Source organism: Streptomyces sp. HSG2 (assembly GCF_016598575.1).
GTDB lineage: Bacteria > Actinomycetota > Actinomycetes > Streptomycetales > Streptomycetaceae > Streptomyces.
Map to the genome: position 1 here is coordinate 4,840,590 of NZ_CP066801.1, position 56,522 is coordinate 4,897,111.

Genomic DNA, 56,522 nt, shown 5'->3' on the forward strand with positions numbered 1-56,522 from the left:
CCGGACCGTCTGGCCGTCTGCCTGGAGGTGCTGCGGGAGCTCGACGGGCTGGAGGTCGACCACCCGGACGCGGTGCGGGTGCGGCGGGCCACCTCGCACATCTACCGCATGGTGAAGCAGCGCCGTCGACAGGAGCGGCGGGCCGCCAAGACCGCGCACGACAAGGCCGTCACGGAGGCGACCGCGACGGGTTCGGCCGAGCGGATCGACGACGAGACCGAGGGCGTCCTGCCCTCGTCCCGCACCGAGGCGGGCACCCTCGCGGGCATACTCCAGCGCCCCCGTTCCTGCTATGTCTGCAAGCGACGCTACGTCGAGGTCGACTACTTCTACCACCAGCTCTGCCGTGACTGCGCGGCGACCAACCGCGCGCGCCGGGAGGCCCGGACCGACCTCACCGGCAGGCGGGCGCTCCTCACCGGGGGCCGCGCCAAGATCGGTATGTACATCGCGCTGCGTCTGCTCCGCGACGGCGCCCACACGACGATCACCACGCGGTTCCCGGCCGACGCGGTCCGCCGCTTCAAGGCCCAGCCCGACAGCGACGAGTGGATCCACCGGCTGAAGATCGTCGGGATCGATCTGCGGGACCCGGCTCAGGTCGTGGCCCTGGCCGACTCGGTGGCCGCGGAGGGCGACCTGGACATCCTGATCAACAACGCGGCGCAGACGGTCCGGCGGTCGCCCGGGGCCTACCGCGAACTGGTCGCCGCGGAGTCGGGGCCGCCGCCCGTCGGTGAACTCCCCGCCACGGAGGTGATCGGAGTCTTCGGTTCGGGGGCCGTGGCGCAGCTCCCGGTCGCCGCCGGCGCGTCGCTCGACGCGCGGGAGGTCACCGACCTCGCGCTGGTCTCCGGATCCGCCTCCCCGGCGCGCATTTCGGCGGGTACCGCCATCGACGCGGGCGGGCTGGTCCCCGACCTGCACGACACCAACAGCTGGATCCAGACGGTGGAGGAGGTCACCCCGGTCGAACTGTTGGAGGTCCAGCTCTGCAATTCCACGGCGCCCTTCATCCTCATCGGCCGGCTTCGCCCGGTGATGGCCGCCGCCGCGGCCCGGCGCGCCTACATCGTCAACGTCTCCGCGATGGAGGGTGTCTTCGAGCGTGGCTACAAGGGCGCGGGACACCCGCACACCAACATGGCCAAGGCCGCGTTGAACATGCTCACGCGGACCAGCGCCCAGGAGATGTTCGACAAGGACGGCATCCTGATGACCGCCGTCGACACGGGCTGGATCACCGACGAGCGCCCCCACCCGGACAAGATGCGGCTCGCCGAGGCCGGTTTCCACGCCCCCCTCGACCTGGTCGACGGCGCGGCGCGGGTCTACGACCCCATCGTGCGCGGGGAGGCCGGGGAGGACCTGTACGGGGTCTTCCTCAAGGACTACGCGCCGGGGAAGTGGTAGGCCGGGCCACCCCGCGCCTTTCGCGGAACCCGAAGCGCGAGTTCCGCGGCGCCCGGGCGCCGGGTCCTGTCACGAGGGGTGGCGCACGCGCTGGGCCGAACGGGTGAAGGCGCGATGAGTCTGGTGGGACCTACCCGGACGAACCGGGACAGGACGGGGTCGGCGGACGCGGGGGCGCTCCGGGAGACTTGCCGGAAACCCGCGGCCCCATAGAGCGGGCCCCCGCTCATTTGGTTAGTCTGATGCCGGCGGGAGGCTTCCACGGGTTCACCCACGCTCGTGGCCCGCCGTGAGGGCGGCCCGGGGACACCACGGTTCGCCTTCGGCCGAGTTGCCGGCGCCACCGCGTCCGAACTGCTCTTCGTACCGAGACCCGAGCGGGCGCCAGGCTCCGGAGGATGGAACGCCGGGCGACGCCCCAGGGTGACCGACACAGAAGGAGTGCGCGGTGACACCGGAGAAGACCGAACGCGAGCAGCGCCCCCAGGACCCCCCGGAACCCTCGCCCAGGCCGTCGGGCGCGATCCGGTTCCTCGACGTCTGGGCGCGGTCGGCGCCCATCCGGCTTGCGGGCTACGAGGACGATCTCGCCGAGCCGCACATCCTGCCCGGCGTGGACTGAGGGAGGCGCGCGGGCCGGCTCAGGCGGTGGCCGGCCCCGTGCTCTCCCGGGGGATCAGCCGAGGGACCGGCACGCCGACCGTCCGCGCCGGACCGCCGTCGAGGAGCGCCGTCAGCTCCGACGCGGCGGTGCGCCCGAACCCCACACTGTCCCGGGACAGCGCCGACAGCCAGGGCTTGACCAGTCGGCAGAGCGCCGAGTCCTCCCACGACACGATCGAGACGTCCCGAGGGACGACCAGGCCCAGTTCCCTGGCGGCCGCGACGCCGGCCACGGCCATCACGTCGTTGTCGTAGATCAGCGCTGTCGGAGGTTCGCGCTCCTCCAGAACGCGGCGGGTGACGGCGGCGCCCTCGGCGTCGGAGTAGTCGGTCGTGAGAGATCGGACCTCGGCTCCGTGCCGTGCCGCCTCCCTCCGCAGGGCGCCGATCCGCCTTTCGGTGTGGGCGAGTTCGGGCAGCCCGGCGATGTGCGCGATCCTCCGGTGACCCAGCTCGCGCAGACCGGCCACCAGCGCCGCCATGGCGCGCGCGTCGTCCGCGAACACCGTCGACAGCCGAGGGTGGCGCCGGTCCCGCGCGCCGCCGATCACCACCGCGGGCAGACCCAGTTCGTCCAGCAGACCCGGGCGCGGGTCGTCGGTGCGCGGATCGACCACCAGGACCCCGTCCACCCGATGCTCCGCCCACCACCGACGGTAGACGGCGCACTCGTCCTCGATGTCGGACGCCATCTGGAAGAGCAGCCCCAGGTGTCGCTCGGCCAGCACCTGTTGGATGCCGGACACCAGTTGGAGGAAGAAGGAGTCCACGCCGAGGGTGTGCGCCGGGCGAGCCAGGACGAGCCCCACCGTGGCCGCCCCCTCGCCGGACAGAGCCCGTGCCGCGGTGCTCGGCCGCCACCCCAACTGCTCGGCCACTCGGCGCACCCGGTCCCGGGTGGCCTCGGAGACGCCCGGACGGTCGTTCAACGCGAAGGACACCGCGCTTTCCGAGACCCCGGCGCGCCGTGCGACGTCCTTCATCGTCGGGCGCCGGGCGGAGCCCCGCTCCGTGGGCATGGGTGCCCCCTTCCCCGAAGATCACTAAAGCGCTTGAGTGGCGGAAGCCTAAAGCGCATTAGTTCATCTTGACAACCCCCCTCCCGGCCCCGCTTCCGGGCCGGATCGGTGCGCTCCGACGAGTTGCCGCCAATCCATTGACTTTCCGCGGAATCGCACGGCAAGGTCACTGCCGTCCAGTCGCAGACACCGACCAGGGAGAGGTGCCATCGTGCCCGTCTCGCGCAGAACACTCGCCGTCTCCGTCGCCGCCGCCCTCCTGCTCCCGCTGAGCGCCTGCGGTTCCGGCGGCGGCGACGGCGGCTCCGACGACGCCTCCGGCAAGGTCGAAGGGGACATCACCTTCCAGACCTGGAACCTCCAGGCGGGCTTCAAGGACTACTTCGAAGGCGTGATCGCCGACTTCGAGAAGGAGTACCCCGGCACCGACGTCCGGTGGATCGACCAGCCGGCCGAAGGGTATGCCGACAAGATCAGCGCCGACGCCGCCGGCGGCACGCTGCCGGACGTCGTCAACGTCGCCCCGGACCTGGTGGCGCCGCTGGCCAAGGCGGGTCTCGCGCTCGACCTGGACGAGGCGGCCCCGCAGTACGAGAAGGAGTACCTGGAGGGCGCCTGGGCCAGCCACCGGATACCCGGGCTGGAGGGCACCTACGCCTTCCCCTGGTACCTCAACACCGGCCCGCTCTTCTACAACAAGTCGCTCTTCGAGAAGGCCGGTCTGGACCCGGAGCAGCCGCCCGAGACCTATGACGACCTCTTCGAACAGGCGATGCGGATCACCGAGAGCACCGACGGAGAGGTCGCCACGCTCTCCAACGTGCCGGCCATCGAGGACTTCGGTCGCTACGGCGTGCCCCTGATGAACGACGCGGGCACCGCCTTCACCTTCAACAACGTCACCGGGGTCGAACTCCTCACCAAATACAAGGAGTTGTTCGACGCCGGGGCCCTGGACGGGCAGGCGCTCAGCGCCACTCCCGAATCCGCGGGCAAGAAGTTCCTCACCGGCGCCGTCGCGATGAACCCGGGCAGTGCGCTGGACCTGGAGAAGTTCAAGAAGGAGGCGCCGAGCCTCTACGAGAACATCGGCATCACCGACCAGATCACCAACACCGGACTGGCCAACATGTACGTGATGGGCGTGATGGTCAACGCGCAGACCGAACGCAAGCCGGCCGCGATCGCCTTCGCCCACTACGTAACCGACGCGACCCGGCAGATGGACTTCGCCGAGCAGGTGGCCATCTTCCCGAGCACCGCCGGCTCCCTCGACGAACCGCACTTCACCGAGGAGGACGGCACCGACGAGACGCGGGTTCGGATCGCCGCCGCCAAGTCCCTGAAGACCGCGGTGAACTACACCCCCGTGCTCTTCAGCGAGCAGATGAAGACCGAGTTGCAGAACGAGGTCGCCAAGGCGCTCCAAGGCAAGAAGAGCCCCGAAGAGGCGCTCGACGACGCCGCCGAGGCGTGCAACAAGCTGCTCGCGCAGCAGGGCTGACCCATGGCGAGCACCACCGTTCCCGGGAAGGCCAAGCGCGTCCGACGGCAACTGCCCCTCAGCCCGTGGCTGTTCGCCGCGCCCGGCCTGGTCGTCGTCGGTATGTTCAGCCTCTACCCTTTCGTCTCCACCCTGGTCAACGCCTTCACCGACCGCCGTACCCTGGTTCCCGGCGAATTCGTGGGCCTCGCCAACTTCCGTGAACTGCTCCACGACGAGATGTTCTGGATCGGGCTGCGCAACAGCACCCTCTACGTCCTGGGTGTCGTCCCCGCCCTGGTGCTGTTGCCGCTGCTGCTGGCCTTGTTGGTGCGGAAGACCATCCCCGGCATCACCTTCTTCCGCTCCGCCTTCTACACCCCCGTGGTCGCTTCCATCGTCGTGGTGGGACTGATCTGGGTCTGGCTCCTGGACGACCGAGGACTGGTCAACAACCTGCTGGAGACGGTGGGCGTGGGACGGATCAGTTTCCTCGGCGACCAGTGGCTGATCCTGCTCAGCGCCATGGCCGTCACCGTCTGGAAGGGTCTCGGCTACTACATGATCATCTATCTCGCGGCGTTGGCCAACGTCCCGCGGGAGCTGCACGAGGCCGCCGCCGTCGACGGGGCGGGTCCCGTGCGCAGGTTCCTCACGGTCACCGTGCCGGCCGTGCGCTCCACCATGGTCCTGGTCGGGGCGCTCTCGTCGGTCGCCGCCTTCAAGGTCTTCTCCGAGGTCTATCTCCTGGCCGGCCCCGGCGGCGGCCCGGCCGGCGAGGACACGACCCTGGTCATGCTCGTGCAGCGGACCGGAACCGGACTGAGCGGGCGCGTCGGGTACGCCTCCGCCGTGTCGGTGGTGGTGTTCGTCGTCACCGTGGGCCTGATGCTGCTCGTCCTGCGCGCCGACCGGAAGGACGCCTCGTGAGCGCCACACCACCAAGCCGGGCCGACGGCCGCGCCGTGCCCGCCACGAGGCGGGCACGCGTCACCGACGAGGACGGCCGCCGCGTCCGCGGCTGGGAACTGGCCCTGCGCTACGTCCTCCTCGTCGCCGTGCTGGCCCTCACCATCGGCCCCTTCCTGTGGCAACTGTCCACCTCCCTCAAGGGGCCCACCGAGGACATCTTCAGCTCCCCGCCGAGGTTCCTGCCGAGCGAGCCGACCCTCCACAACTACGCGCGGGTCACCGACACGATCCCCGTGTGGGACTACGCCCTGAACTCGTTGAAGGTCGCCGTCGCCAACGTCGTCACCAACTGCGTCGGCGCCGCCCTCGCCGGCTACGCGCTGGCCCGACTGCACTACCGCGGACGGCGCGTCGCCACCGTCGTCTTCGTGCTGGCCATGCTGGTGCCCGTCGAGGGCATCATCATCGCCCAGTTCACGACGATGCGTGACCTGGGGTTGAACAACACCCTGATCGGCGTGCTGCTGCCGGCCTGCGTCAGCGCCCTGAACGTGCTGCTGATGCGCAACGCCTTCCTCAACGTGCCCTTCGAGATCGAGGAGGCGGCCTTCGTCGACGGCGCCAACGTGTGGCAGCGGTTCTTCCGGATCGCCCTGCCCTCCGTGAAGGGAACTCTGGCCGTGGTGGCGATCTTCGCCTTCATGGGGGCGTGGGACGACTTCCTCTGGCCGCTCATCGTGCTCAGCGACCCGTCCAAGTTCACCCTCACCATCGGCCTCAACTACCTGCACGGCACCTTCGCCAACGACGAACGTCTGGTGGCCGCCGGGACGATCATCGCGGTGGCACCCCTGATCATCCTCTTCGCCTGTCTCCAGCGCTACTTCTTCCGCGGCGTCGGCGAGGGCGCCGTCAAGGGCTGACCCCCCACACCCAAGGAAAACCCATGCCCGCTCCCGTGCGCTTCGGCGTCAACTACACCCCAAGCGTGGGGTGGTTCCATCACTGGCTCGACTTCGACGAGGACTCCGTCCGCGCCGACCTCGACTCCATCGCCGCACTCGGCATGGACCACGTCCGGGTCTTCCCCCTGTGGCCCTACTTCCAGCCCAACCGCACCCTGATCCGAGGGAGCGCCGTGGACGACCTGGTCCGTCTGGTGGACGCGGCGGGCGAGCGCGGGCTGGACGTCAACGTCGACGGCCTCCAAGGGCACCTGAGCAGCTTCGACTTCCTCCCCGCGTGGACCCGCACCTGGCACCGTCGCAACCTGTTCACCGATCCACGGGTCCTGGAAGGGCAGGCCGCGTACCTGCACACCCTCGCCGCGGCGCTCGCCGACCGCCCCAACTTCCTCGGGATGACCCTGGGCAACGAGATCAACCAGTTCTCCGCGTCCCCCCACCCCGACCCCGACCGGGCCACCCCCGAGCAGATCGACACCTGGCTGGAGCGGATGCTCGGCGCCTGCGAGAGCGGCGCCCCCGGCCGGGCCCATCTGCACGCCGAGTACGACGCCACCTGGTACCAGGACGACCAACCGTTCACGCCCGGCCAGGCCGCCCGCAAAGGCGCCATGACGGCCGTGCACTCCTGGGTCTTCAACGGCACCGCCCAGCGGCACGGCCGTGCCTCCGTGCCCTCCGAGCACCACGCGGCCTACCTGGTGGAACTGAGCAAGGCCTGGGCCGTCGACCCAGGGCGTCCGGTCTGGCTCCAGGAGGTGGGCGCCCCCGCCCCCCTCGTCGCGGCCGAGCACGCGGCCGAATTCACCGCGGCGACCGTCGCCAACGTCCTGGACTGCCCCGAACTCTGGGGCATCACCTGGTGGTGCTCCCACGACGTCTCCCGTGACCTCGCCGACTTCCCCGAACTGGAGTACGGCCTGGGCGTCCTCACCAACGATCGACGCCCCAAGGACATCGCGCGCGTCCTGGCGGAGGCCGCGCGGGAGGCCAGGGCGCACCCGCGCCGCGCGGCCCCGAGGACGACGGCGCTGGTCGTCCCGGCCGCCTCGGGGGCGCGGTCGCGCTGCGCCCCCGGCGGTCCCGTCTTCGACGCGTTCTTCGGGCTGGCCGCGGACGGTGCGCGTCCCACCGCCGTCCTGGACGTCCTGGCCGACGACGGAGCCCATCTGGCGGCACGTGGCATCACCGACGTCGTCACGCCCGAGCGGGTCCTCGCCACCCGCGCTCGGACCGGCGTGCGGTCGTGACGCCGGCCGGACCGGCGGCCGGACGCGGCCCGCCGCCCCGTACGGTACGCACCGAGTACCGAGGCGGGCACCGCACCCGCCCCGGAGCCCCCGACCTGGTGACCGTCCAGGCGCCCTCTCGCCCCCGACCCCGGAGCACAACCCATGCATGACGACCGCAAGCTGGTGGAGGCCCGCCTCAAGCGCGTCCTCGACGAGCGGATCCGGCCCGCCGTTCACCCCGAGTCCGTACCCCTGGACGTGGCGGTCTGGCACGCGCCCGGCGAACCGGTGCCGGTGGAGGAAGGCCTGGCGGCCACCCCCGAGCCCATCGCGGTGGGCAGCCGCTGGGGCGCGCCCTGGGGGACGAGCTGGTTCCGGGTGACCGGTACCGTGCCGGAGGCGTGGGCGGGGAGGACCGTGGAAGCCATCCTCGATATCGGCTTCGACGAGAACATGCCCGGCTTCCAGTGCGAGGGGCTGGTGTACCGGCCCGACGGGAGCCCGGTGAAGGGGCTCAACCCCCGTAACCAGTGGGTCCGGGTCGGCTCGCCGGCGGCGGGCGGGGAGGAGATCCGTCTGCATGTCGAGGCCGCGTCCAACCCGGTCATCCTCGACTACCACCCCTTCCTGCCCACCGCCCTGGGCGACAAGGAGACCGCGGGCGACGAGCCGCAGTACACGCTGACCCGCATGGACCTCGCCGTCTTCGACGAGACGGTCTGGCAGCTCGTCGTGGACCTGGAGGTCCTCGGCGAACTCATGGTCGAGCTGCCGGAGGACGCTCCGCGCCGTTGGGAGATCCTTCGCGCGGTCGACAGGGCGCTGGACGCCGTCGACCTCCAGGACGTGGGGGGCACGGCCGGCGCCGCGCGCGCCGCTTTGACCGACGTCCTGTCCGCTCCCGCCGTCCCCTCGGCACACCGGATCAGCGCGGTCGGACACGCGCACATCGACTCGGCATGGCTGTGGCCGCTGCGCGAGACGGTGCGGAAGGTGGCCCGAACCACCTCCAACATGACCGCCCTCCTGGACGAGTCGCCGGAGTTCGTCTTCGCCATGTCCCAGGCCCAGCAGTGGGCCTGGGTCCGCGACCACCGCCCCGAGGTGTGGGCGCGGGTGAAGGAGGCTGTCGCCGAGGGGAGGTTCGTGCCCACCGGAGGCATGTGGGTGGAATCCGACACCAACATGCCCGGATCGGAGGCGATGGCCCGTCAGTTCGTGCACGGAAAACGCTTTTTCCTCGACGAGTTCGGCATCGAGAACGACGAGGCGTGGCTCCCCGACACCTTCGGCTTCGCGGCCGGGCTGCCGCAGATCATCAAGGCGGCCGGTGCCAAGTACCTGCTGACACAGAAGATCTCCTGGTCGCAGACGAACCGCTTCCCCCATCACACCTTCCGCTGGGAAGGCATCGACGGCACGCGCGTCTTCACCCACTTCCCGCCCGTCGACACCTACAACTGCTCGATGAAGGGCTCCGAGATCGCGCACGCCGCGCGGAACTTCAAGGACAAGGGCGTCGCCCGACACTCGCTGGCGCCCACCGGATGGGGCGACGGAGGTGGCGGCACCACCCGAGAGATGGTCGCCAAGGCGGCTCGGCTCCGGGATCTGGAGGGTTCGGCGACCGTCACCTGGGAGACCCCCGGGGAGTTCTTCGCGAAGGCCGCCGCCGAGTACCCCGAGCCGCCCGTGTGGGTGGGCGAGCTGTATCTGGAGTTGCACCGGGCCACCCTCACCAGCCAGGCGCAGACCAAGCAGGGCAACCGACGCAGCGAACACCTCCTACGGGAAGCCGAGTTGTGGGCCGCGACCGCCGAGGTGCGCACCGGCCACCCCTACCCTCACGAGGAACTCGACCGGCTGTGGAAGACGGTTCTGCTGCACCAGTTCCACGACATCCTGCCCGGCTCCTCCATCGCCTGGGTGCACCGTGAGGCGCGCGACACCTACGCGCGGGTGGCGGCCGAGCTCACCGGCATCGTGGAATCCGCCCAGCGGGAGCTCGCCGGTGAGGGGGACGTCCCGCTCGTCTTCAACGCGGCGCCGCACGGACGGTCCGGTGTCGCCGCCGGCGGCGCCGCACCGGCGGAACCGCCGCGGCGGACGGTCAGGCGCCCCCGGGACGCCGGGGGGTTCGTCCTGGAGAACGACCTGCTGCGGGTCGAGGTCGACGCGCGCGGGCTCGTCGTCTCCGCCTACGATCTCGCGGCCGACCGGGAGACGGTGGCACCCGGAACGGCGGCCAACCTCCTCCAGTTGCACCCCGACTTCCCCAACATGTGGGATGCCTGGGACGTCGACGAGTTCTACCGCCACTCGGTCACCGACCTCACGGACGTCGAGAGGGTGGCACCGGGAGAGGACGACGCCTCGGTGCGCGTCGAGCGGGCCTTCGGCTCCTCCCGGGTCGTCCAGGTCCTGACGCTGGTGCCGGGCGAGCGCAGGCTGGAGATCGACACCGAGGTCGACTGGCACGAGACGGAGAAGTTCCTCAAACTCGCCTTCCCGATCGACGTGCACGCCGAACGCTACGCCTCCGAGACGCAGTTCGGGCACCATCACCGCCCGACCCACACCAACACCAGTTGGGAGGCAGCCAAGTTCGAGGCGTGCAACCACCGCTTCGTGCACCTGGAGGAGCCCGGCTGGGGGGTGGCCGTCGTCAACGACTCCACCTACGGCCACGACGTCACACGCACCGTGCGAGAGGACGGCGACGGAGGCACGACGACCACCGTCAGGGTCTCCCTGCTGCGTGCCCCCCGCTTCCCCGACCCGGAGACGGACCAGGGGGTGCATCGGTTCCGGCACGCGCTGGTGCCGGGCGCGGGAATCGGCGACGCGGTCCGCGAGGGGTGGCGGATCAACCAGCCAGAGCGGCGCCTCGCCGGCGCCCGGGAGGTGGCCCCGTTGGTGTCGGTGGACCGGGACGCGGTGGTGATCACCGCCGTGAAACTCGCCGACGACGGCAGCGGCGACGTGGTCGTCCGCTTCCACGAGGCGCACGGGGGACGGAGTCGGGCGGTGCTCACCGCCTCCTTCCCCGTCGCCGGTGTGACGGAGACGGACCTGTTGGAGCGCCCGCTGTCCGGTGCGGGTGCCGGGATCCGGGTGGACGGGGACCGGGTGGAGGTGCGGTTGCGGCCCTTCCAGTTGACCACCCTGCGCCTGCGGCGCGCGTAGCTCCGCCGACCGGGGCGGTCGCAGGCCCGGGGACCCGCGTGGTCCGCCGGGCCCTCGCCGCCCCGGCGGGAGAGCCTCCGCACGGGGCGCGGAGCCCGACCGGGCATGCCGGCGGTCCGGACCGAGGTTGAACTTCGGACATTCCGCACCGTCGAACGCCCGGAACGAGTCGAGAAATGGTCCGAGTCCTGGCATGGTGGGGCTCATGGCTGATCGGGGAGCGAGCGCCCTCCCACTCCCGGAGGATTGGCCCGCCCACCCGGACCCGATCCTCGCGCTCAACGGCATGGGAGGCTTCGCCTGGGACCTTGACACCGGTGTTCTCCGCATGGACGCCCGGGCCCACGACGTCCTCGACGTGCGCCCCGACGAGTTCGACGGACGTCCCGAGAGCCTCGCGCATCGCGTGCCCCCGGACGAGGCGCGGCGTATGGACCTGCGTGTCGCGCAGGCGATGAAGGACGGCAGCGAGCACTACAGCCTCTACTTCCCGGTCCGGCGCCGGGACGGCTCGACGCGCTGGACCCATACGCAAGGCCACATCGGTCGTGACGCCTCCGGCCGTCCTCGGTGGATCGTCGGTGTCGTCCGCGCCGCCGGCGGGGACCTGCGCGAGATCGCGGCCCGCCGCGACGAGGCCACCCAGGAGCGGACCCGCCGCCGACAGACCGGCGTGGTGCAGCTCGCCACCACCGCCCTGGCGCACGCCCGTACGGTCGAGGAGGTCGTGGCGGTCCTGAAGGACATCAAGGGACTGAGCCGACTGGGGGCGGCCAGCATCGTCCTGGGACTCGTCGAGGCGGACCGCATCAGGCTGGCCGCCGAAGGCCCCCACGGCAGTTTCGTGCCCGGAACCGACATCACCAGGATCAGCGACGACTACCCGATGAGCGAGGCCGTCCGGACGCTCACCCCGTGCTTCATCGAGTCCGCGGAGGAGTTCGCCGAGCGCTTCCCGGCGCTGTGGCCGCACATCGTCGATCTCCGCATCACCTCGGCGGCGTATCTCCCCCTGATCGCCCAGGCCCGCCCGATCGGCGCCCTCGGACTGCTCTACGACGACCGGGACGGGTTCACCCCGGAGGAGCGCGACGTCCTGGTCGCGTTGGGCAGCAGCATCGCCCAGAGCCTGCAGCGGGCCATGCTCTACGAGCAGGAGATGGACCTCGCCGCCGGACTCCAGCAGGCCATGCTGCCGCGAAGCATCCCCAGCGTCCCCGGGTGCGATGTCGCCGTACGGTACCGCGCCGCCACCATCGGCGGCGCGGTGGGACGCGACATCGGCGGCGACTGGTACGACCTGATTCCGCTGCCCGGCGGCCGGGTCGGCGCCGTCATCGGAGACGTCCAGGGGCACGACACCCACGCGGCCGCGGTCATGGGGCAGCTGCGGATCGTCCTGCGGGCCTACGCCGCCGAGGGACACACCCCCGAGACCGTGATGGCGCGGGCCTCGGTCTTCCTCCACGAGCTGGACACCGATCGCTTCGCCACCTGTCTCTACGCCGAGGTCGATCTGGGAACCGGCGCCGTCCAGGTGGTGCGCGCCGGGCACATCGACCCACTTCTCCGGGGCCCGGACGGCACCTGTCGGCGGGTCTCGGCCGAGGGCGGCCTGCCGCTCGGGCTGTCGGTCGAGTTCGGGCGGCTCGCCTATCCGGTCACCAGGCTCGAACTCGGCGCCGGCTCCACCCTGGTGCTGTGCACCGACGGGATGGTGGAGCAGCCGGGCGCCGACCTCGGGGACGGCACCCGTGCCCTGGCCGCGCTGATCTCGGACGGCCCCGTCGAGGTGCGGGAACTCGCCGACCGGCTGATCGAGGAGGCCGAGCGCAAGGGGGGCGAGGACGACGTGGCGCTGCTGCTGCTGCGTCGACACGCCCGGCGGTCGGCCCGGTCCGGGGCGCGCCTCCAACAGCACGTCGTGCCGGGAGATCCGGCCGCGCTGATCGAGGCCCGCCACATGATCAGGGCGGCGGTCCGCACCTGGGGTGTGGAGGAGCAGGCCGACGCCGTCGAACTGGTCGCCGACGAACTCGTCACCAACGCCCTCATGCACACCGAGGGCTCCGCGGTGGTCACCCTCCGGGTGCTGCCCGGAGTCGAGCGCCGCCTGCGGGTGGAGGTCGAGGACTCCTCCAGCGCCCTGCCCCGGCGGCGAGAGACCGGGGAGTCCGGGGTCTCCGGTCGGGGCCTGCTGCTCGTGGACACCCTCGCGGACGTCTGGGGGGTCGAGGCGCGCGGAGGCGGCAAGTGCGTGTGGTCGGAGTTCGTCGTGCCGGCGGAGGACTGAGACTCCGGCGGCGCCGGCGTGCCGGAGCCGGCAGCCTGGGAGAATGCCCGAACTTCCCGAGGTCGAGGCGCTGCGGGGGTTCCTGGCCGAGCGGACGGTCGGCAGGATGGTCGTCCGCGTCCTGCCGGTGGCCGTCAGCGCGCTGAAGACCCACCGCCCGCCGCTCCGGGCCCTGGAGGGCCGTGAGGTCGCCGCCGTCCGCAGGCACGGCAAGTACCTGGAGGTCGTGACCGTCGACGGGCCGTCCCTGGTGGCCCACCTTGCCCGGGGCGGTCGGCTGCGCTGGCGAGACCCGCTCCCGGACGGTCCTCCCCGGCCCGGCGGCGGGCTGGCCCTACGGGTGGCCTTGGAGAACGGCGCCGGATTCGACCTCGCCGAGGCCGGCTCGCACAAACGACTGGCGGTGTACGTCGTGGACGGCCCGGAGAAGGTACCCGGAGTTGCCAGGCTCGGCCCCGACCCGCTGGCCGACGACTTCGATCGGCGACGGCTCGGGCAACTCCTGCGGGGGGAGCGGCACCGGCTGAAGGGCGCCCTTCGCGACCAGACACTGATCGCCGGAATCGGGAACGCCTACAGCGACGAGATCCTGCACGCGGCACGGCTGTCGCCCTACAAGCCCGCCTCCAGCCTGACCGCCGCGGAGACGGAACGACTCCACACGGCGCTGCGTGACACGCTCTTCGAAGCGCTGGAACGCGCCAAGGCGTCGACCCCGGACCGGCTCAAGGCGGCCAAGCGGGCCGGTACGCGGGTACACGGTCGCACCGGGGAGCCCTGCCCCGTCTGTGGGGACACCGTCCGGGAGGTGTCCTTCAGCGATTCCTCCCTCCAGTACTGTCCGACCTGCCAGACCGGTGGCAGGATCCTGGCCGACCGCAGACGCTCCCGCTTCCTCAGGTAGGACGACCGGCCGCGGCCCGGACGTCGTGGTGATCGCCCCACGCCCTGCCCTGGGCTACGCGGGTGGGGTCAGGGAGATCACCGGATCGCCGTCCGCCCCGCGTACCTCGTAGCGGGCGATCTCCTGCGGGTGCAGGGCCGCGGCCCCCCGCAGGAGACCGACGGTCTCGTCGCCGTCCGGCATGGTCCAGTTCGTGATCGTCTGCTCCGAGCCGTCCAGTCCCACGGCGACCAGGTGGCAGGTGCGCGACGCGGCGGCGTTTCGTACGCGCAGCGCGATGTCGCTGCCCCAGTCCCGGTCCGTGCTGGTCAGCTCGGCCCACACGCCGGTGCGCGGATCCGTGCCGGCGATCGGCGTCGCCCCCGCCGCCTCCGGGCGGGCGGCGGCCAGGACGACGGCGGGGCCGACCACGACGCAGACCAGCGAGGCGGCGACGGCGAGCCACAGCCGTCTCCTGCCGATCCGTCGGCGCGTCGACACCTGGCGCAGCAGTCGGTCCAGCAGCGCGGGGTCGAGCCGGGGCGCCGCGGGGACGGCTCGCGGGGTCGCGTCGCGGTAGAGCATCAGCTGGCGGGTGGCCGCTCCCAGCTCGGTGACCTCGACGGCACACCGCCGGCACTGGGCGAGGTGGTCCTCGAACCGGAAGGCGTCCGCCTCGTCCAGCACGCCGAGCGCGTACGCGCCGACGTCGCGATGCCTCTCCAGGGACCTCATGCGAACTTCCTCGTGCCGTTGGGTGCGGGTGGGGTCGCGTCGTGCTCCCACCCGTACGCACCGGAACGGCGAAACACTCAAGCCACGCCCGAGAATCCCGGCGACGGCCGCCCCGGGGCGCTCCGGTCGGCGGATCGGTCGATACCGGGACAGGGCGTCACGCCGCGCGACGCCCTGGGCCCCGGGCCCCGGTGGTTCCCCGGCCACCCACCGCCCCGCCCGACCCCGAGGCGCCGTTCGCGGGTGCCCGAAGAGGTCCCTCGCCGCGTCGCACGCACCTCAGAAGAGGTGGATGGCCAGGTGGCCCAAGGGCAGGCCCAGCTGCCAGGCAGGCGTCCAGACCTGGGGCCCCTCTTCCTCGCCGGTGCCGCCCACGGCCCCTCCGGGCACCGCGTTCAGGTCGGGCGCGAGCAGTTCGGTCTCCTGGAGCCAGCGCCAGGCCGCGCGTGCCAGCTCCTCGTCCGGGCCCCCGGCGTCAGGGGTCGCCGCGAGTTCGGCGAACCGCCGACGCACCCAGTCGTGCCACTGTCGGTCGTAGGCGGTGAGCGACAGCCACGTCTCCAGTTGGGTGACGACGCGGATGCCGCCCAGCTCCCCCTCGGTGTCGGCCAGAAAGGCGGTCAGCGCCAGGGCCTCACGGCCGGCGCGAAACTCCACGGAGGTGGGCGGCATCAGCTCGCCGGACCGCAGCAGTTCCTCGGCGATGTACTCGGCGTAGAACCACGCCATCGGGACGGCGGGTCCCTCCTCGCCGTCCTCCGGGCTCCCCTGACTCCTTCTGTGCAGCATTCCTGCCCGCCTTCCTCCGGTGCGTGCGCGACGCCCGTGCCGGGCCCCCTTCCTGAGGGCCCCGTCCGCAACACGGATGAGGACAGCCGATTACCCAACCGGGGTCCACGGCAAGGCGCTTTGCCGAGCCTTGACCCATGCTCCGGTTTCCTCGCAGGTCGGGAGCGTGGTCCCGGGAGGGGTGGGCGGCGGACCTCGGCGCGTGGGTGGTCGGCCGTCGGATCGGGTGCCGAACAGGTGGCGGGGGTGGGCCGGTCGGGTGGATTCCCGCCGCCGCTCCGGTGCGTCGCGCGGACCGGGACGGTCGCCAGGCGAGTGATTAATCATGAAAGAAGACAATCGGATCACGCGGCGACGGTTGTTGATCGCCGGCGCCGCCGCGGTCGGCGCGGCAGGCGCGGCGGGCGTCCTCGGGGCGTTCCCGAGTGGGGAGCCTCCCCCCGCGCCGGGTCCCGCGGCCGGAGCCGGGACCCTTCCCACGCGTCCTTCCGCCCCTCGGTTGCGTCCTCTGGCCGGACACGGCGCTCCGGGCGTCGCTCCCCTCCGCGCGCCGGTCCGGCGCGAACCCCTCCTGCGCGTCGAGGGGCACCGCGACGCCATGGTGCTGACCTTCGACGACGGTCCCGACCCCCGCCACACACCGGAGATCCTGGACATCCTCGCCGCGTACGAGGTGCCCGCCATGTTCTTCGTCTGCGGCGAGATGGCCGCCGCACACCCCGATCTGATGGCCCGAATGGCGGACGACGGGCACGTGGTGGGCAACCACACCTGGTCCCACCCCCTCCTCACCCGCCTGGACCGGAGCAGGATCCGCATCGAGATCGAACGCACCTGCGAGATCATCGACCGCAGTCACGGGGCGCCGCCCCTCTGGTTCCGGGCGCCCTACGGGGCGTGGAACCGCGCCGCCTTCCAACTCGGGGCCGAGATGGGCATGGAGCCGCTCGCCTGGACCCTCGACACGCTCGACTGGACCACCCCCGGCACCGGGACCATCGTCGAGCGGGTACGGGAAGGCGCCGGCCCGGGGGTCGTGGTGCTCTCCCACGACGCCGGGGGCGACCGTTCGCAGAGCGTGCGCGCGCTCCGCACCTACCTTCCCCAACTGCTGGACTCCGGGCACCGCCTCACCGTCCCCCGCCGGCGCTACCTGTGAGACGGGCCGTCCGAGGTCGGGATCGGATCAGCCGGTCCCGACGAGGCGGGCGAACGCGACGACGTTCCCGGTGTACCCGTCCCGCTCGGTGAACCCGCCGCCACAGGTGATCACTCGCAGTTCCGGGCGGCCCGTGGGCGCGTACACCCGATCGCCCGGAAAGTCCTGCTTGTCGAAGACCTCGTTGGCGTAGACCTCGAATACCGCCGTCGTCCCGTCGTGTCGGGACACCTCCACCCGGTTGCCGGTTCCCAGCGCCCCCAGGGTGTAGAACACGGCCGGGCCGTGCGCGTTGTCGACATGACCGACCACCACCGCGGTGCCGTCCTCCCCGGGCGTCACGGCCCCGGTGAACCAACCGGCCAGGTCGGGGTTGCCCGCGGGCGGCGCGTCCACCCACCCGTCCGCGTCCAGACCCACGGGTACGAGGGGAGCGTCGACCCGGATCGCCGGGATCCGCACACGGCCCGGTGCCGAGCGGGGCAACGGCGCGGCTCCCGGAGCCCCGTCGGGCCCCAGGTCGTTGCCCCGCGCCGTTGCCGAGGCCGGCTGTGGAGGCCCGGGGGCCGACTCTCCCGAACCGTTGCGGATCAGCGCCAGACCGGTGAGGAGCACCAGGGCGATCACCCCCCAGGGGGCGGGGCGGCGAGGCCGCGCTCCCTCTTCCTCGGTCTCCGACGCGGCCATCGGGCATCCCCTCTCGACACGGCCGATACCACACTCCGCGCGCACCGGACACGCCGGACGCTCTGGGGGCGGGTCCCGGCCCCCCGGGGAGACCGGGCGGTCGGTCACGGGCCCGGATCGTCCGAGCGGCCCGCCGTCAGCGCCGGGCCGGGTGGTCAGCCGCCGTTCGCTCCGCCGCGGCGCCGGGCCAGGTGGTAGGCGGCGCCCACCGAGCCCGCCACGAGCGCGGCGCCCAGGCCGATCTCGCCGAGGTCGAAGCCGCCGAGGCTGCCCCCCTCGCCCGCGTGCACGCCCTTGTCCGGGTAGTCGGACCGCTGATCGTGTCCGCCGTCGCCGGGCCAGGGCTTGTGCGTGGGTTCGTGACGGCCCTCGATGGTCAGGTCGGTGGTTCCGGTGCGGTCGTCACAGGTGAACGTCACCCGGTACACGGCGCCGGGCTTGGCGTCCCGGTCCACCGTCGTCTTCGCCCACGACTCGCGCCGGGGGATGGTGACGGTGTCGAACACCGGCGAGGAGACCGTGACGCGGCCCTTGCACTTGCCGTCGTTGCGGTCCACACGCAGCACGACCTCGCCACCGGGCGGGACGGTGGAGGGCAGCACACTGAATTCGAACGGGGTGACGTCGTCGATGGCCGCGCTGGCCGGTACACAGGCGGACAGGGCGCAGGCCCCCAGCAATGCGACCGAGGCGACGGATATCGCGCGCATGGTGGATCCTCCGGGTCCCGAGGCGCGGCCGCGGATCTCTTCCGCTCGGGTTCCACATGCGCCTCGATGTCCCAAACGCTAAGAACGCGGGGGCCGTCCCGCTAGCTCAGTCGGGCGAATGGGGCATGGTGCCCACGACCGCCGCCCGATCCGCCCGCCGCGCTGTCGGAACCCCGCCTCGGAGCCGGCAGCCCTGCCCCGGCTCCGAGGCGGTGAGCCGGCGGGCGGCGCGCGAGCCGCCCGCTCTCCGGGCGTGGCGAGGGCCGCTCGGACGTCTCGTCAGCCCCGGCTCTGCGGGAAGAGGGTCAGGAACGGCTCCGCCGTCACGCCGATGCTCCGACCGAACGGGGCGTCGAATCCCCAGATCAAGTAGAGCAGGAAGGCGATGAGCGCGGAGAACACACCGGCGACGACCAGTTCGCGCGTGGTACGGCGGATCTGCAGCGCGAAGACCATGCCGATGGTCACGAAGGCCCCGACGATCAGCCCGAACCACACCACTCCCGGCATGGTCTCGCCGGCCGAGTCCGCCCGCGCGGAGCGCGCCTGGTCGGCCGCCGCCACTTGGTCGACCAACGGCTGGTACGCCTGTGCCTCGAAGTCGGAGCGCGGCTCGTAGTCGGTGACGTCGGCCCGGAGCCGGTCCAGGAGCGTGTCTCCGCGCTCGGTCAGCTCTCCTTCCTCCGCCATGGTCTTCCACTCGGTTCCGATGACGTGTCCGACATAGACCCGCACGTCGTCGCGAATGCGATCCCGCACCTCGGGAGGGTAGACCCGGACCCGTTCGCCGACCTCGTGGAGGGCGATCGCCTCCGCCCTCACCTGGTCCTCCGCGGCGCTGCGGGCCTCCCAGGCGCCGGCGATGGCCAGACCCAGCACGATCGCGTAGACGACACCGATCCACATCGTCATGTACTCCACGACGTCCGGTGTCTCGGTGACGTCCTCGTCGGCCGAGGCCGTGCGGTGCCTTACCAGGACGATGGCGACGACCACGGCGCAGGCCGCCAGCATCGCCAGGGTGAGAACAAGCCATTCCGTCAACACGGTTCTCCAGACATCAGCGTGGGCGCAGCGCGGCGACGACGACCACCGCGGGAACGGCGATCAGCAGGACGAAAACGAGGGGGGCCGTGGTGCGTCCGGCGCGACGGGGCGGCGGGGGCGCGGAGCGGTACTCCGGGTAGCGCACCGGGGACAGGCGAGCGTGGGGCGTCGGCTCCGCCGCACGACGCGGTGCGGGCGATGGTGGGGTCGGCGCTCGTGGGGAGGGGGCCGCCGAGGGCGGTGGCGGGACCGGCCGCGGCCTCGGGGGGCGTTCGCGGGGCGAGGGGGCTGCTGGTGCCTCGGGAGGGGACGGCGCGAGCGCCGACGGGGTGGGCGACGGGTTCGGGGTGGTCGACGGAGAGGGAGTCGGCGTGGGGGTCGGTGCGGGGGGAGGGGGCTCCGGAGCGGGGGAGGGATCGGGCGGCGGCGTCGTCGGTGGGCAGGGCGGGAGTGTGGGCCAGGCCAGGGAGCCCGCCACGGCCACCGCCTCGATCCCGGACGGGCCGGTCGAGGCGTAGGCGCAGGCGTCCGCCGCGGCGCCGCCGGCCGGTATGCCGAGGAGTGCGGAGACGAGCGCGGTCAGCGTCAACGCGCGTGCTCCGTGAGGGAGTCGGGTCGGTACGGGTCCATGCACGTCGCCGATCATGGAGGTTGCCGTCGCCCCGCGCGGCGCGGTGTCCTTCGATTGCCCCGAAGGGGGGAGGGGTGCGTACGCGCGTCTGGAGCCCCGCGTCCGACGAATTCCCGGGCCCGTTGAACACCGAGGGGGATCGTGCCCGTACCCAGTGTCGTGCGGCGGCCCAACGGGGGCTGCATCGTGACACATCGGGGAGTTGACGATGAAGACCTCCTGGCGGAGCGCCTCACTCGTGGTGGGCGCCGTGGCCGTGCTTGCGCTGACGACGGCGTGCGGTCAGGGCGGCGGCACGACGGCGGACAGTCAGAACGTCGGCGCCACGGCGGCGCCGGGCGACATCGGGGACACCGAGGCGGGCGCCGCGGGGGTGGACGAGGAGAGGGCCGATTCCGACGAAGCGGGCGGGGAGTTGAAGGTCTCCGAGGCCGCCGGACTCGGCCCGATCGTCACCGACGGAGCCGGGTTCACGCTCTACCGATTCGACCAGGACACGGCGGAACCCCCCAAGTCGACCTGCGAGGGCGACTGTGCCACCGCGTGGCCGCCCGTCCTCGCCGGCGACGCGGAGGCGGGGGAAGGCCTCGACCCGGACTCGCTGGGCGAGGTGGAGCGTGAGGACGGCGACAAGCAGCTCACCATCGGCGGTTGGCCGGCCTACCGGTACGCGAAGGACACCGCCGCCGGAGACGTCAACGGTCAAGGTGTGGGGGACACGTGGTTCGCGCTCGCCCCGGACGGCGCGAAGGCGGGAGGCGACACGTCGGCGAGCGACCGACCCGGTCTCTCCACCCGCGAGGACCCCGACCTCGGGGAGATCGTCGTCGACAAGGATGGCATGACGGTCTACCGCTTCCTCAAGGACGAGGCGTGGCCCGAGCCGGTGTCGGCCTGCACCGACGAGTGTCTGGAGAAATGGCCGGTTGTGGCCCCTGTCGACCCGGACGGCACCGAGGGGGTGGTGAAGGAGGACCTGATGACCTTCACCCGCCCCGACGGCGTCGAGCAGCAGACGGTCGACTGCTGGCCCGTCTACACCTTCGTCGGGGACGAGGAGCCCGGCGATACCAACGGTCAGGGCGTGGGCGGCACGTGGTTCGTCGTCGCGCCCGACGGAAAGCCGGTCGGCGCGCCGGCGAGCGAGTGAGGCGACCTCCCCAGGGCAGCCCTCGGCGCGTCGGACCACGGGCCGTTCCCTCCGCCCCCAGCGGAGGGAACGGCCCGCCGACGTGCCGGCATGTGCCCTGGGCAGTGACCGGTAACGGACTATCAATTTCCGTTTGAACTCGCTCGTTTGGCGACCGATCAGTAGCCTCACCTCGAACACCGGATCGCGGACGCCTTGGAGACATCGATGGAGCGACCCGCCTGGGCCCCACGGGGCATCGACATGACGGTGCCGAGCGTGTCCCGGATGTACGACTACTACCTCGGCGGCTCGCACAACTTCGAGGTCGACCGGCAGGCGGCCCGCAAGGCGATGGAGTTCATCCCCGGCCTGCCCAAGATCATGCAGGCCAACCGGGCCTTCCTGCGCCGTGCGGTCCGTCATGCCGCGGGGGAGGGGATCGGGCAGTTCCTCGACGTCGGCTCCGGCATCCCCACCTTCGGCAACGTGCACGAGGTGGCCCGCGGCGCGATGCCGGGGGCGCGGGTCGCCTACGTCGACCACGACCCCGTCGCAGTGGCGCACGGACAGGCGATGCTCGCGGACCGGGACGACGCGGACGCCGTCGCCGGAGACCTTCGGGAGCCGGCGGGCATCCGGTCCCACCCGGCGGTGCGTCGCCTGATCGACTTCGACCGGCCCGTGGCGGTGCTCCTCGTCGCCGTCCTGCACTTCGTCACGGACGCCGACGATCCCTGGGCGGCGGTGGCCGAGTTGTGCGCGGGCCTCGCCCGGGGGAGCCTGCTGGTGATATCCCACGCGTCGTACGAGGGCATCCCGGTCCCTGCCGAGCGGGCCCGGGGGACGGTCGACGTGTACGAGGAGATCCGCAGCCCGCTGGTCATGCGGGACAGGGCCGACATCGAGCGCTTCTTCCGGGGGTTCCCGATGGTGGAGCCGGGGCTGGTGCCGACGGCGCGCTGGCGACCCGACGGCGACCCGGAGGACGAGGACCCCTACGCGTTCTCTGGCTTCGCGGGCGTGGGGCGTGCCGAGTGACCGAGGAACCGGACGGTCCGGAAGACCGACTGCGTCGCTTCGCGACGATCTGGAGCCGCGCGGTGTTCCCCGTGACGTCCACGTCGGCCACCCGGCCCGAGTTCGAGCGGGAGTTGCTGCCCTTGGCGCGCGCGCTCAGCGAGGCCCTGCGGGCACGCGCGTTCGACGCCGAGACCGGCCGGACGGTCGGCGCCGCCCTGGTCGACGCCCACTGCACCGCGCCCGAGGCCCTGGAGCGCACGCTGGACTGTGTCGACGCCTATCTGGTGCTCTACTGCGGCGGAGAGGGCGACCAAGAGGGCCTGCGAGCCCGCTCGGCGCGGCTGGGGCACGCGATGGCCGCCGGCTTCGCCGGTGCGCTGCGGGACCGGACTCTCGCCGAGCAGGAGGCCATCGCCCAGGCCGCGTTGGAGGCCCAGGGTGCGGTGGCGAGGGCGCTGCACGCCAGCGAGGCGCGCTTCCGCGCGGTCTTCGAGGGGGCGGCCATCGGCATCGGCATCGCCGACCTCGACGGTCGCGTCCTCCAGGTCAACGGGGCGATGACCCGCATGTTCGGGTTGGGCGAGCAGACGCTGCGCCGGGGCAACGTACGCGACTGGGCCCACCCGGACGACGCCCCGCAGACCTGGCGGCTCTACGACGAACTGGTGCGGGGGGAGCGCGACCACTTCCACTTGGAGAAGGCGTTCTCCCGCCCCGACGGTACGGTGCTGTGGACGAACCTCACCGTCTCCCTGCTGCGGGACGCCGACGGTACCCCCCGCTACCAGCTCGCCCTCATGGAGGACACCACCGAACGCCGTCTGCTGAACCTGAGGTTGCGCTACGAGGCCACCCACGACGCGCTGACCGGCCTGCCCAACCGGACCTTCTTCTTCGAGCGCCTGGAGAAGGCCCTCAAGTCCGGAGGCGACCGGCGCTTCGGCCTGTGCTACCTCGATCTCGACGGGTTCAAGACCGTCAACGACAGTCTCGGACACGCGGCCGGCGACCGGCTGCTCGTCGAGGTCGCGGACCGGCTTCAGGCCTGTGTCACCGGACCCGGCGAGATGGTGGCGCGGCTGGGGGGAGACGAGTTCGTGGCCCTCACCACGGGCCTGGCCGCGGACCGCGGGGTGGACGAGTTGGCCGGGCGGATCATGAACGCCCTGCACGCTCCGATCGGGGTCGACGGGCGAGACCTGACCGTGCGCGGCAGCGTCGGTGTCGTCGAGGGGCCGTCCGGGGCGTGCGGCCCGGAGGAGGTGTTGCGCAGCGCCGACATCACGATGTACCGGGCCAAGTCGGCGGGCGGCAACCGCTTCGAGATCGCCGACCCAGAGGCCGACGCCCGCGCCATCACCCGTCACGGGCTGACCACCGCGTTGCCCGCGGCGCTGGAGGGCGGCGAGTTCTTCATCGAGTACCAACCGCTGGTCCGACTCGCCGACGGCGGTGTCCGGGGCGCCGAGGCCTTGGTTCGCTGGCTGCATCCGCAGCACGGGGTGCTCGGTCCGGATCGCTTCATCCCCCTCGCCGAGCACACCGGGCTCATCGTGCCGCTGGGCCGGTGGGTGCTGGAGCAGGCGGTACGGCAGGCCCGTGCCTGGCGTGAGGAGCCGCGGGCGGTCTCGGGGCCGCCCCGTGTGAACGTCAACCTCTCGCCCTGCCAACTGCACCATCCGGGCCTCGTGCAGGACACCGTGGAGATCCTCGAACGAGCCGGGGTCGAGCCGGACGTCCTCTGCCTGGAGGTGACCGAGTCGGCCCTGATCGGTGCCGACGACGGGCTGCTGCGGCCGTTGCACCGGCTGGCCGAGATGGGCGTCGACATAGCCTTGGACGACTTCGGCACCGGGTACTCCAACCTGGCCAACCTGCGCAGGTTGCCGGTCAGCGTCCTGAAGCTGGACCGCTCCTTCACCGAGAGCATGCAGCGCTTCCCCGCGAACCCCGTCGACCTCAAGATCGTCGAGGGTATCGTCTCGCTCGCGCACAGCCTGGACCTCACGGTCACCGTGGAGGGCGTCGAGACCGCAGCCCAGGCGGAGCAGTTGCGCGTACTGGGGTGCGACACGGCCCAGGGCTGGTACTACGCCCGGCCGGGCCCGCCGGAGCGGTTGCACGACCTCGCCCGGGTGGACGCGCGGGTCTGACCCCACAGGGGGACGGGGCGCGGCCCGCGCGGTTCACCGGTCCAGCAGCATGCGTTGCAGCTCCCGGGCCGCCCGGGGCGGGGCCACGTCGCTGCGGTGGGCCAGGGCGATCGTCCGGTGCAGCCCCGGACGGGCCAGCGGGGTCACCCGCAGTCCGCGAGCGTCCTTCGCCGCGACCATCCGCGGGACCACCGCCACCCCCAACCCGGCCCCGACGAAGCCGAGCACCGCGTCCATCTCCCCGCCCTCCACGGCGAACTCCGGCTCGAACCCCTCCGAGCGGCAGGCGGCCACCGTCAGTTCCCGCAGGTCGTACCCGTGCCGGAACATCACCAGTCGCTCGCCCTCCAGATCGGCGACCCGCACCGACCGCCGCCCCCCACCAGGGGCGGGCTGGTCCCGGGCCGACACCACGACGAGGTCCTCGCGCAGCAGCTCCAGGGTGGTCAGCGCCGGCGCCGGGGAGGGCAACGGAAGGACGACCAGTGCCAGGTCGAGGGCGCCGCGCGCCAGTTCCCGGACCAGGTCGTGGGAGCCGCCCTCCTCGACCGACAGTCGGACCCCGGGGTAGCGGTCGTGGAAGGCGCGCAACACCTCGGGCAGCAGGCCGGTGCAGACGCTCGGCGTCGCGCCGAGTCTGACCCGCCCGCCACGCAGCCCGACGAGCTCCCGCACCTCGTGTCGCGCGGTGTCGGCGTCGGCGAGGATGCGACGGGCCAAGGGCAGGAGCGCCTCTCCGGCGTCGGTCAGGGTGATGTTCCCGCGCGCCCGCTGGAAGAGATCGGCGCCCAGATCCCGCTCCAAGGCCCGGACCTGCTGGGAGAGCGAGGGCTGCGCGACATGGACGGCCTCGGCGGCCCGGGTGAAGTGGCGTGTCTCGGCCACGGCGACGAAGTACCGGAGTTGCTGGAACTGCATGCCTCATCATAGCTGTGAACTATGGAATCGAGGCATTTCATGTCTTGGACCGATCGGTTGGGTGCGGCCTACCGTCGATCCCATGGCTCTGGCAACGCGGACGGACCGCGGATTCCCGAGGGTGCGCGCGGCGTGGAGGTCGACCGTCGGCAAGAAGACGGTGATGGCCGTCAGCGGGCTTGTCATGTTGCTCTACCTGGTCTCCCACATGATCGGGAACCTGAAGATCTTCTTCGGCCCGGAGGAGTTCGATCACTACGCCCACTGGCTGCGCACCCTCGGGGAGCCGGTGATGCGGTACGAGTGGACGCTCTGGGTCTTCCGGTTCGTGCTGGTCGTCTCCGTCGTGGCCCACGCCGTCTCCGCCCACCAGCTCAGCCGTCGCGACATCCGGGCCAGGCCCCGGCCGTACGTCCACCGCAAGGCCCGCACGAGCTACGCGACGCGCACCATGCGGTGGGGCGGGATCATCCTGGGCCTCTTCGTCGTCTGGCACATCCTGGACCTGACCACCGGCACCGTCCACGCCGGCGACTTCGAGTCCGGCGCTCCGTACCGGAACGTCGTGGGCACCTTCTCCACCTGGTACGGGAACGTCGTCTACATCGCCGCCGTGTCCGCGCTCGGCCTGCACGTCCGGCACGGCTTCTGGAGCGCCGCGCAGACCCTCGGCGTCGGTGGTCCGACCCGGGACCGAGCCCTGCGGATCGGGGCCGACCTCCTCGCCCTGCTGCTCACGGCCGGTTTCATCGCCGTGCCCGTGGCCGTCATGACCGGAGTGGTGAGCTGACCATGACCCCCTACACCCGATACACCACCGGCGAACCCGTCCTCGACACCCGGGCGCCGGAGGGCCCGATCGCCGATCGGTGGGACCGACGCCGCTTCGAGGCGCGCCTCGTCAACCCGGCCAACCGGCGCAAACACACCGTCATCGTCGTCGGGACGGGCCTGGCCGGCGGATCGGCCGGGGCCACGCTCGCGGAGCAGGGCTACCGAGTGATCCAGTTCTGCTACCAGGACTCCCCGCGCCGCGCTCACTCCATCGCCGCCCAGGGCGGCATCAACGCGGCGAAGAACTACCGCAACGATGGCGACTCGGTCCACCGTCTCTTCTACGACACCGTCAAGGGCGGCGACTTCCGCGCCCGGGAGTCCAACGTCCACCGGCTCGCGCAGATCTCCGTCGAGATCATCGACCAGTGCGTGGCACAGGGCGTTCCGTTCGCCCGCGAGTACGGTGGCCTGCTCGACACCCGCTCCTTCGGCGGGGTCCAGGTGTCGCGGACCTTCTACGCCCGAGGCCAGACCGGCCAGCAACTCCTGCTCGGCGCCTACCAGGCGCTGTCCCGGCAGATCGCCGCCGGGAACGTGGAGATTCACCCACGCACCGAGATGCTCGACCTGGTGGTGGTGGACGGCCGGGCCCGCGGCATCGTCGCCCGCGACCTGGTCACCGGACGGATCGACACCCACTTCGCGGACGCCGTGGTGTTGGCGAGCGGTGGCTACGGCAACGTCTTCCACCTCTCCACGAACGCCATGAACTCCAACGCCACCGCTGTGTGGCGAGCCCACCGGCGAGGCGCCCTCTTCGCCAACCCGTGCTTCACCCAGATCCACCCGACGTGCATCCCGAGGAGTGGCGACCACCAGTCCAAGCTGACCCTGATGAGCGAGTCGCTGCGCAACGACGGTCGCATCTGGGTGCCGAAGAACAAGGGCGACGACCGCGCCCCCGACCGCGTTCCCGAGGACGAACGCGACTACTACCTGGAGCGCGTCTACCCCGCCTTCGGCAACCTCGTGCCCCGCGACATCGCCTCGCGTGCGGCGAAGAGCGTCTGCGACGAGGGACGAGGGGTGGGACCCGGCGGTCAGGGCGTCTACCTGGACTTCGCCGACGCCATCGCCCGGATGGGGCGGGATGCGGTGGAGGCCCGGTACGGGAACCTCTTCGAGATGTACCGGCGGATCACGGACGAGGACCCCTACCGCGTCCCCATGCGCATCTATCCCGCCGTGCACTACACGATGGGCGGCCTGTGGGTCGACTACGACCTGCGGACCACCGTGCCGGGCCTGTTCGCCATCGGCGAGGCCAACTTCTCCGACCACGGGGCCAACCGCCTCGGCGCGTCCGCGTTGATGCAGGGGCTCGCCGACGGCTACTTCGTCCTCCCCACCACCCTCAACGACTACCTCGCCCGGACCCCGGACCCGGTCCCGGTCACCGACGACCACCCGGCCGTCCGAGAGGTGGTCGCCGCCACCCGGGAGCGGCTGGACCTGCTTCTCTCCGTCGACGGAGACCGTACCCCCGACTCCTTCCACCGCGAACTCGGCGAGCTGATGTGGGAGTTCTGCGGCATGTCCCGCACGGAGTCCGGCCTGCGCGAGGCGCTCGAACGGATCCCGAGGCTCCGCGAGGAGTTCTGGCGACGCGTCAAGGTCCCGGGCACCGGCGAGGAACTCAACCAGGCGCTGGAGAAGGCCAACCGCGTGGTCGACTACCTCGAACTCGCGGAGTTGATGTGCCTGGACGCGTTGCACCGGGCCGAGTCCTGCGGAGGCCACTTCCGCGAGGAGTCGCAGACCCCGGACGGCGAGGCGGCCCGCCGGGACGACGCCTTCTCCTACGTCGCCGCCTGGGAGTTCACCGGCACCGGCGCGCCGCCCGTGCTGCGCCGGGAGGACCTGGTCTTCGAGTACGTCCACCCCACCCAGCGGAGCTACGCATGAGGCTCACCCTGCGGGTCTGGCGCCAGCGGAACGCCGACGCCGACGGCGCCATGACCACCTACCGGGTCGACGGCGTCTCACCCGACATGTCCTTCCTGGAGATGCTCGACACCCTGAACGAGGAGTTGATCCTCGCGGGCGACGACCCCGTCGCCTTCGACCACGACTGCCGGGAGGGCATCTGTGGCGCGTGCTCGCTCGTCATCGACGGCGAGGCCCACGGTCCCGAACGCACCACCGCCTGCCAACTGCACATGCGATCCTTCGACGACGGCGACACCATCGACGTCGAACCGTGGCGGGCCGCTGCCTTCCCGGTCGTCAAGGATCTGGTCGTCGACCGCTCCGCCCTGGACCGGGTCGTCCAGGCGGGCGGCTTCGTCACCGTCCCCACGGGTTCCGCGCCCGAGGCCCACGCCACCCCGGTCCCCAAGCCCGACGCCGATCTCGCCTTCGAGTACGCCGAGTGCATCGGCTGCGGCGCCTGCGTCGCCGCCTGCCCCAACGGCGCGGCGATGCTGTTCACCTCGGCCAAGGTCAACCACCTCAACGTCCTGCCGCAGGGGGCGCCCGAGCGGGAGACCAGGGTGCTGGACATGGTGGCGCGGATGGACGACGAGGGCTTCGGAGGCTGCACCCTCGCAGGGGAGTGCGCCACCGCGTGCCCGAAGGGCATCCCCCTGACCTCCATCACCGCGATGAACCGGGAGTGGCTCCGCGCCATTCGGAAGGCTCCCCGCCGGTAACGGGGCTCGGACGTTCGCCGACAGGTGCGGACGGGCGGGACCGGGAGAGGTGCTCCTCCCGGTCCCGTCTCGCTTGTCCCGAATAGCCCGACACCTCGCGCTCCCGCGGCACGCCGGGTCCGCCCCGCGACACCCCGCCGCCCGGCCGGGGCGCGGGCGCGCACCGACGTCGTGGCCCGCCCCGCCTCAGTCCGCGTCCTCCAGCCGGAACCCGACCTTCAGGCCGACCTGCCAGTGCGCGACGCGACCACCCTCTATCTGACCGCGAACCTGGGTCACCTCGAACCAGTCCAGGTTGCGCAGGGTGCTCGAAGCGCGGGACACGCCGTTGCGCACCGCCTGTTCCACGCCGTCCGGCGAGGTGCCGACGATCTCGGTGACCCGATAGGTGTGGTTCGACATGGGTGCTCCTCTCCGCGGGCGACCGACCCGCATGGGCCGCGCACCTTCCACGGTGCCCCAGGCGGCGGCGCCGCGCGAGGCGTCCACCGCACGCCCGGGCCGGCCGGGCACCGTCCGTCGGTCGCCGGCGGTGTCCGCAGGCCGCATCGACCGGGGACGTCGCTCAACCGGCCACGCTCAGCGACAGGGCGAAGCGTTCGGCGGAGTCGGTCCACCACCCGGTCGTCTCCCAACCCGCGGCGGAGAGTTCGGCGGCGACGCTCTCACGGCGGAACTTCGACGACACCTCGGTCCGCATCTCCTCGCCCGCCGCGAAGTCCACGACGGTGCCGAGGGCGGGGATCTTGACCGTTTGCGCGGTCAGGGCGCGCAACCGCATCTCGATCCACTCGTGCCGGGGATCCCACCGCGCCACGTGCCCGAAGGCCGCGGGTTCGAAGTCCGCGCCCAACTCCCTGTTGATCACCGTGAGGACGTTCTTGTTGAACGCGGCGGTCACCCCGGTCTCGTCGTCGTACGCCCTGATCAGCGTCCGCTCGTCCTTGACGAGGTCGGTGCCGAGCAGCAACGCGTCCCCCGGCGCGAGCGCCTCGCGGACCGAGCGCAGGAACGCCGAACGCTCGTCCGGCAGCAGGTTGCCCACGGTGCCGCCGAGGAACGCCACCAGGCGGGGTCCGGGGGTCCGCGGAAGGGCCAGGCCCGCCGTGAAGTCGGCGATCAGCGCGTGCACGTCGAGGCCCGGGCGTTCGGCGGCGAGCGTCTCGCCCGCACGCGCCAGCGCGCTGCCGCTCACGTCCACCGGCACGTAAACGCGCAGTCCCGCCAAGGCGTCGAGCAGGTGTCCGGTCTTCTCCGACGAGCCGGAACCCAGCTCGATCAGCGTGCGGGCCTCGACCAACTGGGCGATCTCTTCGGCCCGGGCGATCAGGATCTCCCGCTCGGCGCGGGTCGGGTAGTACTCGGGAAGCCGGGTGATCTCGTCGAACAGGTCGCTTCCCCGCGCGTCGTAGAACCACTTGGGTGGCAGGGTCTTCGGTGCGCCGGTCAGTCCTGCCAGCACGTCGGCCCGCAGCGCGGCGTCCGTCGCGTTCTCGGGAAGGGTGCGGGTGATGCGGAAAGAGCTCACGGGCGGTGCTCCTCGGCTGGTGCGGGGACGGTGGTCAAGGGGTCGGCGGACTCGTGCGTCCCGCTCGGCGCGATCTCTCCGATCGGGACGCTCCGCACTCCGGCGCGGTCGGCCACCAACAGCGTCCGGTCGGGCACCGCACGCCACTCCGGCGTGTCGTCGAACGGCTCCGAGGCCACCACGGTGCCGCCTTCCGGCGTGGACCGACACCAGAGGCTATCGCCCCACGCCGTGGCGGTGATCGTCGCACCGTCGGTGAGCAGCAGGTTCAACCGGGACGCGGGCGCTGCCGAGGCGACCTCGCGCACGGTCTCCGCCATCGCCGCGCCCGGCTCGCGGCCGGCCCGCAGGCGGGCCAGGAGCAGAGCCCACACGAACGCGGAGTCGTTCCTGGCCTCCAGGGTCAGCAGGGCCTCCCCTGGAAGCGATCGCGCCGACCTCGACAAGGAGGCCGGCCACCCGGACACCGCGCCGTTGTGGCTGAACAGCCACATGTCGGCGGCGAACGGCGCAGCCGCGGCCTCGCCGTCGGCGCTCGCGACCGTGGCGTCGCGCACAGCGGCCAGCAGTGCCCCGGTCCGCACCACGCGGGCCAGATCGGCGAAGGACCCGTCCGCCCAGATCGGCCCGGACCTGCGGTATCGGGCCGGGACGGCGTCTTCCTCGGCGTACCATCCAACGCCGAAACCGTCGGCGTTGACGGTGCCGAACCGCTGCCTGCGGGGAGCCCAGGACTGCCGGTAGAGGCCGTGGACGGGCGTGACCAGCAGGCGCTCCAACGGCACTCGCGTTCCCACGTAGGCGATATGACGACACATCAGGCGACCTCCGACCGGGCCGTGCGGAACCCCGAGAAGATCTGGCGCCGGACCGGGTAGTCCCAGTTGCGGAAGGTGCCGCGACAGACGACCGGATCGACGGCGAAGGAACCACCGCGCAGCACCTTGTGATCGGCGCCGAAGAACACCTCCGAGTACTCCCGGTAGGGGAAGGCGCGAAAGCCCGGGTAGGGCCGGAAGTCGTCCGCCGTCCACTCCCACACGTCGCCGACGAGTTGGTGGACGCCCAGTGGCGAGGCGCCCGCCGGGTAGCTGCCCACCGGGGCCGGGCGGAGATGCCGCTGACCGAGGTTGGCGTGCTCCGGGCCCGGGTCGGCGTCGCCCCAGGGGTAGCGCGTGGAGCGGTCCCCGGACGGGTCGTGGCGCGCGGCCTTCTCCCACTCCGCTTCCGTGGGCAGTCGCCGTCCGGCCCATCGGGCGTAGGCGTCCGCCTCGTACCAGGACACGTGGACCACCGGCTCCCGGGACGGCACGCGCTCGGTCACGCCGAAGCGCCGGCGCATCCACCGGGTCCCGTCGCGCCACCAGTGGAGAGGGGCCCGGATGGAGCTCCGACAAATCCGCTCGAAGCCCTCCGGCGCCCACCACCGGGGGTCGGTGTACCCGCCGTCCTCGATGAACTCGGCGTAGGCGCCGTTGGTCACCGGGGTGGTGTCGATGAAGAAGGGGGCCACCTCCCGGCGGTGCGCCGGTCGCTCGTTGTCCAGGGCCCACGGCTCGGTGGACGTGCCCATGGTGAACTCCCCGCCGGGCACGAGGACCTCGGCGGGCCCGTCGAAGGGCGGTGCGGGAGGCGGGTCGGATGCGGCGAGGACCGCGGGGCCCCGGCGCGACTGATGGGTGATCAACATCGTCTCGTCGTGCTGCTGCTCGTGCTGGGCGATCATCCCGAAGGCGAACCCGGCCTCGGTCAGCCGTGCTCCGTCGAAGGCGGTGTGCTCCAGCACGTCCAGCGCGCGAGCGCGCACCTCCGCCGCGTAGCGGCGTGCCTCGTCCGGAGGGAGCAGGGGCAGCTTCGGCCGCTCCGCCCGAGGGTGCTCGAACGCGTCGTACAGGCCGTCGATGTCGGGGCGCAGCGGCTCCTGGCCGGCGACGGCCCGGAGCAGCCAGAGTTCCTCCTGGTTGCCGATGTGGGCGAGATCCCACACCAGCGGGGACATCAGCGGCGAGTGCTGCGCGACGAGGTCCGGGTCGTCGACGCAGCCGGTCAGCAGCTCGGTGCGCTCGCGGGCGGCGACCAGGGTGGCCAGCGCCCTCTCCCGCAGGAAGCTGGGGTCCCGCGCGGTCTCGGTCATCGTGGGGCGCCCTTTCCGTGACGCGTGGCGGTGGTCCGCTCGGCGGAGTCCGGTCTCGGGAGGAGGGGACCGGTGCCGTCCGCCCGGTCCAGCAGGTCGTCGGCGGGGCAGCGTCCTCGGAGGGTGTGCCGCTCCAGATAGGCCGCGACCGCGCCGGTGACCTCGTCGGTGGCCCCCAGCCGAGGCAGCGCCGCGAGCGCCGCCTCGAAGCAGACCACCGCGGCCTCGCGAAGCTCCCGGTCCGCCAGCCCCGATCGGGCCGCGTCGCGCCACAGGGGGTTGTGCGGAGCCGGTAGTCCCAACGTGCGTTCGGCCAGCGGCTTGACCGTACGGTAGGCGGTCTCCGCGGCCTCCGCGTCGTCGAACAGCGCCGTCGTCACCGCCAGCGGCACCATCCAGCCGTCCTCCCCGGGCTGTGCGTCGATCATGCGCAGCTCCAGGTGGCCGCGAGGGCGCACCGGGGGAAACAGCGTCGTGAGGTGGTAGTCGAGATCGTCGCGGTCGGGGGGTCTGCGCGGGCCCGATCCGCTGCGGACCCAGTCCCGGAAGGTCAGCGCTTCCGGCACCTCCCAGGGCTCCCGACCGCCCGCGCGGACGCACATGACGGGGGACTCCAGCACGTGGCGGGCCCAGCTGCCGCGAGGGTCGGTGTCCAGGGGAGGGCCGCCCGCGCGTGCCGTGCCGATCTGGGTCCAGCGCAGCTGGCGGGTGGAGAGCCAACCGGAGGGGCGCCGGCCCGCCAGCGGCGAGTTCGCGAACGCGGCGACCAGGACCGCGCCCAGGAGGTGCGCCAGCCACCAGCGGCGCACGTGTCCGAGAGGCCCGGGCTCCTCGTATCCGGCGTCCAGGCAGACCTGCACGGACGCGGAGGCGCACATCATGGCCCGGCCGGCCGGACCGGTGCGGTCCAGGCACGCCTCCATGGCGTCGTAGCGGGGTCTGCGAAGGACGCGCCGAGGGGAGTGCCAGGGTTCGTGCCCCAGGCCCACCAGGGCCAGCCCGCCGGTTCGCAGGGACGCGCGGACGGCGGCGAGATCGGCGGAGACGGCGTCCACGCATCGCATGAGCGACTCGGCCGGCGGCGAACTCAGCTCCAGTTGGCCGCCGGGTTCGACGGTCAACGCGGACCGCAGGGGCAGGGTGCGAAGAGCGCCGTAGGCCGCCTCCAGACGCGCCGGGTGCACGGGGCCGCCCGGCCCGCCCACCTCGTGGACGAGCCATTCCACCTCGACGCCGACGCGCCGCGGAGGGCCCGTCTTGAAGCAGATGCCGTGCACCAGGGCCTCTACCTCCGCCTCGGTCAGCGGTGTGGGAGGCCGGCACGGGCCGGCCTCCGTCGCGGTGGGTCTGTCCGACATCACGTGGTCCTCCTGACGCAGGGACGTGGCACACCCCGCTCGTCGGGGTGACGTGCTCGTTCCACCCAAGCCGCCGTCGCCGGGCGACACAAGGGCGCATTTCGGGCCATTTCCGGATCGAAGGGTACGGGTCGCCCTGGGGGCCGTGTGGGCCTCCTCGAACGTCTGCCCGTTCCGAAAACCCTTTGCACCGCCGGACCAGCATCACTCAGGATGCCTATCCGGGCACGGGGGACGAGCCCGGGTGGGGCCATGGCACACACGGGGGTGGTGCCAGGGCCCCGCGCCTCCGCGTGGCGCCGCCGGACGGGTCGTCGAGGCCCTCCGAGCCGGTTCCCGGCCGCGCGCGTCCTCGCGGCCCCCGGTGTCGCCGACGCGGTCCGATCGGGTGACGACGGCGAAACCCGCGCCGGGAATCGGGAGGGTTCGGCGGGAGCCGTCCGCTCTCCCGTCCACCGGCGCGGTCCGGCGTCCCGGAATTCCCCGCCCCTCGCGGATCGTGGGCCGCTTCTCGGCCTCACGACGGGTCCACCGTGTTTACGTCCCCGCATCCGGGCAACGCGGCGCACACGGGGGCGTCCGCCCGGGCGATCCCGCCGGCGCGGCGTCGCGGGAGGCCGGGCGACCGCGTCACGACCGTGCCGCGCCTCGGGGCGGCATCCGGTCGCCCCGCGCCCCGAGAGGAGACGAACCCCGGTCGTTCCGTCCCGCGCACCGCGCCCGCCCTCCGCCGGGCGGCCCGCAGCCACCGAGGAGGCCCCATGTCCGGCCGACACCGACGGGAGCCGGTACCCCGGTCGAGGTCCGGCGCCTTCGGTCGCCGCTTCCCGCGCACCGGCACCGAACCGCTCACCGCGCAGAGCCCGCTGCGGCTGCGGCTGCTGCTGTCGGCGCTGTTCCTGCCCCTGTTCGTCGCGGCGGCCGTGCTCTTCGGCCTGTGGGCCGCTCGGGTCGAGGCGGGAGACGAGCCCGGCCGCGGCGCCCTCGTCGCCGTCGCCGCCATCAGCGCCGCCGCGGCGCTGATGGCGGCGGCCGACCTGGTGACCGTGGTCCGCCGACTGCGTCGGGAGCGCGGGGCGTGAGCGCGGTCGGGTCCGTCGTGTTCCCCCCGGCGGCCGCGGCCCGAACCGGGGGGCCTCCGGGCCGTCCCGGCACCGGAGGGTCGTCGAAGCCGGCCCTCGCGTCGCCGGAGCGGGACAGCCGGACGGCACCGACGTCTCGCGGTCGGAGGGGGCCGCTCCGCCGTGCGGTTCCGTGACCGGGCCCAGGCCGGACGTGCCCTCGCCGTCGACCTGCGCGACCTGCGGGATCGGGGCGGGCTCCCCGATCCCGTCGTGGTGCTCGGCCTGGCGCGGGGTGGTGTCGAGGTGGCCGCGGAGGTCGCCCGCGAGCTGGCGGCCCCACTCGACGCGCTCGTGGTACGGAAGATCGGCGCGCCGTTCCACGAGGAGTACGGCATCGGCGCGGTCGTGGGCGACGACGAGCCCCTCCTCGACCGCCGGGCCGTGACCGCGCTGGGGCTGACCGAGTCCGATCTCGCGCCGGCGGTGGCCCGGGAGCGAGCCGAGATCCGTCGCCGCGAACGGCTCTACCGCCGCGGGCGTCCGGCGCCCGACCCGGCGGGGCGCACGGTCGTCGTGGTGGACGACGGGCTGGCGACCGGGTCCACGGCTCGCGCGGCACTGCGCGCGCTCCGCCGGCGACGCCCCGGCCTGTTGGTGCTGGCGGTCCCGGTGGGGGCGCCTGACACGGTGGAGCGGATGCGCGAGGAGGCCGACGTGGTGCGCTGCCTAGCCACGCCGACGGCCTTCACCGCCGTGGGCCTCTGGTACGAGGAGTTCGAGCAGTTGACCGACGACCAGGTCATCCGCGCGCTGGAGTCCGGGGGTCCGACCTGAGGGACGGCGGGTCGTTGCGCGCCGTCAGATCACGCCGTCCGCCCGGAGTGCCCGGATGTCGTCGGGGGAGTGGCCCAGCTCGGCGAGGATGGTGTCGGTGTGTTGGCCGCAGGCCGGAACCGGGTCCATCCGGGTGGGAACGCCCACCAGGTCGGCCGGCGGCAGGGTGGCGTCCACGCGGGCACCGCCGGGCAGCGTGACCCCGCGCCGACGGTCGCGCTCCGTCAGCACGGGGTGGTCGAGGAAGGCCTCGATGTCGTCGACGCTCGAACAGGCCACGCCGATCTCCGCCAGCAGCGCGAGCAGTTCGGAGCTGTCGTCGCGGGCGCAGCGCTCGGCGACGACGGTGTCCACGGCTTCGCGGTGCGCCCCCCGGGCCGGGCCGGTGGAGAAACGCGGATCGTCGGTCAGCTCGGGCCGGCACAGGAACCGCTCGCACAGGGCGGCCCACTCGCGCTCGTTCTGCACGGAGAGGAGCACGTCCTTGCCGTCGGCGGCCCGGAAGGTGCCGTAGGGGGCGATCGTGGCGTGCCGGGTGCCCAGGCGCGGTGGCGGGCTTCCGCCGTGGCGCGTGTAGAGGGCTGGCTGGCCCATCCACTCGGCCAGGGCTTCGAAGAGGGAGACCTCCACCGGGTGGGCGGTGCCGGTCGTGGCCCTGGTGTAGAGGGCGGTGAGGACGCCGCTGTAGGCGTACATCCCGGCCGCGATGTCGGCGACCGGGATGCCGGCGCGCGCGGGCGCCTCCTGGGTCCCGGTGAGCGAGACCAGCCCGGTCTGGGCCTGCACGAGGAGGTCGTAGGCCTTGCGGTCGGCCCAGGGACCGTCGGTGCCGTAACCCGAGATCGTGCAGGTGATCAGGCGGGGCGACCGCTCCGCGAGCCGGGCGGTCTCCAGGCCGAGCCGCCGGGCGGCGCCGGGGCCGAGGTTGTGCACGAGCACGTCCGCCTCGTCGAGCAACCGCAGCAGGACCGCCATGCCCCTGGGGTCCTTGAGGTCGAGGGTGAGGGACTCCTTGGAGCGGTTCAGCCAGACGAAGTAGCTGGACTCGCCGTGGACCGCGGTGTCGTAGCGGCGAGCGAAGTCGCCCCCGGGCGGGCGCTCCACCTTGATCACGCGGGCGCCGAGGTCGGCGAGTTGTCGAGTGGCGTAGGGGGCGGCCACCGCCTGCTCCAGACCGACCACCGTGACACCTGCCAAGGGGAGCCCGTGCACCTTGTCGCCTCCCGGGGTCCGACGGGGCCGGTGGGACCCGTTCCCGGAGAGGTTTCTACGGAGTGGTGCCTCGGGTTGTCAACGGGGCGGCTTTCGGAGGTGAGTGCCGCGCCGGCTCGCCTCGCCCGCCGTCGGGGCGGGGTCGGGGCGGCGGACGGTGGTCCGGGATCGCCGAGCAGGGATCCGGGACGCGTTCGTTGAACATTCTACCATCTCCTTCCCGGACTCCCACACCCGTCCCGGTCGGCCGCGGGTCTCCGAGGGGCGTCGCCCCGGTACGGGGTCACTCGGCCCGCTGCTCTGCCACCGCCTTGCGTACCTCGTCCATGTCCAGGGCGCGCGCCTGGCCGATCACGTCGGTCAGGGCGGTCTCCGGAAGCGCCCCGGGCTGCGCGAAGACCGCCACCTGGTCCCGGACGATCATCAGAGTGGGGATGGACTGGATGTTGAAGGCCGAGGCCAACTCGGGCTGGGCCTCGGTGTCCACCTTGCCGAAGACGAGGTCCGGGTTCTGCTCGGCGGCCCGCTCGTACACGGGTGCGAACTGTCGGCACGGTCCGCACCACGCCGCCCAGAAGTCGATGAGCACGAAGCCGTTGTCCGAGACCGTCCGGTCGAAGTTCTCCTTGGTCAGCTCCACGGTGTGGGTCATCGTGGTCGTCCCTCTTCCTGCGATCGTGGGCGTATGGCGTGTCTCGGGAACGCGCCGGAAAGACGCCGGTATTCCACGAGAGCGGGTCCACCCGAGCGAGTTCCCACCAACGGGCCCGACCCACCGGCGCGCCCCGGCGACCGCCCCGCCCCGCCCGCGTGGCGCGGGTCGGGGCAGGCCAGCAGACTGACCCCATGACCGAAACGGACCCCCGGGAGTACGACGTCGTCGTGGTCGGAGCGGGTCCGGTCGGCGAGAACGTCGCCGACCGGACCCGCGCGGCCGGCCTAGCCACCGCGATCGTGGAGAGCGAACTGGTCGGCGGAGAGTGCTCGTACTGGGCGTGCATGCCCAGCAAAGCACTGCTGAGGCCGGCCATCACGCGCGCGGACGCCCGCCGGACGCCCGGCGTGATGGGTGGGCTCTCCGACGCGCTCGACGTCCGCGCGGTCCTCGCGCATCGTGACGCCTACGCCTCGCACTGGGAGGACGACGGCCAGCGTCGGTGGGTCGAGGGTATCGGCGCCGACCTGTACCGCGGCCACGGTCGGCTCGCCGGTCCTCTGGTCGTGGAGGTCACCGGCGCCGACGACGAACGGCACACCCTCACCGCCCGGAACGCCGTGGCCGTCTGCACCGGCAGCCGGGCGCTCCTGCCCGACCTGCCGGGTCTCGCCGAGGCGCGACCCTGGACCAGCCGGGAGGCCACCAGCGCCACGTCGGCGCCCGAGCGGTTGATCGTGGTCGGAGGTGGCGTCGTCGCCGTCGAGATGGCCACCGCCTGGCAGGCCCTGGGCTCACGGGTCACCCTGTTGGTCAGGGGCGACGGCCTGCTGCGCCGTATGGAGCCGTTCGCCGGGGAACTCCTCGCCGAGTCCCTCGCCGAGGCCGGGGTCGACATCCGCACCGGCGCCGCCGTCGTCTCCGTCTCCCGCGCCCACGGGACGGTCGTCGCCGTCACCGACGCGGGGGACCGCTTCGAGGCGGACGAGATCCTGTTCGCCACCGGACGCGCCCCCCGGACGGACGATCTCGGACTGGAGACGGTCGGGCTGGAACCGGGTTCCTGGCTGCGCGTCGACGACACCCTCCGGGTGCCCGACCGGGACTGGCTCTACGCGGTGGGCGACGTCAACCACCGGGCACTGCTCACTCACCAGGGGAAGTATCAGGCCCGGATCGCCGGCGACGCCATCGCGGCCCGGGCGGCCGGCCCGACGCCGGGAAGCGCCGTCGGTGAGGTGCCCACCGCGGTGGCGGACCGCGGGGCCGTGCCGCAGGTGATTTTCTCCGACCCGGAGGCGGCCTCGGTCGGTCTGTCGCTGGCCGAGGCGGAGAAGGCGGGCCACCGGGTCCGGGCCGTCGACGTCGACTTGTCCACGGTGGCGGGCGCGGGCCTGTTTCGCGAGGGCTACCGGGGGCAGGCTCGCATGGTCGTCGATCTGGACGACGAGACGCTGCGCGGCGTGACCTTCGTCGGTCCCGGTGTGGGAGAGCTGCTGCACTCGGCCACCGTCGCGGTGGCGGGCCGGGTACCCATCGGCCGGCTGTGGCACGCGGTGCCGTCCTACCCGACGCTGAGCGAGGTCTGGCTGCGGCTTCTGGAGACCTACCGGGACGACTGAGGGCGGCCCCCCCACGCGCGACCGCGTGGAGACGCATCGAGCACCCCCCCCGTCTCCGCGCGGTCGAGTGGTCGGTCCCGCCGTCAGCCGATCTCGTGGGTGACCGCCGCGCCGCCGATGCCGACCACGGCGATCAGGGTGAGGCAGATCGCCACGCTCGCGGCGATGGCGACGGGCGGAGCGTCCACGCCGAAGCGTCCCCGAGCGTCCTCGGTCAGCGCGGTCGTCGCCTCGGCCGAAAGCCGGCGGGCGATGCTGTCGTTGCCTGTCGTGGCCATCTTCATCCCTCTGTCTCGACGGCGTGACTCCGTGGTCGGACGGTCTTCTCACACGATGCCGAGAGGGGGGGGAGGGCCACCTCCCCCGGGTGGCCCCACTCGTGGGGGAAGGACCTCCCCCCGATCAGGGGAGCGCTCCGGCAGGGCCGTGGGGCCGCCGGGCTCCCGGGACAGGGCCGGGCGGCCCGTGCGCCGACCGAGGGGGCGTGGCACTTTGGAGAAAGCACCCCTGCGGCGGAGGGCGACCAGTATGCGAGCTCACCTGGGAGACCACCTCGTCGTCGAAGGCCCGTCGACCGGAGCGACCGGGCGTGACGGCGAGATCGTCGGTCTGCGTCACGAGGACGGCACCCCTCCCTACGACGTGCGGTGGTCGGACACGGACGAGGTCACCCTGGTGTTTCCCGGGCCCGACGCGCACATCCGACCCCAGACCGACGGCGGGCGGTCCGCCGCCGCCCCCGGGGGCCGGCACGGGCGCCGCGGAGGGACGGCGGGCGCCCTAACCGACATCGGCAGGCGCATCGCCGTCGAGCGCCGCAGGCGGGGACTGAGCAGGGAGGAGACGGCCCGCCGCGCGCGGATGGCACCCGGCTACCTCGCCTACCTGGAGGAGCGTCCCGCCGACCCCAGCGTGGCGACCCTCATCCGGCTCGCCGACGCCCTGGAGACCACCGTCGGCGAATTGCGCGGCGGCGGTGCCGACCTGCCTCCCGGTCGAGGACGAGCCATGCTGCGGCCCCGGCTGCGCGACCTGGACGCTCGGGAGTGCCGAGGGCTCCTGTCGACGCACGGAGTGGGCCGACTCGCGGTGAGAGAGCCCGACGGCAGCCCGGCCATCGTTCCCGTCAACTACGAGACCGTCGGCGACACGATCGTCTTCCGCACCGCCCCCGACTCCGTCCCCGCGTCGGCCGTGGGGACGGAGGTCGCCTTCGAGGTCGATCACGTGGACGAGGCACTCGGCCGGGGCTGGAGCGTGCTGGCCGTGGGTCCGGCGCGGGCGGTGACCGAGCCGGCCGCCGTGCGGCGGCTCGCCGAGGGCGCCCGTACCGTGCCGTGGGCCGGAGGAGAGCGCGACGTGTGGGTGTCGATCGAGCCCACCCGTCTGACGGGGCGCCGCATCACACCGGCCGACCCCTGACCGCGCGCGTGACCGCGAGGCGGTGGAGTGCGCAACCCTCCTCCCCTGCGCCCGGGAAGGGCTTCAGGGCGACGGAGGGCACCGGCCCCGCGGCTCGCGCGGAGCGCGGCGGGTGCCCCGACCGCACGTCGCAGGTGTGCGTCCACTCCCGCTCCGCGACGCCACGACGTCGTCGCCGTGCGAGGAGCGGATATCAGGACCCGGGCCGATACGAGGGCGCGCCTCGCGGACCCCCCGTCAGTTCACCACGGCCCCGATCTCCGGCGCCGGCTCGTTGTCGTAGTTGGCCCAGCTGAAGTGGTCCAGGACCGCCTTGAACCACGACTCGTCCTCGACCATCCGCTTCAGGGCGTCGTTGATCCCCTCGACCAACTCCGGGTTGCCCTTCTTGACCCCTATGCCGTAGTTCTCGTTGCTCAACTGCAGCCCGGCCAGCTCGAACTTGTTGACGTACTGCTCCTGCGACGCGTAGCCGGCGAGGATGGCGTCGTCGGTGGTGACCGCGTCGACGTCGCCGTCGGCGAGGGACTCCAGGCACGCGGCGTAGGAGTCGAGGGTCTCGAGTTCGGCGTCCTTGGCGAAGTCGTCCTTGACGTTCTGGGCGGAGGTGGAGCCGGACACCGAGCACAGCTTCTTGCCGTTGAGGTCCTCGACGTCCTCTATCTCCCCGTGCACGCGGACCAGGAGGTCCTGATGGGCCAGCAGATAGGGGCCGGCGAAGTCGACCTGCTGCCGTCGCTCGTCGGTTATGGAGTACGTCGCGACGACGAAGTCGACCGCTCCGCTGGTGAGCGCGTCCTCGCGGTCCGCGCTCTTCGTCTCCTTGAAGTCGATGGCGTCCTTGTCGTAGCCGAGCTCCCTGGCCACGTATCTGGCGACGTCCACGTCGAAGCCGGTGAAGGTGCCGTCGTCCTTGCGCAGACTCAGGCCCGGCTGGTCGTACTTGACGCCGATGCTGATCCTCTCGCCGAGACCGTAGTCCTTCTCGGACGAGCAACCGGTGGCGGAGACGGCGAGCGCGAGCGCGGAGGCCGAGGCGACGGCGACCCTACGAGACTGCATGCGGTGCTTCCCTCTGTGGTTCATGGCGTGACGGGACGGCTGAGCCGTCACGCCCTGGGCGGCAGGGGGAGGGGAAGCGACGAACCACGCGGGACACGCGGCGGCGGCATGCCGAGTAAGCCCATCGGCTTCCTGTTCCGTCCTGCCCGGGCAGGGGGGAACCTAAGCACACGCGGTACCGCCGGCGGCAGTCCGCGCGCCCGGATTTGAGGTCGATTTGAGGTTGCGGTGGTGTCGAGTCGGTCATGTCCGGACTGTGACGCCGTCCGATGTCCGACGCGGTTCTGTGTGGCGGTCACCCCGGTCGCGTAAGAAGCTGGAAGGGAGGCAGCCGGACCGGGGAGGTCGCCCGAGGAAGGCCGGCCGACGGCGTGCGGGGGCGTCGAAGCCGTTCGGCGACCGGCCCGGGGCGGCCGGTGACAGCGGACCGGCGACGAGCTGGAGGCCGAGCCATGGGCGCATCGCATCCCTCGCATCCGACCGGGCCTCGGCCCCCGGGTGGTTCGGGCGGACCGAACCCGCTCAGACGGGGGTGCGACCGTTTCGAGGACTGGTTCCGCCGTGCGCTGTACGTCCTGTTCGTCGTCGGCCTTCCGGTCGCCGCCATCACCGCCGGGCAGGCGTCCTACGACTCCTCCATGAGCACGGTGCGGTCGCAGTCGGCCGAGCGGGAGGCCGTGACCGCGCGGGTGACGGAGCGTGTCCCGGGTGACAGCCGGGGAGCGGAGTACCCGGCCGAGGTCCGCTGGACGGACGACCGGGGAGAGATCCGGACGGCGACCGCGATGGTCCAGTCCGGCACCGCCAAGGGCGCCGAGGAGCGCGTGTGGGTCGATCGGGAAGGAGCGGTGACCGGTCCGCCGATGTCCGCCGCGGAGGCGCGCACCGCCGGCTGGTTCACCGGCGGGCTGACGGCCCTGGCCGTGGCGGTCACCGCGAGCGGGCTGCGCGCGGGCGTGCGGGTGGCCGTGGACCGACGGCGCTACGCCCGGTGGGCGTCCGAGTGGGACCGGGTGGAGCCGCTGTGGTCGGCGCGTTTCACCCGGTGACCCGTTTCCCGACCGGTGCCGCGCCGGGCGTGGTGCCCGGGAGTCCGGCCGGTCTCAGTCGGGCGCGTAGGTGAGGCAGTCGATCTCGTCCCGCCGGTATCCGACGGTGACGGCCGGTGCGTGGCACTCCAGCTCGCGGTTGTGCCGGCAGTCGGCCATCTTGCAGGCTCCCACCCGGCCCGTGTCGGGAGCCTCCCCGCCCTTGGTGTCCGAGCTGAGGTAGGTGTCGCAGATGGCGCCGTGGATGTCGCCCACCGTGATCGCGGCGGCGCGGCAGGAGCGGCCGCGGTTGTACGCGCAGCTCTCCGCCGAGCATTCGCTGATCACGGGCAACCGCATGACCGGTGCGCTCGACATGTCCGTCCCTTCTCCGCGGGTCCGGTGGGGCCGGGGGGCCGTCGGCCGCGCCTTGGCGCCGACGGGATCGCGTTCCCACCTCGCTATCCAGGGTCGGCGAGCGGGCGCCCCCGCGCATCTTCGAGTGCCCGGGGCGGACGGGGCCGGCGGTCAGGGGGCCGCACGGGAGACCGCGGTCGGGCCGGCGCCGACGAAGCGTGTGATCACCGGCCCGGCCACCGCCAGGATCAGCACGTAGGCCGCGACCAGGGCGCCGAGGGCCTGGTGCCCGGTGCCCAGGAGTCCGACCACGACGACGGAGAACTCCCCGCGCGCGATCAGCGCCGAGCCGGCCCGGAGCCGGCCCGCCCGGCGGGCGCCTTCCCGCCGGGCCGCGTACCAGCCCGAGGCCACTTTCGTCAGCGCCGTCACCGCCGCCAGTGCGAGCGCCGCCGGCAGGACCGGCGGCAGGGCGTCCGGCCGGACCGACAGTCCGATCGCGAGGAAGAAGACGGCGGCGAACAGGTCCCGCAGGGGACCCAGGACCCGACGGGTGCGTTCGGCCGCGTCACCGGTGAGCGAGAGGCCGACCAGGAAGGCGCCGACGGCGGCGGAGATGTGGGCCGCCTCCGCCAGTGCCGCGACGATCAGCGTCACGCCCAGGACCCGCAACAACAGCTGCTCGGACTCGGGATGGGCGAGCAGCCGTCCCAGCCGGTGCCCCCATCGGTAGGACACCGTGAACGCCGTGACCAGGGATCCCAGGGCGAGCAGGACGCCGATCAGGGCCTGCGGCCAGGTGCCGCCGGTGGCAACGACCGCCAGGAGCGGCAGGTAGGCCGCCATGGCGAAGTCCTCCAACACCAGGACCGACAGAACGGCGGGGGTCTCCCGGTTGCCCAGTCGGCCCAGATCGGCGAGAAGCCGGGCGACGATCCCGGACGAGGAGATGTAGGTGACGCCGGCCAGGGCCAGGACGCCGGCGAAGTCGAGGCCGAGCAACAGGCCCGCCAGGGCCCCGGGCACCGCGTTCGACACGAGGTCGACCACTGCGGACGGCAGGTGGTGGCGCATCCCGGCGGTGAACTCCGGGACGCTGAAGTCCAGACCGAGGACGAGAAGGAGCAGGACGACGCCGATGCCGGCCCCCGTCTCGACGAAGGGGCCGGCCGCCGCGACGGGTGCGACGCCCCCCTCGCCGAGGGCCAACCCCGCGAGGAGGTAGAGCGGGACGGGGGACAGCGCGACGCGGCGGGCCAGCGCCCCGAGCACACTGAGCGCGGCGAGGATCACGCCGAGCTCCAGCATGAGGGCGACCGAGATGTGCACCGGGTCTCAGCCCTGGATGAGCTGTTCCAGCGCGGTGAGGCCCTGGCGTGTCCCGATGGCCACCAGGACGTCCCCGGAGCGCAGTACCTGTTCCGGGCCGGGTGACGGGATCACCCGCTCGCCCCGCACCACCGCCACGATCGAGGCGCCGGTCAGGGTACGCGCCCGGGTCTCCCCGAGGGGGTGCCCGGCGAAGGGGCCGCCGGCGCGCACCTCCACCTGCCCGGCACCCAGTCCGGGGACCTCCCGGGTGAGGTCGGCGAAGCGCTCGGCGATCCGGGGTGCGCCCAGGATCTCGGCCAGGGTCTCGGCCTCCTCCTCGGTGAGACGGAGGGCGAAGCGGGCGGCGTCCGGGTCCGTCGTGGCGTAGACCAGTAGTTCGAAGTCGCCCGTGCGCAGCGCCACCAAGCCGATCCGGTCGCCGTCGCGGTTGACGAACTCGTAGCGGAGCCCTACGCCTGGCAGGAGAACCTCGGTGACGTCCATGGCGCCATCATCAGGGCCGGGGGCGCACCGGATCACCTGGCGCTCCGCCGTTCGGTCGGGGGCCGTACGGGGGCGAATCCGGCCGGAAGGCGCCGTGTACCGAATACCCCCGGGGGTAATGATAAGGTCGACGGCATACCCCGGGGGGTAATTGTTTCCCGTGAGAGGAGTGCTCGCGTGTTCTTCGTCGACACCATCGAGCTCGAAGGTCTGGGCAACCGCGCCTATCTGGCCGGCGGCGCACGGACCGCCGCGGCGGTCGATCCGCCCCGGGACGTCGACCTGGTGATCGCCGCGGCGGCCCGACGCGGCGTGCGGATCTCCCACGTCGTGGAGACCCACCTGCACAACGACTACGTCTCCGGCGGGCTGGAGCTGGCGCGGGTCACTGGCGCGTCCTACCTGGTGCCGGCCGGCGCCAGGGTCGCCTTCACCCGGGTCCCGGTGGCGGACGGCGACGTGGAGGAGATCGACGAGGGTGTCTCCCTGGAGGCGCTGGCGACCCCGGGGCACACCCCGCACCACACCTCCTATGTGCTGCGCGAGCGGGAACGGGCGGTGGCGGCCTTCACCGGGGGATCGCTGCTGATCGGCAGCGTCGGGCGCCCGGACCTGGTGGAGCCTCGACTGACGGGGCCGCTTGCCAGGGCCCAGTACGCCTCCGCCCGCCGCCTGGCCGCAGCGCTCCCGGACGAGACGGCCGTCCTGCCCACCCACGGCTTCGGCAGCTTCTGCTCCTCCGCGCAGGCGGAGGGCGACACCACCACGATCGGCAGGGAGAAGGCGGTCAACAGCGCGTTCACCCAGGACGTGGAGACCTTCGTCGCCGGCCTGTTGGCCGGACTGGACGACGTGCCCGCCTACTACACGCACATGGGCCCCGCCAACGCCGCCGGCCCCGCGCCCATCGACCTGACGCCACCCGCCGCGGCGGACGCCGCGGAGATCGCCGCGCGGCTCGCGGCCGGCGAGTGGGTGGTGGATCTCAGGAACCGTGTCGCGTTCGCCCGGGGGCACGTGTCGGGCTCCTTCAACTTCGAGGCGGACGGAAAGCTCGCCACCCATCTGGCCTGGTCGATTCCGTGGGGCAAGCCCGTCACCCTCCTCGCGGAGTCCCCCGGGCAACTCGCGAGCGCACAGCGGGAGCTGGCCCGGGTGGGTATCGACCGCCCGGCGTCGGCGGCCACCGGCGGTCCGGACCGCTGGCTGCGCGAGGGCGACACGCCGGCCTCGTTCCCCCGCTCGACCTTCGCCGCACTGGCGGCGTCGGAGGCGGCGGGTCCCCGCGTGATCCTGGACGTGCGTCGGGACTCCGAGCGTCGGGGCGGTTGGATCGAGGGGTCGATCCACATCCCACTCCACGAGGTGCATCGCCGCGTGGCCGAGGTCCCCGACGGCACGATCTGGACGCACTGCGCGGGCGGCGCGCGCGCGGCCATCGCCGCCTCCATGCTGGACGCCGAGGGGCGAGCAGTCGTGGCCGTCGACGACGACTTCGCCGCCGCCGCGGCGGCCGGCCTCCCGGTGATCTCCCGGTGAACGCGCCGGCCGCCGGTCCGCCCGCGCTGACGCCCTCCGATCCTCCGTTCCGCGCGTGCCCGCCCGGCCTCGCGTGGCGCGCCGGCGAGCACGGAGAGGGCGGCCGCCCCGGATGACCACGCTCGTGCTCGCCCTCGTCGCCGGCGGGGTCGTCGGTCTCTTCCTCGGGGCCCTCGGCGGCGGCGGCAGCGTCTTGACCGTGCCCGCCCTGATCTACCTCCTGGGGTTCACTCCGGTGGCCGCCACCACCGCCTCCCTGATCATCGTGTCGGCCACCTCCGTCACCGCCCTGTGCGCGCACGCCCGCGACGGCAACGTGGCCTGGCGGACCGGAGGGCTGTTCGCGGTGGCGGGCGTCGTCCCCGCGGCGTTCGCGGGTGCCGCCGCGGGCCGGCTGCCGGCGGGGGTGCTCACCGGGGCCTTCGCCGTTGTCGCGGCCCTCGCCGCCTGGAGCATGCTGAGACCCCGGGTCGTGGAGCCGCGCGAACGGGTGCGGCCCGTGGCGGCCGCCGGGGTCGGCGCGGGACTGGGCGCGGTGACGGGGTTCCTCGGCGTCGGGGGCGGCTTCCTCGCGGTCCCCGCGCTGGTGAGCGTGGTGGGGCTGCGGATGCGCCGGGCGGTGGCCACCAGCCTGCTGGTCATCGCCGTGAACTCGCTGATCGCGCTGGCGGCCCGAGCCGGAACCGGAGGGGACCCGCGCTGGGAGCTGATCGGGCCGTTCGCGGGCGCCGCGATCCTCGGGGCCTGGGACGGCAGACGGCTCGCCACCAGGGTCTCGGGAGACGTGTTGCGACGGATCTTCGCCGGCGTCCTGCTGGTCGTGTCGGTCGTCATGCTGATCGACGTGGTCGTGTGAGAACGCGGCGAAGGCCGAGGCGCCCGGCCGGGGAAGGGGCCGTGCGCCGCTCAGGCGAGGGAGAGGAAGAGCTTCTCCAGCCGGCCGCGCATCTCCTCGGGGTCCTCGTCCGAGCGACGCCCCTGCTCGATGTCGGTCAGGCACTGCTGGAGCCCGGTCGCGATGATCGCGAAACCGGCCCGGTCCAGGGCCCGCGACGCCGCCGCGAGTTGAGTGACGACCTCCTCGCAGTCCCGACCCTCCTCGATCATCCGGATCACTCCGGAGATCTGGCCCTGCGCCCGGCGCAGGCGGTTGAGGACGGACTTCAACTCGGCACCCGCCAGATCCAGCTCCACCGCACACTCCTCACGAATACCCCCAGGGGTACTATAGCCCCCGGTCGGGGGCACCGTCGAGAAACCAAGGACCACACCCCATGACCACACCCACGGCCCTCGGCATCGCCGAGGCGCGCGCTCGCCTCCACGAACTCACCGTCGTCGACGTCCGCACCCCGGGCGAACACGCGGTCGGACACCTGCCCGGCGCCCTGAACGTACCGTTGGACCGGATCCCGCACATGCTGCCCGAGCTGCGCGAGGCATCGGCCCGAGGGGATCTCCTGCTCGTCTGCGCCTCCGGCGCCCGCTCGCTGACGGCCTGCCGGCTCCTCGCCGACCAGGGCGTCGAGGCCGCCACCCTGACCGGCGGGACCGGTGCCTGGATCGCCGAGGGGCACGAGGTCCACCGGGCGTCGGGCGCACCGCGGCGGACCTGGGGCATGGAGCGCCAGGTGCGCCTCGCCGCGGGCGCCCTGGTGCTGCTGGGGCTGCTGCTCGCAGTGCTGGCGCACCCGGCGGCCCTGATCCTCTCGGCGCTGGTGGCGGGCGGCCTGGTGTTCTCGGCGGTGACCGACACCTGCGGCATGGCGGCGGTGCTCGCGCGGCTGCCGCACAACCGGCCGCGGCCCGCCGACCTCGCCGGGTCCCGCGCGGCGCTGCGTGGCCGCTGACCAGCGAAACCGTCCCGGCCGGCCGGTTCGAGCAGGGCCGGCCGGCCCTGGCCAAAGGTCCTGGGCGGGGGGACACTGGCAGCGAGAGTGGCCACATTCCCGAGGAGCGATCGATGGCGGACAGCCCACACCCCGCACCGGACAAGGAGATCAGGGTCTTCCTGCTGGACGACCACGCGGTCGTCCGGCGCGGGGTCCACGACCTGCTGGACGACGAACCGGACCTCACCGTCGTCGGCGAGGCCGCGACCGTCGAGCAGGCCCTGGCGCGGGTGCCCGCCCTCCGTCCGGACGTCGCGGTCCTGGACGTGCGGCTGCCGGACGGCGACGGGGTCACCGTGTGTCGGGAGCTTCGCTCGCGCCTGCCCGATCTGGCCTGCCTGATGCTCACCTCGTTCGACGACGAGGAGGCGCTGTTGGACTCGATCATGGCCGGTGCCTCCGGCTACGTCCTGAAGCAGATAGAGGGGTCCGATCTCGTCTCCGCCGTGCGGTTGGTGGCGCGGGGCCAGTCGCTGCTGGACCCGAGCGCCACCGCCAAGCTGATGGCGCGACTACGGGGCGGCGAACCGGAGGCCGAACCCGACCCGCTGCCCGGCCTGACCCAACGGGAGCGGGAGATCCTGGCCCTGATCGGCGAAGGGCTCACCAACCGTCAGATAGGTCGGCGACTGTACCTCGCGGAGAAGACGGTCAAGAACCACATCTCCCGCCTTCTCGCCAAGCTCGGCGTCGAACGGCGTATCCAGGCCGCCGTCATCGCCACACAGGCCCAGGACCGCGCGCGAACCTCCAGGAGTTGACGGGGATCCTCGCCGTACGCCCCACCGGCGGCACCGGGACCGGCCACCGAGCCGTCCCACCGACCCCCGCCGACGTCTTGGCGCCCTGTGGTGCCTCGGCGCCCCGTCAGCCGATACGGTGGCGTTCGAGAGCACGGCCGTGGACCGTCCGTGGGCAGGGAAGGATCAGCGGTGGCAAGCTCCGAAGGCGCCGGGGAAGCACGCGTACGGCTGCCGCAGTTGCGGCTGGACGAGCTCCTGGAGGAGGTGCAGGCCCGGCTGGACGCCGCCCGGGGCACCCGGGACCGGGTGCACAGCCTCTTGGAGGCGGTGCTCTCGGTCGGTCGTGAGCTCGACCTCGAGCAGGCGCTCCACAGCGTGGTGGAGGCCGCGGCCTCACTGGTCGACGCGGAGTACGCGGCCCTGGGCGTGATCGGGCCGGACGGCAGATGGCTGTCGGCGTTCCACACCGTCGGCGTGGACGCGGAACGGATCGCTCGGATCGGTCACTACCCGGAGGGACACGGCATCCTCGGCGAGTTGATCCGCCACCCGGAGCCGCTGAGGCTCGCGAAGATCTCCGAGCACCCGGCCTCGTACGGCTTCCCCGCCCACCATCCCCCGATGAACACCTTTCTCGGCGTCCCCATCCGGGTGAGGGACCAGGTCTTCGGGAACCTGTACCTGACCGAGAAGCGCGGTGGGCACCAGTTCGACGAGGACGACGAGTCCGTCCTGGCCACCCTGGCCGTGGCCGCGGGCGTGGCGATCGACAACGCTCGGCTGTACGAGGAGTCCCGGCTCAGGGAGCGGTGGCTCCAGGTCAACGCGGAGATCACGCACACCCTGATGTCCGGCGCGGAGCAGGGCGACGTGCTGCGCCTGATCGCCGAGCGGGCCAGGGAGATCACCGCCGCCGCGCTGGGAGTGGTCGCGATGCCGGTCCGGGGCACCGACACGCTCGCGGTGGAGCTGGCCATCGGACAGGAGGCGGACGGGCTGCGCGGCATGGTCCTGCCCGTAGAGGGCAGCCTCGTCGGACAGGCCTTCGCTCTAGGCGAGCCCACGAGCAGCGCCGACGTCTCCCACGACGAGTGGGTCCGGCCGGGCCGTCCCCGGTTCGACGGACTCGGCCCGGCCGTGGCCGTCCCCATCGGCACCGGCGACCGGGTTCGCGGCGTGGTCCTGCTGGTCCGGGAGGCCGGGAGCAGCGAGTTCACCGACCGGGAGATCGAGTCCCTCCAGGTGTTCGCGGCACAGGCGGCCGTGGCGCTGGAACTCGCCGAGAGGCGGCAGGCCGCCGAGCAGATCACCCTCTTGGAGGACCGGGACCGGATCGCCCGGGACCTCCACGACCTGGCGATCCAACGGCTGTTCGCCACCGGGATGACCCTGCAGAGTGCCGGGCGTCTCATCGACGACGAGCGGGCCAAGGCCAGGGTGCTCCGTGCCGTGGGAGACCTCGACGAGACCATCAAGATCATCCGATCCACGATCTTCGGTCTGCGCTCCCGCGACGACGAGGCGGCCCCGGGCCTGCGCTCCCGCGCCGTGCGGGCGGTCGGCGAGGCCGCCCCCGTCCTGGGCTTCGCCCCGGGCGTGCGCATGGAGGGGTTGCTCGACACCCACGTGCCCAGAGAGACGGCCGACCACGTCATGGCCGTACTCTCCGAGGCCCTCACCAACATCGCCCGGCACGCCCACGCCGACCGTGCCGAGGTGGTCCTGGAGACCGACGGCAAGGAAGTGCGGCTCACCGTCGCCGACGACGGCGTGGGCGTCCCCGCGCGGGGACGGCGAAGCGGTCTGCGCAACATGGCCGAACGCGCGCATCGCCTCGGCGGCGACATGGACCTCCAGCGCCCCGAGACCGGCGGGACCCGGCTGGTGTGGTGGGCCCCGGTGGGACGCGCCGAGGGTACCCGACCCTCCGGAGCGCCCCGCGAAGAACACGTCGCGCCCGTCGACACGCCCCGGTGGCAACCCGGGCCGCGTGACACCCGGTGACGTGCTCCTCCCGAGGACGTCTCCCCGGGCCGACCGGCGCGGCGGGGGGCCGAGCGGCCCCCTGCGGTCGGTCGCCCTATGAGCGAAGATCGAATCAGTGACCCCACAGGAGGTGGACGACATGCCCCGTACCATCACCGTCGGCCTCGACGGCTCGTCCGAGAGCCGGGCCGCCGCCGAGTGGGCCGCCCGAGAGGCGCCCCTGCGCGGACTGCCCGTGCGCCTCCTGCACGTGTGGGAGCCGGTGCCCGAACCTCTCGCCGAGGCCCACATCGTCGGTGACGAGACTCACCGGCACTGGGCCGAGCGCGTCCCCCGGGAGACCGCCGAGGGGCTGCGGGCACGCCATCCCGAGGTCGAGGTGATCGAGGCCCAGGTCTCCGGGTCCGCCAGGGACAAGCTGGTCGAGGAGGCCCGGGACGCGGAACTCCTGGTCCTCGGCTCGCGTGCGCTGAGCGGCCTCGGCGGCTATCTGGTCGGGTCCGTCGGCCAGGCGGTGGTGGCCCGCACCGAGGTGCCCGTGATCCTGGTCCGGGCGGGAGAGAAGGCCACCGACGAACACGTCATGGACCCGACGGGCATTCCGTCGGCCGACACCGCGTTCCGGCCGGTGGTCCTCGGCCTGGACATCTCCCGTCCCGCGGACGCCGTCGTCGCCTTCGCCTTCGAGGAGGCCCGGCGACGCCGGACGGCGCTGCACGTCGTCAGTGGTCGGCGGCTGCCCGGTTCCTACCCGGTCTACCCCTACACGCCGATGCCCGAGATCGTCCCGGAGACCGAGATCGCCCGGCAGCAGGCCGCCGAACTCACCGGGATGCTCGGACCGTGGCGGCTGAAGTACCCGGACGTCGAGGTCGTCGAGGTCCCCCGCACCGGCAGCCCGGCCCGCCACCTCATCGACACCGCGCACGAGGCCTCCCTCGTGGTCGTCGGTCGACGCGTGCGCCGCAACCCGCTCGGCGCGCATATCGGCGCCGTGACCCACGCCGTCCTGCACCACGCCACCGCGCCCGTGGCCGTCGTCGCCCATTCCTGAGCGCGGGCGACCGCGTAGGGAGAGCGGGGGACCGGGTCAGTCCGGCCGGGCCGCCGAGAGACCGGCGTCCCCGGCCGGCCGGGGAGCGTTCCGGGCGCCCTCGGAGAACCAGTCGCCCACCAGGCCGGCCACGTCCGCCGGCACGCCACCGCGCGACAGATCGACCGTGGCGCCGGGCACCACCGCGACCCGGCGGGGGCACCGCATCCAGCCGGAGACGAGGCGGCCGAGCCCCGGGCCCCGGGAATCCAGACCGCCCACGACGAAGAGCGCCGGTGTGGCGACCCTGGTCAACGCGGCCGGGCCGGCCAACTCCGGCCGACCTCCCACACAGGCGAGCGCGGTCACGGACTCGTCCGCCGCCGCTCTCAGCATCGCGGGCACGAGCGGGCCGATCCCCACCCCGCCGACGGAACGGCCGGTCTCCTGTCCGAGCCAGTGGCTCACGGCCCGGACGCGGGCCGCCAGTCCGCCCACGTCGGCGCCGCGGTGTTCGACAGGGTCGGAATCGACCGGGAGATCGAGGGTCAGCGTGCCGAGTCCGCAGAGGTGCAGGCGGGAAGCGACGGCCCGGCCGAGCGGGCCGCGTCGACCTCCCGCTCCCTCGCCCGTGACGGTCACCACGGTGCGTGCCGCCGAGGGGAGCGAGAGCCACCCCGTAAGGCCGAACCGGCCGACCGGTACGCGCACCTCGTCACCCGGAGGCCATCCGAGTCGGCCGTCCCGGTTCGACGCCGGGGGCCCGGGGGCGAACGACGGAACCCCGTCGGACCAAGCGTCCCTTCCATCCTCGTCGTCGCCCGGCGTGCGCATGGCCACCTCCTCCTCCCGAGGCCGACCGCCAACGCCAGGGGACGCCGACCCATCACCAGTCGACCCTCCCGAGCCCCCTTCCGGCCAGGGGCGAACGGTCCCCGCCGCCCGGGCTCTTCGTCCCGAGCGGTGGCGGACCGGCCCGGCCGGGGGGCCGGTCCGCCACCGCCATCGGGGTCGACCGGCCCAAGCGGGAGCGCTCCGCCCCCGGACATGCTGGACGGCAAGGCGCCGGCCGCCGGGCCGTGTCGACGGTTCCGGTCGCCGCGGTTCCGGTGGCGGCTCGTGCGGGGCGCGCATGGGCGCGCCGAGGCGCGAAGCGGCCCCACCGCACCGGAGGAACGGGTGATGGACGACCGGACGACGTACCGTGACGACGGTTTTCGCGAGCTGCGGCGACAGGAGTGCCTGCGGCTGCTCTCGCGCCAGGTGCTGGGGCGGATCGTGCACACCCGCGACGCCCTGCCGGCGGTGCTGCCCGTCAATTTCACGCTGGATTGGGACGGCGCCGTGGTGTTGCGCACCTCTGCGGCCTCGGAGCTGGTCCGCGCCGTGGACGGTGCCGTGGTCGCCTTCGAGGTCGACGACATCGACGCCGTCCGGCACAGCGGTTGGAGCGTCGTCGTCACCGGGTCGGCGTCGGTGGTCACCGATGCCGAGGAACGCGCGCGGTTGACGCGCCACGGTCCGCGTTCATGGGTGCTGTGGCCGGACGAGGTGTTCGTCCGCATCGAGCCCGAATTGGTCGCGGGCCGTGAGATCCGCGGCCCTCACCTCGGGCTCCTGGAGGCGCCGCCATGAGATAGCCGCCTCGCACACCGGGGCGGCTCACCGGGCGCCGGGCGTCAGGGCGAGGACGGCGAAGGCCAGCCGGGTCCGCCCTCCGCCCGGGCGGACAGGTGGCACTCCACGTCGACGACCCCCTCCACGGCCCGGACCAAGCGGGCCGCCGGCGGGATCAGGGAGGTGTCCGACACGCGTCCGACGAGGGTCACCTCGCCCTCGCGGACCCGCACCCGGACGTGTTCGGCGGCGCCGGGAAACAGTCGGGGGATGATCTCCGCGCGGACTTCTTCGGCGATCTCCTCGTCGGAGCGCAGAAAGACGCCGAGGAGGTCGGAGCGGCTCACCACCCCCTCCAGCCGGTCGCCCTCGCCGACGACGGGCAGCCGTTGGATCCGGCGTCGGGCCATGATCGCGGCGGCGGCGGCGAGCGAGGCGTCGGGACGCACCGTGACAGCGGGCGCCGACATGACGTCCGACGCGGTCAACCCACCGGCCTTGGCGAGGTCCGACATCCGGCGCAGTTGGGTCAGCCGGTCAGGGTCGCTGTCCCGGAACTCCTCCTTGGGCAGCAGGTCCGCCTCCGACACCACGCCGACGACACGTCCCTCGGCCTCGACGACCGGGAGGCCGCCGATTCTCCGGTGCCGCATGAGCGTGACCATGCCCTTGAAGGGCGCGTCGGGGCCCACCGCCACGACGGCCCGGGTCATGACGTCGCCGACGGTACGCGGGCCGCGCGGTCGCGCAGGCTCGGCCCGGGCCGCCCCGCGCCCGCGGACGGGCGGGGGAGCGCTCACCGCGGGGCCCCGCCGCCGTGCGGCGCGTAGAGGTCCAGGAGTCGGACGCGGGCCGCGTGCAACCGGTGGGCCACCACGTTCCCGACCCAGGTGGCGACGGCTCGCCCGAAGACGGCGTCCTCGGCACAGCGTCCCCGCACGGCGTCGGCGTCGAACTCCCAGGCGCGTACCGGGCTCATCGCCTCCGCGCCCAAGTGCCACCGGCGGGGTGGGTAGTGCCAGGACCAGCCGACCAGCTCGCCCGGACCCAACGAATCGATCATCGCGGGTCGCAGCGCGGGAACGGACAGATCCAGGGTGACGGTGCCGGTGCGCACGATCCAGAACCGGTCCGCGTCCCGGCCCTCCTCGAACATGCGGGCCCCGGCGTCGAAGAACGCCTCCCGCGCTTCGTCCATGAGGGTTTCCCGGTGGGCCGGCGCGAGCCCGGCCGCCAGTGTGGTGGTGGACCTCAACTCCGCGTCTCCTCTCGTTCCCCGACCGTCGCGGCGTCGGGTGGCGCGGCCCGGGTACCGGGGCGCCGTCCGCCTTCCGGTTCCGCGTGCCGGGCGAAACCCAGCCTGGCGGCGCGGCACAGGCCATGCCACGGGTCCAACGGACCCGACGGCCGGCCGATGGGCCCCGGCGCGGCGCACGGGTGCTCGCGGCGTCCTCGCGCCGTGAGGGTGCCTCAGCGCCCCGCTTCGTCGACCGCCGCCCCCACCGCCGCCCGGCCCGCCTCCAGCCGGGCCACCGGGATCCGGAACGGGGAGCACGAGACGTAGTCGAGTCCGGCGGCGTGGAAGAAGTGCACGGAGTCGGGGTCGCCGCCGTGTTCACCGCACACGCCGATCGGCAGACCGGGGCGGGCGGCCCTGCCCTCGCCGACGGCGAGGGTGATCAGCCGCCCCACGCCCACGCGATCGATCGTCTCGAACGGAGAGGTCGTGAAGACGCCCCGGTCGAGGTAGTCGGAGAAGAAGGCCGCCTCGACGTCGTCCCGGGAGAACCCCCAGGTGGTCTGCGTCAGATCGTTGGTTCCCAGGGAGAAGAAGTCCGCCGCCTCGGCGATCCTGCCCGCCGTGAGCGCCGCCCGCGGCAGTTCGATCATGGTGCCCACCGGGCATTTCACCGGGACGCCGGACGCCTCGGAGACCTCGGCCAAGACCCGCTCCACTTCCTCGCGGACCAGCCGGAACTCGACCACGTCGCCCACCAGCGGAACCATGATCTCCGGGATCGGGCGGCCCCCCGCCCGCACGCGCTCCACCACCGCCCAGGCCAACGCGCGTACCTGGGTGGCGAACAGTCCCGGTACCACCAGCCCCAACCGCACGCCTCGCAGCCCCAGCATCGGGTTCTCCTCGTGCATGAGCCCCAGAGCGGCGAGGAGTGCCGCGTCCCGAGGGTCGGATCCCTCTCCACGGGCCTCGGCCGCGGCCACCCGGGTGGCGAGGTCGAGCCGGTCGGGCAGGAACTCGTGCAGTGGGGGGTCGAGCAGCCGCACGGTGACCGGCAGGCCGTCCATCGCCCGCAGGATGCCGGAGAAGTCCTCGCGCTGTGGAGTCAGCAGGGCGTCCAACGCGCGACGGCGTTCCGGCTCGGTGCGGGCCAGGATCATCTCCTCGACCAGCTCGCGGCGCTCGCCGAGGAACATGTGCTCGGTGCGGCACAGTCCGATTCCCTCGGCGCCGAAGCGTCGTGCGCGTTCGGCGTCCTCGGGCGTGTCGGCGTTGGCCCTGACGCGCAAGCGCCGCACCTCGTCGGCCCGTGCCAGCACCCGGCTCACCGCCGAGGCCACCGGGGAGGACTCCCCTTCCCCCACGACGCCCTCGGCCGTCGCGCCCGGGCCCGGCCGCGCCACGCCACGGGGAAGGGGGTCCCGGCCCGCCAGACGGCGCATGACCGCCGAGTCGATGAGCCCGACCGCCCCGGCGTAGACCACCCCCGCGGAGCCGTCGACGGACAGGACGGCCCCCTCGTCCAGGATCGTGCCGTCGGGCGCGGTCAGCCGCTTGGCATCGAGGTCGACCAGGAGTTCCTCCGCCCCGCAGACGCAGACTCGCCCCATCCCCCGTGCCACGACGGCCGCGTGCGAGGTCTTCCCGCCCCGGGTGGTCAGGACAGCCTGGGCGGCGACCATGCCGGGCAGGTCGTCAGGGGTGGTCTCACGGCGCACCAGGACCACCGACTCGCCGGCGGCGGACCGGCGCACCGCCTCGGCGGAGTCGAACACCGCGACGCCAACCGCGGCTCCCGGCGAGGCGGGCACCCCCCGGGCCAGCGGCCGGCCGGCCGTCGCCGGGTCGACCCCGGGGAACATC

General features: G+C 72.9%; 53 protein-coding genes (2 of these 53 cut by a window edge). 28 read left to right on the top strand and 25 right to left on the bottom strand.

The window, feature by feature from the left end:
• Both JEK78_RS21100 and JEK78_RS21105 read left to right on the top strand, forming a co-directional pair.
• Positions 1–1,413: the 3' portion of an SDR family NAD(P)-dependent oxidoreductase gene (locus tag JEK78_RS21100; protein WP_200261745.1), read on the top strand. 72 nt of this gene lie to the left of the window's left edge; only the last 1,413 of its 1,485 coding nucleotides appear in the window; its start codon lies beyond the left edge, outside the window; its stop codon occupies positions 1,411–1,413.
• A gap of 448 nt (positions 1,414–1,861) precedes the next feature.
• On the top strand, positions 1,862–2,035 hold the full coding sequence (locus tag JEK78_RS21105; RefSeq protein WP_200261746.1) for a hypothetical protein: 174 nt from the start codon (positions 1,862–1,864) through the stop codon (positions 2,033–2,035).
• Between the two features lie 19 nt (positions 2,036–2,054).
• Here the strand turns inward: JEK78_RS21105 and JEK78_RS21110 are convergent, their stop codons facing one another.
• Complete coding sequence (locus JEK78_RS21110) at positions 2,055–3,095, bottom strand: LacI family DNA-binding transcriptional regulator (protein WP_200261747.1); 1,041 nt, start codon at positions 3,093–3,095, stop codon at positions 2,055–2,057.
• A gap of 211 nt (positions 3,096–3,306) precedes the next feature.
• On the opposite strand from JEK78_RS21110, the gene JEK78_RS21115 reads away from it, so the two are divergent.
• The 7 genes from JEK78_RS21115 (at position 3,307) to JEK78_RS21145 (ending at position 14,070) form a co-directional block, all read left to right on the top strand.
• Positions 3,307–4,599, top strand: a complete 1,293-nt coding sequence (locus JEK78_RS21115) for a sugar ABC transporter substrate-binding protein (RefSeq protein WP_200261748.1) — start codon at positions 3,307–3,309, stop codon at positions 4,597–4,599.
• Positions 4,600–4,602: 3 nt separating this feature from the next.
• Complete coding sequence (locus tag JEK78_RS21120) at positions 4,603–5,508, top strand: sugar ABC transporter permease (RefSeq protein ID WP_200261749.1); 906 nt, start codon at positions 4,603–4,605, stop codon at positions 5,506–5,508.
• Positions 5,505–6,413 (top strand): carbohydrate ABC transporter permease, encoded by a 909-nt coding sequence (locus tag JEK78_RS21125; RefSeq protein WP_242483160.1) that lies wholly within the window; start codon positions 5,505–5,507, stop codon positions 6,411–6,413. The genes JEK78_RS21120 and JEK78_RS21125 overlap by 4 nt, the downstream gene beginning before the upstream one ends.
• Before the next feature lie 23 nt (positions 6,414–6,436).
• Entirely contained in the window at positions 6,437–7,705 is a 1,269-nt protein-coding gene (locus tag JEK78_RS21130; RefSeq protein ID WP_200261750.1) for a cellulase family glycosylhydrolase, read from the top strand.
• Between the two features lie 144 nt (positions 7,706–7,849).
• Positions 7,850–10,873: a glycoside hydrolase family 38 C-terminal domain-containing protein gene (locus JEK78_RS21135; protein WP_200261751.1), complete on the top strand. Its 3,024-nt coding sequence runs from the start codon at positions 7,850–7,852 to the stop codon at positions 10,871–10,873.
• A 205-nt stretch (positions 10,874–11,078) separates the two neighbouring features.
• Entirely contained in the window at positions 11,079–13,166 is a 2,088-nt protein-coding gene (locus JEK78_RS21140; RefSeq protein ID WP_200261752.1) for a SpoIIE family protein phosphatase, read from the top strand.
• 43 nt (positions 13,167–13,209) lie between these two features.
• Positions 13,210–14,070, top strand: coding sequence for an Fpg/Nei family DNA glycosylase (locus JEK78_RS21145; RefSeq protein ID WP_200261753.1), 861 nt, complete (start codon positions 13,210–13,212; stop codon positions 14,068–14,070).
• 54 nt (positions 14,071–14,124) lie between these two features.
• Here the strand turns inward: JEK78_RS21145 and JEK78_RS21150 are convergent, their stop codons facing one another.
• Both JEK78_RS21150 and JEK78_RS21155 read right to left on the bottom strand, forming a co-directional pair.
• Positions 14,125–14,784, bottom strand: a complete 660-nt coding sequence (locus JEK78_RS21150) for a zf-HC2 domain-containing protein (RefSeq protein ID WP_200261754.1) — start codon at positions 14,782–14,784, stop codon at positions 14,125–14,127.
• 279 nt (positions 14,785–15,063) lie between these two features.
• Positions 15,064–15,573, bottom strand: a complete 510-nt coding sequence (locus JEK78_RS21155) for a hypothetical protein (RefSeq protein ID WP_200261755.1) — start codon at positions 15,571–15,573, stop codon at positions 15,064–15,066.
• Positions 15,574–15,898: 325 nt separating this feature from the next.
• Between JEK78_RS21155 and JEK78_RS21160 the strand changes: the two genes are divergently transcribed.
• Positions 15,899–16,732, top strand: coding sequence for a polysaccharide deacetylase family protein (locus JEK78_RS21160; protein WP_200261756.1), 834 nt, complete (start codon positions 15,899–15,901; stop codon positions 16,730–16,732).
• Positions 16,733–16,759: 27 nt separating this feature from the next.
• Here JEK78_RS21160 and JEK78_RS21165 read toward each other — a convergent pair whose 3' ends face one another.
• The 4 genes from JEK78_RS21165 to JEK78_RS23725 all read right to left on the bottom strand — a co-directional run bounded on the left by JEK78_RS21165 (position 16,760) and on the right by JEK78_RS23725 (position 19,321).
• The gene (locus JEK78_RS21165; protein ID WP_200261757.1) at positions 16,760–17,419 is read right to left on the bottom strand and encodes a class F sortase; all 660 of its coding nucleotides are present in this window, start codon (positions 17,417–17,419) and stop codon (positions 16,760–16,762) included.
• Between the two features lie 155 nt (positions 17,420–17,574).
• Positions 17,575–18,129 carry a hypothetical protein gene (locus JEK78_RS21170; RefSeq protein WP_200261758.1) on the bottom strand — a complete coding sequence of 185 codons (555 nt, stop codon included), beginning with the start codon at positions 18,127–18,129 and terminating at the stop codon, positions 17,575–17,577.
• Positions 18,130–18,408: 279 nt separating this feature from the next.
• Positions 18,409–19,173 carry a DUF4239 domain-containing protein gene (locus JEK78_RS21175; RefSeq protein ID WP_242483161.1) on the bottom strand — a complete coding sequence of 255 codons (765 nt, stop codon included), beginning with the start codon at positions 19,171–19,173 and terminating at the stop codon, positions 18,409–18,411.
• A gap of 16 nt (positions 19,174–19,189) precedes the next feature.
• Positions 19,190–19,321: a hypothetical protein gene (locus tag JEK78_RS23725; protein ID WP_277953053.1), complete on the bottom strand. Its 132-nt coding sequence runs from the start codon at positions 19,319–19,321 to the stop codon at positions 19,190–19,192.
• Between the two features lie 694 nt (positions 19,322–20,015).
• Here JEK78_RS23725 and JEK78_RS21180 point away from each other — a divergent pair.
• From JEK78_RS21180 to JEK78_RS21190, 3 genes are all read left to right on the top strand, one after another.
• Entirely contained in the window at positions 20,016–20,957 is a 942-nt protein-coding gene (locus JEK78_RS21180) for an SCO0930 family lipoprotein (protein ID WP_200261759.1), read from the top strand.
• A 207-nt stretch (positions 20,958–21,164) separates the two neighbouring features.
• On the top strand, positions 21,165–21,977 hold the full coding sequence (locus JEK78_RS21185) for an SAM-dependent methyltransferase (protein ID WP_200261760.1): 813 nt from the start codon (positions 21,165–21,167) through the stop codon (positions 21,975–21,977).
• Positions 21,974–24,112, top strand: a complete 2,139-nt coding sequence (locus tag JEK78_RS21190) for an EAL domain-containing protein (protein WP_200261761.1) — start codon at positions 21,974–21,976, stop codon at positions 24,110–24,112. The genes JEK78_RS21185 and JEK78_RS21190 overlap by 4 nt, the downstream gene beginning before the upstream one ends.
• Before the next feature lie 33 nt (positions 24,113–24,145).
• Here the strand turns inward: JEK78_RS21190 and JEK78_RS21195 are convergent, their stop codons facing one another.
• Positions 24,146–25,030 carry a LysR substrate-binding domain-containing protein gene (locus JEK78_RS21195; protein ID WP_200261762.1) on the bottom strand — a complete coding sequence of 295 codons (885 nt, stop codon included), beginning with the start codon at positions 25,028–25,030 and terminating at the stop codon, positions 24,146–24,148.
• Between the two features lie 82 nt (positions 25,031–25,112).
• Between JEK78_RS21195 and JEK78_RS21200 the strand changes: the two genes are divergently transcribed.
• Genes JEK78_RS21200 through JEK78_RS21210 form a run of 3 tightly spaced genes read left to right on the top strand, consistent with a single transcriptional unit; the run spans position 25,113 to position 28,518 of the window.
• Positions 25,113–25,820, top strand: coding sequence for a succinate dehydrogenase (locus JEK78_RS21200; RefSeq protein ID WP_200261763.1), 708 nt, complete (start codon positions 25,113–25,115; stop codon positions 25,818–25,820).
• Positions 25,821–25,822: 2 nt separating this feature from the next.
• On the top strand, positions 25,823–27,772 hold the full coding sequence (locus JEK78_RS21205; RefSeq protein WP_200261764.1) for a fumarate reductase/succinate dehydrogenase flavoprotein subunit: 1,950 nt from the start codon (positions 25,823–25,825) through the stop codon (positions 27,770–27,772).
• A complete protein-coding gene (locus JEK78_RS21210) occupies positions 27,769–28,518 on the top strand; it encodes a succinate dehydrogenase/fumarate reductase iron-sulfur subunit (RefSeq protein WP_200261765.1) in 750 nt (249 codons plus the stop codon). The genes JEK78_RS21205 and JEK78_RS21210 overlap by 4 nt, the downstream gene beginning before the upstream one ends.
• Positions 28,519–28,704: 186 nt before the next feature.
• Here the strand turns inward: JEK78_RS21210 and JEK78_RS21215 are convergent, their stop codons facing one another.
• The 5 genes from JEK78_RS21215 to egtA all read right to left on the bottom strand — a co-directional run bounded on the left by JEK78_RS21215 (position 28,705) and on the right by egtA (position 33,538).
• The gene (locus JEK78_RS21215; protein WP_200261766.1) at positions 28,705–28,920 is read right to left on the bottom strand and encodes a dodecin; all 216 of its coding nucleotides are present in this window, start codon (positions 28,918–28,920) and stop codon (positions 28,705–28,707) included.
• 163 nt (positions 28,921–29,083) lie between these two features.
• Positions 29,084–30,046 (bottom strand): L-histidine N(alpha)-methyltransferase, encoded by a 963-nt coding sequence (gene egtD / locus JEK78_RS21220; RefSeq protein WP_200261767.1) that lies wholly within the window; start codon positions 30,044–30,046, stop codon positions 29,084–29,086.
• Entirely contained in the window at positions 30,043–30,864 is an 822-nt protein-coding gene (gene egtC / locus JEK78_RS21225; RefSeq protein ID WP_200261768.1) for an ergothioneine biosynthesis protein EgtC, read from the bottom strand. Before egtC ends, egtD begins: the two co-directional genes overlap by 4 nt.
• A complete protein-coding gene (egtB, locus tag JEK78_RS21230; protein ID WP_200261769.1) occupies positions 30,864–32,180 on the bottom strand; it encodes an ergothioneine biosynthesis protein EgtB in 1,317 nt (438 codons plus the stop codon). Before egtB ends, egtC begins: the two co-directional genes overlap by 1 nt.
• Positions 32,177–33,538, bottom strand: coding sequence for an ergothioneine biosynthesis glutamate--cysteine ligase EgtA (egtA, locus tag JEK78_RS21235; protein ID WP_200261770.1), 1,362 nt, complete (start codon positions 33,536–33,538; stop codon positions 32,177–32,179). The genes egtB and egtA overlap by 4 nt, the downstream gene beginning before the upstream one ends.
• A 761-nt stretch (positions 33,539–34,299) precedes the next feature.
• On the opposite strand from egtA, the gene JEK78_RS21240 reads away from it, so the two are divergent.
• Complete coding sequence (locus JEK78_RS21240; protein ID WP_200261771.1) at positions 34,300–34,620, top strand: DUF6343 family protein; 321 nt, start codon at positions 34,300–34,302, stop codon at positions 34,618–34,620.
• A gap of 162 nt (positions 34,621–34,782) precedes the next feature.
• Positions 34,783–35,436 carry a phosphoribosyltransferase family protein gene (locus JEK78_RS21245; protein ID WP_200261772.1) on the top strand — a complete coding sequence of 218 codons (654 nt, stop codon included), beginning with the start codon at positions 34,783–34,785 and terminating at the stop codon, positions 35,434–35,436.
• A 24-nt stretch (positions 35,437–35,460) separates the two neighbouring features.
• On the opposite strand, the gene JEK78_RS21250 is transcribed toward JEK78_RS21245, so the two are convergent.
• Together JEK78_RS21250 and trxA are read right to left on the bottom strand one after the other, a co-directional pair.
• Complete coding sequence (locus JEK78_RS21250; protein ID WP_200261773.1) at positions 35,461–36,648, bottom strand: CaiB/BaiF CoA-transferase family protein; 1,188 nt, start codon at positions 36,646–36,648, stop codon at positions 35,461–35,463.
• 283 nt (positions 36,649–36,931) lie between these two features.
• Positions 36,932–37,300, bottom strand: a complete 369-nt coding sequence (gene trxA / locus JEK78_RS21255; RefSeq protein ID WP_200261774.1) for a thioredoxin — start codon at positions 37,298–37,300, stop codon at positions 36,932–36,934.
• A 194-nt stretch (positions 37,301–37,494) separates the two neighbouring features.
• On the opposite strand from trxA, the gene JEK78_RS21260 reads away from it, so the two are divergent.
• Positions 37,495–38,925, top strand: coding sequence for an NAD(P)/FAD-dependent oxidoreductase (locus tag JEK78_RS21260; RefSeq protein ID WP_200261775.1), 1,431 nt, complete (start codon positions 37,495–37,497; stop codon positions 38,923–38,925).
• Positions 38,926–39,008: 83 nt separating this feature from the next.
• Here JEK78_RS21260 and JEK78_RS21265 read toward each other — a convergent pair whose 3' ends face one another.
• Positions 39,009–39,203, bottom strand: a complete 195-nt coding sequence (locus JEK78_RS21265; protein WP_200261776.1) for a hypothetical protein — start codon at positions 39,201–39,203, stop codon at positions 39,009–39,011.
• 250 nt (positions 39,204–39,453) lie between these two features.
• On the opposite strand from JEK78_RS21265, the gene JEK78_RS21270 reads away from it, so the two are divergent.
• A complete protein-coding gene (locus JEK78_RS21270; protein ID WP_200261777.1) occupies positions 39,454–40,347 on the top strand; it encodes a pyridoxamine 5'-phosphate oxidase family protein in 894 nt (297 codons plus the stop codon).
• A 237-nt stretch (positions 40,348–40,584) separates the two neighbouring features.
• On the opposite strand, the gene JEK78_RS21275 is transcribed toward JEK78_RS21270, so the two are convergent.
• On the bottom strand, positions 40,585–41,409 hold the full coding sequence (locus JEK78_RS21275) for a glutamate ABC transporter substrate-binding protein (RefSeq protein WP_200261778.1): 825 nt from the start codon (positions 41,407–41,409) through the stop codon (positions 40,585–40,587).
• 452 nt (positions 41,410–41,861) lie between these two features.
• Between JEK78_RS21275 and JEK78_RS21280 the strand changes: the two genes are divergently transcribed.
• Positions 41,862–42,458 carry a hypothetical protein gene (locus JEK78_RS21280; RefSeq protein WP_200261779.1) on the top strand — a complete coding sequence of 199 codons (597 nt, stop codon included), beginning with the start codon at positions 41,862–41,864 and terminating at the stop codon, positions 42,456–42,458.
• Positions 42,459–42,512: 54 nt separating this feature from the next.
• Here JEK78_RS21280 and JEK78_RS21285 read toward each other — a convergent pair whose 3' ends face one another.
• From JEK78_RS21285 to JEK78_RS21295, 3 genes are all read right to left on the bottom strand, one after another.
• Positions 42,513–42,815, bottom strand: a complete 303-nt coding sequence (locus JEK78_RS21285) for a DUF1540 domain-containing protein (RefSeq protein WP_242483162.1) — start codon at positions 42,813–42,815, stop codon at positions 42,513–42,515.
• A 150-nt stretch (positions 42,816–42,965) separates the two neighbouring features.
• Positions 42,966–44,123, bottom strand: coding sequence for a cation:proton antiporter (locus JEK78_RS21290; RefSeq protein ID WP_200261780.1), 1,158 nt, complete (start codon positions 44,121–44,123; stop codon positions 42,966–42,968).
• Between the two features lie 6 nt (positions 44,124–44,129).
• Positions 44,130–44,609 (bottom strand): cation:proton antiporter regulatory subunit, encoded by a 480-nt coding sequence (locus JEK78_RS21295; protein ID WP_200261781.1) that lies wholly within the window; start codon positions 44,607–44,609, stop codon positions 44,130–44,132.
• A gap of 177 nt (positions 44,610–44,786) precedes the next feature.
• On the opposite strand from JEK78_RS21295, the gene JEK78_RS21300 reads away from it, so the two are divergent.
• Together JEK78_RS21300 and JEK78_RS21305 are read left to right on the top strand one after the other, a co-directional pair.
• Positions 44,787–46,148: an MBL fold metallo-hydrolase gene (locus JEK78_RS21300; RefSeq protein WP_200261782.1), complete on the top strand. Its 1,362-nt coding sequence runs from the start codon at positions 44,787–44,789 to the stop codon at positions 46,146–46,148.
• Positions 46,149–46,260: 112 nt separating this feature from the next.
• Complete coding sequence (locus tag JEK78_RS21305) at positions 46,261–47,004, top strand: sulfite exporter TauE/SafE family protein (protein WP_200261783.1); 744 nt, start codon at positions 46,261–46,263, stop codon at positions 47,002–47,004.
• A gap of 50 nt (positions 47,005–47,054) precedes the next feature.
• Here JEK78_RS21305 and JEK78_RS21310 read toward each other — a convergent pair whose 3' ends face one another.
• On the bottom strand, positions 47,055–47,342 hold the full coding sequence (locus tag JEK78_RS21310) for a metal-sensitive transcriptional regulator (protein ID WP_200261784.1): 288 nt from the start codon (positions 47,340–47,342) through the stop codon (positions 47,055–47,057).
• A gap of 80 nt (positions 47,343–47,422) precedes the next feature.
• On the opposite strand from JEK78_RS21310, the gene JEK78_RS21315 reads away from it, so the two are divergent.
• The 4 genes from JEK78_RS21315 (at position 47,423) to JEK78_RS21330 (ending at position 51,823) form a co-directional block, all read left to right on the top strand.
• Entirely contained in the window at positions 47,423–47,998 is a 576-nt protein-coding gene (locus tag JEK78_RS21315; RefSeq protein ID WP_200261785.1) for a rhodanese-like domain-containing protein, read from the top strand.
• Positions 47,999–48,111: 113 nt separating this feature from the next.
• Positions 48,112–48,801 (top strand): response regulator transcription factor, encoded by a 690-nt coding sequence (locus tag JEK78_RS21320; protein WP_200261786.1) that lies wholly within the window; start codon positions 48,112–48,114, stop codon positions 48,799–48,801.
• Between the two features lie 171 nt (positions 48,802–48,972).
• A complete protein-coding gene (locus tag JEK78_RS21325; protein WP_200261787.1) occupies positions 48,973–50,787 on the top strand; it encodes a GAF domain-containing protein in 1,815 nt (604 codons plus the stop codon).
• Between the two features lie 121 nt (positions 50,788–50,908).
• Positions 50,909–51,823, top strand: a complete 915-nt coding sequence (locus tag JEK78_RS21330; RefSeq protein WP_200261788.1) for a universal stress protein — start codon at positions 50,909–50,911, stop codon at positions 51,821–51,823.
• Positions 51,824–51,859: 36 nt separating this feature from the next.
• Here the strand turns inward: JEK78_RS21330 and JEK78_RS21335 are convergent, their stop codons facing one another.
• Positions 51,860–52,636, bottom strand: coding sequence for an alpha/beta hydrolase (locus JEK78_RS21335; protein WP_200261789.1), 777 nt, complete (start codon positions 52,634–52,636; stop codon positions 51,860–51,862).
• Between the two features lie 348 nt (positions 52,637–52,984).
• Here JEK78_RS21335 and JEK78_RS21340 point away from each other — a divergent pair, with 348 nt between their 5' ends.
• Complete coding sequence (locus JEK78_RS21340) at positions 52,985–53,437, top strand: pyridoxamine 5'-phosphate oxidase family protein (protein ID WP_200261790.1); 453 nt, start codon at positions 52,985–52,987, stop codon at positions 53,435–53,437.
• Positions 53,438–53,481: 44 nt separating this feature from the next.
• On the opposite strand, the gene JEK78_RS21345 is transcribed toward JEK78_RS21340, so the two are convergent.
• The 3 genes from JEK78_RS21345 to ppdK all read right to left on the bottom strand — a co-directional run.
• Positions 53,482–54,132 (bottom strand): CBS domain-containing protein, encoded by a 651-nt coding sequence (locus JEK78_RS21345; RefSeq protein WP_200261791.1) that lies wholly within the window; start codon positions 54,130–54,132, stop codon positions 53,482–53,484.
• 83 nt (positions 54,133–54,215) lie between these two features.
• A complete protein-coding gene (locus JEK78_RS21350; protein ID WP_242483163.1) occupies positions 54,216–54,674 on the bottom strand; it encodes a cyclic nucleotide-binding domain-containing protein in 459 nt (152 codons plus the stop codon).
• Positions 54,675–54,889: 215 nt separating this feature from the next.
• Positions 54,890–56,522, bottom strand: partial view of a pyruvate, phosphate dikinase gene (gene ppdK, locus JEK78_RS21355; RefSeq protein ID WP_200261792.1) — the 3' portion only. The gene runs 1,121 nt beyond the window's last position; only the last 1,633 of its 2,754 coding nucleotides appear in the window; the start codon falls outside the window, past its right edge; it ends in the stop codon at positions 54,890–54,892.

Coding starts and splice junctions, on each gene's coding strand:
- JEK78_RS21110 (WP_200261747.1), bottom strand. CDS start 3,095: ATGCCCACGGAGCGGGGCTCCGCCCGGCGCCCGACGATGAAGGACGTC.
- JEK78_RS21120 (WP_200261749.1), top strand. CDS start 4,603: ATGGCGAGCACCACCGTTCCCGGGAAGGCCAAGCGCGTCCGACGGCAA.
- JEK78_RS21130 (WP_200261750.1), top strand. CDS start 6,437: ATGCCCGCTCCCGTGCGCTTCGGCGTCAACTACACCCCAAGCGTGGGG.
- JEK78_RS21135 (WP_200261751.1), top strand. CDS start 7,850: ATGCATGACGACCGCAAGCTGGTGGAGGCCCGCCTCAAGCGCGTCCTC.
- JEK78_RS21140 (WP_200261752.1), top strand. CDS start 11,079: ATGGCTGATCGGGGAGCGAGCGCCCTCCCACTCCCGGAGGATTGGCCC.
- JEK78_RS21145 (WP_200261753.1), top strand. CDS start 13,210: ATGCCCGAACTTCCCGAGGTCGAGGCGCTGCGGGGGTTCCTGGCCGAG.
- JEK78_RS21150 (WP_200261754.1), bottom strand. CDS start 14,784: ATGAGGTCCCTGGAGAGGCATCGCGACGTCGGCGCGTACGCGCTCGGC.
- JEK78_RS21155 (WP_200261755.1), bottom strand. CDS start 15,573: ATGCTGCACAGAAGGAGTCAGGGGAGCCCGGAGGACGGCGAGGAGGGA.
- JEK78_RS21160 (WP_200261756.1), top strand. CDS start 15,899: ATGAAAGAAGACAATCGGATCACGCGGCGACGGTTGTTGATCGCCGGC.
- JEK78_RS21165 (WP_200261757.1), bottom strand. CDS start 17,419: ATGGCCGCGTCGGAGACCGAGGAAGAGGGAGCGCGGCCTCGCCGCCCC.
- JEK78_RS21170 (WP_200261758.1), bottom strand. CDS start 18,129: ATGCGCGCGATATCCGTCGCCTCGGTCGCATTGCTGGGGGCCTGCGCC.
- JEK78_RS21180 (WP_200261759.1), top strand. CDS start 20,016: ATGAAGACCTCCTGGCGGAGCGCCTCACTCGTGGTGGGCGCCGTGGCC.
- JEK78_RS21185 (WP_200261760.1), top strand. CDS start 21,165: ATGGAGCGACCCGCCTGGGCCCCACGGGGCATCGACATGACGGTGCCG.
- JEK78_RS21195 (WP_200261762.1), bottom strand. CDS start 25,030: ATGCAGTTCCAGCAACTCCGGTACTTCGTCGCCGTGGCCGAGACACGC.
- JEK78_RS21200 (WP_200261763.1), top strand. CDS start 25,113: ATGGCTCTGGCAACGCGGACGGACCGCGGATTCCCGAGGGTGCGCGCG.
- JEK78_RS21205 (WP_200261764.1), top strand. CDS start 25,823: ATGACCCCCTACACCCGATACACCACCGGCGAACCCGTCCTCGACACC.
- JEK78_RS21210 (WP_200261765.1), top strand. CDS start 27,769: ATGAGGCTCACCCTGCGGGTCTGGCGCCAGCGGAACGCCGACGCCGAC.
- JEK78_RS21215 (WP_200261766.1), bottom strand. CDS start 28,920: ATGTCGAACCACACCTATCGGGTCACCGAGATCGTCGGCACCTCGCCG.
- egtC (WP_200261768.1), bottom strand. CDS start 30,864: ATGTGTCGTCATATCGCCTACGTGGGAACGCGAGTGCCGTTGGAGCGC.
- egtB (WP_200261769.1), bottom strand. CDS start 32,180: ATGACCGAGACCGCGCGGGACCCCAGCTTCCTGCGGGAGAGGGCGCTG.
- egtA (WP_200261770.1), bottom strand. CDS start 33,538: ATGTCGGACAGACCCACCGCGACGGAGGCCGGCCCGTGCCGGCCTCCC.
- JEK78_RS21240 (WP_200261771.1), top strand. CDS start 34,300: ATGTCCGGCCGACACCGACGGGAGCCGGTACCCCGGTCGAGGTCCGGC.
- trxA (WP_200261774.1), bottom strand. CDS start 37,300: ATGACCCACACCGTGGAGCTGACCAAGGAGAACTTCGACCGGACGGTC.
- JEK78_RS21260 (WP_200261775.1), top strand. CDS start 37,495: ATGACCGAAACGGACCCCCGGGAGTACGACGTCGTCGTGGTCGGAGCG.
- JEK78_RS21265 (WP_200261776.1), bottom strand. CDS start 39,203: ATGGCCACGACAGGCAACGACAGCATCGCCCGCCGGCTTTCGGCCGAG.
- JEK78_RS21270 (WP_200261777.1), top strand. CDS start 39,454: ATGCGAGCTCACCTGGGAGACCACCTCGTCGTCGAAGGCCCGTCGACC.
- JEK78_RS21275 (WP_200261778.1), bottom strand. CDS start 41,409: ATGCAGTCTCGTAGGGTCGCCGTCGCCTCGGCCTCCGCGCTCGCGCTC.
- JEK78_RS21280 (WP_200261779.1), top strand. CDS start 41,862: ATGGGCGCATCGCATCCCTCGCATCCGACCGGGCCTCGGCCCCCGGGT.
- JEK78_RS21285 (WP_242483162.1), bottom strand. CDS start 42,815: ATGTCGAGCGCACCGGTCATGCGGTTGCCCGTGATCAGCGAATGCTCG.
- JEK78_RS21295 (WP_200261781.1), bottom strand. CDS start 44,609: ATGGACGTCACCGAGGTTCTCCTGCCAGGCGTAGGGCTCCGCTACGAG.
- JEK78_RS21305 (WP_200261783.1), top strand. CDS start 46,261: ATGACCACGCTCGTGCTCGCCCTCGTCGCCGGCGGGGTCGTCGGTCTC.
- JEK78_RS21315 (WP_200261785.1), top strand. CDS start 47,423: ATGACCACACCCACGGCCCTCGGCATCGCCGAGGCGCGCGCTCGCCTC.
- JEK78_RS21320 (WP_200261786.1), top strand. CDS start 48,112: ATGGCGGACAGCCCACACCCCGCACCGGACAAGGAGATCAGGGTCTTC.
- JEK78_RS21330 (WP_200261788.1), top strand. CDS start 50,909: ATGCCCCGTACCATCACCGTCGGCCTCGACGGCTCGTCCGAGAGCCGG.
- JEK78_RS21335 (WP_200261789.1), bottom strand. CDS start 52,636: ATGCGCACGCCGGGCGACGACGAGGATGGAAGGGACGCTTGGTCCGAC.
- JEK78_RS21340 (WP_200261790.1), top strand. CDS start 52,985: ATGGACGACCGGACGACGTACCGTGACGACGGTTTTCGCGAGCTGCGG.
- JEK78_RS21345 (WP_200261791.1), bottom strand. CDS start 54,132: ATGACCCGGGCCGTCGTGGCGGTGGGCCCCGACGCGCCCTTCAAGGGC.